We start from the raw sequence: 55,454 nt of genomic DNA, 5'->3' as shown, positions 1-55,454 counted from the left end.
CGAACGCTTTTTCCACGGCAGCGACGATCACGGCTGCCCGCTTCACCAGAAGATCCTCGCCGCCATCGATACGGTGAAAGGCGGCGCATCATGAGCAATTGCCTGATCAAGGCCTTTTCCGGCTGCGCCTGCCCACCCGGTGACTGCGCGCAAAAGCCCACCACCCCGGCGCCGGTCACCTTCGTCTCGTGGCGGACCCAGGCGATCGCCTGCCTCGCCTTCGGTTTCCTCGCGGCGATCATCTCGGCCGCCTGGATGGAGACACAGTTCAAAACCCGGGATCTGCGAAACCAGGAGCATGTGTCATGGAAGTGAGCCAGGGCTTTTGCCGACACCGCCGGTCAGGAGCTGAACTTGATGTCGCTGGCCTTCGCCGCGGTAATGAACGCCCGCCGCACCTGCTCGGGCCCGGCGGCATCATTGAACACGTCGAGCACAAGCCGTTCGGCCGCCTTCGCCGCCGGCGTCTGCTCGGGCCAATCATTCAGCAAGGTGTTGCCGGCCTGAACAACATTATAGACCGTCCTCACCTTGCCATTGATGGTGATCTTCACCGGCTTGAACCTTCGTCGCCTGCTCATGATGCATCCCCTCACGCTGGAAATACGCGACTCAACGAATCACCGCGGGACTCGTTCCGGTTGAGATGATTCTTCGTTCGCCAGCCGGGCGCCGAGCCCGATGTCCTCCGTCTGCATGACAGGGCCCGGCTCGGATGCGTGCGAGAATGCGGCAGATGAAGCCCGAACCGGGAGGCAACACAATGGACCTTCAGAGTCTCGTCGCCGCGCACATGCCAAACCGCCGCCGCCCCACGCCGATGGGCGCCGCAGCCGAGGACCGATACTACCGAAATCAGATCACCCTGCCGCGCCTGAGGCTTCGGCTACTCGGGCTGACTGCCGCGACCGCCGGCCTGACGCTGCTGCTGGCCGGCGTCATCCACACATGAGGTGCCGTCATGCTCCGACAGACCGATCATGCTATGCTGCGATCCGTTGTGGGGGACCGCGCGATGGACGACAGCGAGGCTGACCGGGCGGCGATCATGGCCGTGATCCGCGCCGAAACCGAGGCCTGGCTGCAGCGGGACTTCGAGGCGCTGGCGAGCCACTGGGTGCAGTCGCCGCAGACCCGGCGGATGGAATATTTCGCCTCGCTCGGCGTCCGGGTGGACGAAGGCTGGGACCCGATCGCCGCGCGGATCAGGAAGATCGTCGAGCGATTCCCGGAGAAATATGCCTTTTCGGAGCGCGTCCGCTGGGAAAAGGTCAACATCGTCGTCGACGGCAACATGGCCTGGATGACCTTCGATCAGATCGGCAGCGACACCGGCGAAGATCGCAAGCGCCAGCTGCGGATCCTCCAGCGGATCGACGGCGCTTGGAAGATCGGCTGCATGGTGATGATGGAGAGCAGCGTCGAGGAGGCGAACTGCCCGCTGATCGAGGTCGACACGGATGCCAGGATCCTCTGGACGAACCGGCTGGCGCGGGAGCGGATGCACGGCCATCCCGGGCTCGTCGCCGCCGCCGGCCGCCTGCGTGCCCGGCAGCGCGAACACGACGCAGCACTGCGCGAGGCGGTGCGCCTGGCGTTCCGCGAGCTGCAGAGCCAGAGGCCGCTGAACATCGCGCCGAAGCAGGCCTGGGCGATGGCGCTTGGCGAAGACGCGGCCGGGATTCCGCTCCACTGCTGGGTTCTGCTCGAGGACGGCAAGGCGCTGGTCTCCTTCGACGACGCCGAGACTGTGGTGCGCCGGATCGCGAGCGCGCGGGAGGTCTTCGGCCTCTCGCCGGCGCAGACCCGGCTTGCCCGCCTGATCGTCGATGGCCACGATCTCGCAGCCGCCGCCGATCTGCTCGGGGTCAGTGTCAACACGTTGCGCACCCAGCTACAGCGCATCTTCGACAAAACCGGCGTACGCAACCAGGCGGCATTGGTACGGGCGCTGCTGAGCGCTGGGGCTCCGAGCACATAGCCTCGACCGCCGGCCCTGTGTGGCATCCCCACCAACCCAACCTTTCGATCTCGGCCATGATGCGCCGATCAGGCGATACGGTCTTCTCGAACTTGTTCGTCCAGAATTCCGTGTTGGACTTGGGTGTCGTCGCTAATTGCATCCGCATCGATCTGAACCTGATCTAAACCCGACCCTCCAAAAGAGATCGTGATATGGTTGGAGTCCAATTTGGAGAGGGGGCTATGCTGAAAAATCCTATCGTTGGACTGGCGGTTGGCGCGCTTATGGTTTTTGCGACCCACGCAGCAGCGACTGCCGATCCGCTCCCCAAAGGTTTTGAGCGCCACAAGTTCAACGGATCGGTCAGACCGGAGGTCAAGGACGGCGTGACCCGGTTTGAGATATTCGACCGTCAATGTTCCAATGTCGACTATGGAGATGGACGCGGCGAAAATGATTGCCGCAATGGCAACGTCCGCTCCACGATTCGCTATACGCGAGACATGAGGGTTGGCGAAAGCGTCGAATACAAGTTTGATTTCCGGCTCGCTCCGACTTTTGCCTACAAAGGCTGGCACAACAACTCCGCAAATGGCTTTTATCCCGATGGCTGGGACAGCCATTTGCGTTTCGCGTCCTGGGAAGGACCGGCAATCCACAATTTCATCTACATGCTGAAGGCCGACACGCGCAACGGCGTCAACTTTCTCGCCCGCCAGTGCCAAAAACCGGAAGATTTCGGCAAATGGGCGACATTCTCGCTGAAAATCCGATGGGCAAACGACGACAGCGGATGGGTTACGGCAAGCTGCGACAACAAGGTGATCTACGCCGCCGAAGGCGAAGCAACCAACCAGGCTCCGCATTGCTGGGAATCGAACGAGTGCGAGCCGCAATCAAACCGCGACCCAAAATCATTCAACTTCATTCTCGGCCCGGTGATGATGGGTTGGGGCAATGAATGGAAGAACTATGACCATCATACGTCCCAGTTTGACGTGGTGCAGCCGGATGGTATCGGTATCGATGTCCGCAATGTCAGTGTGACCCGCGGCGTCAGCGCCTATTCCGCCGAACAAGCAGTTTTGCTCAAGACGTTGCAGCAGCAACTGGCTCATTTGGGCTGCAAGCCAGGGAATGTTGAGGGCAAGCCTGACAAGGCAACACGGCAAGCCGCTCTCTCTTGCCGCAAGTTCGAGAGCGGTTCGCTTCCCCAAGCGGTCAATCTCACGACACTGCGAGCCTTCGCTGACGCCTATGCCAAGCCGGAGACCGCCAGTCTGCCTTCAGGCAACGCCGCGGCTGGTACCGAAAACGTTTCGTCAAAACCGAGGACCTATATCAAGCTGGGCGAAATGCTTGCCATGAAGACAGGCAAGGACACCAAGGTGAATTCCAACTTCTATGGCAAGATCAAAGGCGCCAAGAAGGGGCAGAACGAGCTGGACTTCATCGTACTGGGTCAGTTCGACTACACCGACAACACTTTCAGCCAGCTGTCATTTCTTCTGCAAGACAATCTCTCCAAGGCCGAAGTGAATGCCGCGGCCAAGTGCGGCTATGGGACGATCAGATTTCCAGATGGCACAGATCATTTGGAGATCGGCATGAAACGTTCAGGAAACTCATTCTCGTCCCCGCCAAGAACTGACTGCTTGATTCAAGCGCTCGGCAAACGACCGGCATCGCAGGTTCCCTACCTCACGACCGGGTTTGCCGATCTGGCTAAATCAATGGTTTCCGACGGCGGTTGGAAGAAACTGAGGCATGAAGGTCTGAAGATATTTGTCAAACGTGTTGCGGATGGTGAAATCACAGTCGGCGGCTGAGATCGCAGCATAGCGCCGCACGTTCCAGCGGCGGCGGCGGCTTCTCCACTGCGTTCCGGTCGGAGTCATTCACACCCGCTCGGGCTCACGCCGCACGGATAATGCCGACGAGATAGAGCGATCCCGTCACGAGAACCCATGCGCCCGATTCCGCGGCGCCGGCCAGTGCTTCTTCATAGGCCTCGAGCGGGTCCGGCACGACGATGCTCAGCAGCCCAAGGCTGTCTGCAATCGTCTTCAACTGTTCCGGCGAACGCGATCTGGCGCCGACGGTGGTGAAGATGATCGACATATCGTGGCGCGTCATCGTCGACAGCAAGCCTGCCGCGTCCTTGTCGTCCGCGATTGACACAACGGCAATGCACGGAGCGCCGTACTTTTCTTCCTGCGAGAGGTCGCTCAGAACCGCAGCAAGGTTGAAGGGAACATGCGCGCCGTCCAGCACCACGTTGACCTTATCGCCGTGGCTGGTGACGACGGCGATTTTTTCGAGCCGTCCCGGCAGGCGGGCAGCTTCGATCGTCGAGGGATCGAGGAGCTGTGCTCCAAGAGGCTCCGACACCGCGCCTGCGCCCTTTGTCATGACGCCCATTTTTCCGAGGACATCCAGAACCGCTCCCGCCACGGCAACATTCCGCTGCTCAATCGTTGCGTCGGCCGGCACCATGGGGCGTCGCACGGCAGAGCCGAGTTCTGCTGCCCGGGCGGATATGACGGCGCCTGCCTCGTCCGCCTCCGGCAGGAGTGTGACGACCGTTGTGCCGGGCTTTATGATTCCCGCCTTCTCGAAGGCAATGGCGGCGCGGGTTTTGCCGAGGATTTCGGTGTGCTCGAGATCGATGTTGGTGATAACGGCGACATCGCTTTGAACGATATTGGTCGAGTCCCACCGCCCTCCAAGTCCGGTTTCGAGAACGGCCCACTCTACCCTTTCCATGCTGAAGATCAGCAAGGCCGAAACCGTCAGGATATCGAACCAGGTCGCTCCCTGCGCGGCTGTCGCCTCTCGCCTTGCGTCTTTGAATGCCACCAGCGCTGCCCCAAGCGCGTCCGCCAGGCGCTCCTCGCCGACCGGACGGCCATCAATGCTGACGCGCTCGGTGATGTGCATGACATGCGGCGAGGCATATCGCCCGACGGAGAAGCCCGCCCGCGCAAGACCCGCCTCGATCAGGGCGCAAGTCGAGCCTTTGCCCTTGGTGCCGGCCACATGGACGATACGGAAGCTGTTCTGGGGATCGCCAAGCCGGTGAGCGAGATCGCGCATCGGCTCCAGATCGGCCCGCATACCGCCGCGCGGGCGGCGTTCCCAATTCGTGAGTTGATCAAGTTCGGCTAGACAATTCGCAAGCCGTTCACTTTCGATGCGGGACGACATGGGGCACCTTCGCAAAAATGATCCAGATGCCCAAGCGAGCGGCCAAATTCCCACGCTCCCCGGTGGTATCCACCTTCATCGCCAGTCACGCAGGCCTTCGATGCTAGCATAGATGAGTCCGAAATCCAGAGCGGCGCTCGTGCGGCCCGCAAATTGCGCTTGGGGCACCTGGATGGAGACGCAGCTCAAAGCCTGGGATCGGCTCGAACTTGGATTCTTGCGATGCCGATGCACCGAGCTTCCGCCAGCCGCGCTTCGGTTATACCTTTCCTGCAGAAAAATTATTTCCAGCGAAGGACGGGTTTTCGGGCGGTTGAACTCGCTCCGGTGAATCCGGGGGAATTTTGGCTGAGATTCGCAGAAACGAAAAACCCCGCCGAAGCGGGGTTTCTAGCTGGTCGGAGTGGAGTGATTCGAACACTCGACCCCCACGTCCCGAACGTGGTGCGCTACCAGACTGCGCTACACTCCGTGACCAGCGGCGCTTCTATAGAACAGCCTATCTGGTTGCACAAGCACCAAATTCCAAAAAACCGGCGGAATTTTTGACGGGGTTGCAACAGGCGTGGGCGCAGGCGGCTGCAGCAAAAAGCCACACTTCCCGCAAATCGAACGGAAGTCTCAAACGGGCAATTTTCTTTTGCCGGGTTCCGCGCTAAAGGGCAGACGGGACAGGCGAAACCGCTCACGAGGGCGGGCTTCGCAGCCAATGCGCTAGAGATCAGGACGATACGATGAATTTCCGCACCATGACCGCGGCCGGGCTTGCAATTGCGCTTGCCGGATGCACGACCATTCCTTCCGCCGGCAATCCGATCGAGGCCCGCTGGGTCGGCAAATCGGCCGGCATCTTCTTTGCCGCCTACGGGCCGCCGATCAGTGACAGCGAGCAAGGCTCGACCACCGTCTATACCTGGCGTGGCGGCTACAAGACCGTGCGCATTCCGGCGAAATACGCCGAAGGCGCCGACGGCAAGCGCGGCAAGCTGATTGCGTCCGCCCGCACCGCCTATCTGCGCTGCCAGGCGGAAATCACCACCAGTTCCGATTACACGATCCGCGACATCCGCACCGTCGCCGATATTCCGGGCGTCAACGGCCCGTCCTATTGCGCCGAGTTCCTGGCGCCGGAACAGAAGTAACGGACGCTTCGTCCGCAGCAGCTCACAGGCGGCCCGAGTGCCGCCTGTTTTCGTTCGCGGCGGCTGCTTCTGCCGCAAGCCGGCTTCCGCACGAAGAGCAGATTCCGCCAGGTCCGCCGTTGCAGCGGATGGCCCATCGACTCCCCGCTCCGAATATCCCGACAGCCCGCAGCCGGATCCGGCGCAAAAAGGGGCTTGTCGCATTCAACCCTCCGGCGTATCTATTGCCCGTCGCAAAAAGCGGCTGCCTCCCTTGATCCGCTCAGTGGCGGAGTAAACAGGTGGACGAATGGTCGTCCAGGTGGTCGAGCACACGCCATTCATGCCTTTGCAGCATGGATCGGCCAGCACCTCCCAGAAACCAAACGCCTGATCAGCTCAGGCCTCATCGTGAGTCCATTGGCGCTCGAACGGCGCTCGTGCGCTTGCGTCGACCCGGAACGCGCCATGACCAGATCCCTTATCGTCATTTTCACCGCCATTGTCCTCGATGCCGTCGGCATCGGCCTGATCTTCCCGATCCTGCCTTCGCTGCTGCGGGATATCACCCATGCCGAAAACGTCGCAGCCTATATCGGCACGCTGACCGCGCTCTACGCGGTGATGCAGTTCATTTTCGCGCCGGTGCTCGGGGCCCTCAGCGACCGGATCGGCCGCCGGCCGGTGCTGCTGATTTCGCTCGCCGGCGCTGCCGTCAACTATCTGTTCCTCGCCTTTGCGGCCGATCTGCCGATGCTGTTTCTCGGCCGCGCCATCGCCGGCCTGACGAGCGCCAACGTGTCGGTGGCGACCGCCTATATCACCGACATCTCGCCCGAGGAGAAGCGCGCCCGCCGCTTCGGGCTTTTCAACGCCATGTTCGGTCTCGGCTTCATCATCGGCCCGGTCGCCGGCGGCGTCCTCGGTGATTACTGGCTGCGGCTGCCCTTCATGGCGGCCGCCGTGCTCAATGGCTTGAACCTGCTGCTCGCCTTCTTCGTCCTGCCGGAATCGCGCCCCGGCAGCCGGGAGAAGATCGCGCTTTCGGCGCTCAATCCGCTGAAGCCGCTGCACGCGGTGCTGGAGGTCAAAAGCCTGCTGCCCGTCGTCACCCTCTTCTTCATCTTCAGCGCCACCGGCGAGGCCTACGGCACCTGCTGGGCGCTCTGGGGCAGCGACGCCTTCCATTGGAGCGGGCTTTCGATCGGCCTTTCCCTCGGCGCCTTCGGCATCTGCCAGACGCTGACCCAGGCCTTCCTTCCGGGGCCGGCGGTCAAATTGCTCGGCGAACGCGGGGCAATCCTGACCGGCATCGCCGGCGCCGCGATGGCGCTGACCGTCATGGCCTTTGCCGGCCAGGGCTGGATGATTTTTTCGATCATGCCGGTCTTCACGCTCGGCGGCATCGGCGCGCCGGCGCTGCAGTCGCTCGCCAGCCGGCAGGTGGATGATAACCAGCAAGGCCAGTTCCAGGGCGTGCTGGCCTCGGTCGTCAGCCTCGCCTCGATCGTCGCGCCGCTTGGCTTCTCCAGCGTCTATTTCCTGGTCCGCCAGGCATGGCCGGGCGCGATCTGGCTTTCGGTCGTCGCCGTCTATGCGCTGGCCGTGCCGCTCATTCTTGCTCTCAGGCTGAAGAAACCGGCGCCGACCGCGGCAAGCGGGCCGACGCCGTAGGCCACCGCCCGCGACGCGTGCCGCATGGATCCCAGGGTCAAGCCCTGGGATGACGGAGGGTGGGGAAAATGTGCGACAAATAGCAAGGTGTGCAGCGGTTATCGGATTGCCGATTTACGCCATGCCAATGCAAAACTGCTCGTACACCTTGCTGAAACTCATCCAGACGTCCCGCCTCTTGCCAATCGCCCTCCCCAAACTCCGTCATCCCAGGGCTTGACCCTGGGATGACGGAGTTTGGGGAAACGTGTGCGACAAATAGCGAGGTGTGCAGCGATTATCGGATTGCCGATTTAAGCCATGCCAATGCAGAACTGCTCGTGCATCTCCCTGAAATTCCTCCAGACGTCCCGCCTCTTGCCAATTGCCCTCCCCAAACTCCGTCATCCCAGGGCTTGACCCTGGGATCCACAACCCGGCACGAGGCTTCAAAATTTACCCCAGTTGGATGCCATCCCAGTCCACCAGTGCCAGCCGCATGGATCCCAGGGTCGAGCCACGGGCGCCGGCAGGCCAGCGGGGGCCACGCGAGACCCCCGAACCCTACGCCCTCACGCCGCCTCCCCCGCCTGCACCGCGCTTTCCGCCAGCTTCCGGGCCGCGACGAAATCCACCTTGCCGGAGCCGAGCACCGGCACCTTGCCGATATTGACCTCGGCCGGGACCATCATGTCCATGGCGCCCCTGGATTTGGCGAAGGCGAGGAATTCGGCGCGAGTGGCGGTGGGGGCGTCGGTGAGGAGCACCAGGCGCTCGCCTTTCTTGGCGTCGGGCAGCGAGGAGACGACCGAGAGCGCGCCGGGCCAGAGCTCGGCGGCCAGCGTCTCGACGGCGGCGAGCGAGATCATTTCGCCGCCGATCTTGGCGAAGCGCTTGGCGCGGCCGCGGATCTTGACAAAACCGTCCTCATCGATGGTGACGATGTCGCCGGTGTCGTGCCAGCCGTCGGCGAGCGGCTCGAGCACGCCGGGCTTTTCGGCGCGGAGATAACCGGCCATGACATTGGCGCCGCGCACATGCAGCCGGCCGCCCTCATCGATGCCGGGCACCGGTTCGAGCTTCCATTCCATGCCCGGCAGGATTTTGCCGACCGTGCCCGACTTATTGTACATCGGCGTGTTGATGGAAATCACAGGTGCCGTCTCGGTGACGCCGTAACCTTCGAGGATGCGCAGGCCGAATTTTTCCATATAGGTCTGGCGGGTGGCGGCCTTCACCGGCTCGGCGCCGGAGAAGATGTAGCGGATCGAGCGGAAGTCGTAGGGATGCGCCGTCCTCGAATAGCCATTGAGGAAGGTGTCGGTGCCGAAGATGATCGTGGCGTTGGAGACATAGATCAGCTCCGGCACGATGCGGTAATGCAGCGGCGACGGATAGAAATAGACCGGCACGCCCGAGATCAGCGGCAGCACGGTGCCGGCCGTCAGCCCGAAGGAATGGAACACCGGCAGGATGTTGAACACCTTGTCGCCGCTGTGGAAATCGATGCGGGCGGCGGCCTGGGCGGCGTTCGACAGGATGTTGCGGTGGGTCAGCACCACGCCCTTCGGCGTGCCCTCGGAGCCGGAGGTGAAGAGGATGACGGCCGGATCATCCGGCTTACGCTTCACCAGCGGCCGCGCCTTCCTGAGATAACCCAGGATCTTGTCCTTGAGGCCGATTTCCGCCCTGAGATCATCGAGCCAGACGATCGTCACCTGCTTTTCCAACTCCTCGATGACGGGCCCGAGCTTGGCCTGGGTGACGAAGGCGCGCGAGGTCAGCACATGCCTGACTTCGGCGGCCTTGCAGGCGGAGAGGATATTGGCAGCACCCGCGGTGAAGTTCAGCATCGCCGGCACCTTGCCCGCGGTCATGACGCCGAGCAGGGTGGCGGCGGCGCCATTGGCATTCGGCAGCATGACGCCGAGATTGGTTTCCGGGAAGCGGGCGCGGAACTTGGCGCCGAGCACGGCCGCCCCGGTCAGGAGCTTGCCATAGGTCAGCCGGCCGGTGACCGGATCCTCGACGGCAAGCTTGCCCATGCCGAATTCGCCACCTGCCTGAATGACGCGGTCGAGCACGGTCGACGAGGTATCGGCGGTCTGGAACAGCAGGTTCGACATCACCTGATAAAGGGCGGCACCTGCCGCCGTGCGGCGCTTGCGGCCTTTCAGCTCCGGCGGCACTTCCAGCTTCACCGGTTCGAGAATGGTGACCTTGACCTTGGGGAACAGCCGACGGCGGATCTTGCCGTTGTCGAGATAGGAGAGATAGCTCTTCTCCAGCCCGTCGATCTTCACCGGCACGACCATCGAGCCGGTCTTGTCGGCGACCATGGCGGCGCCATCATAAACCTTCATCAGCGTGCCGGTCACCGTCAGGCGGCCTTCGGGGAAGATGCCGATCGGGTTGCCATCCTGCACCACCTTGATCAGCGAACGCGTCGCCATCGGCTTGGTCGGGTCGAGCGGCAGGAATTTGCACATCTTCAGGAAGGGGCGCACCCACCAGGCCTGGGCGATCTTGTAATCGACGGCAAAGGTGGGCTCTTCCTCGGTAATGGCAAGCGCCAGGGCGCCATCGAGCAGGCTGACATGGTTGAGCGCGATGATCGGCGCGCGGCCGGCCTTCTTGATATTATCAAGGCCTTCGACCTCCAGCCGCATGAAGGCGCGGAACAGGATCGAGATGAAATCGCGGAAGGGATTGGTCGGCAGCGTCTTCAGCATCAGCCAGGCAACGGCGAAATTGATGATGCCGAGGCCGATCAGAATCTGAGGAATGGAAGCGCCGAGCGCCTGGACGGCGGCAACCAGGCCGAGGCCGACGGTGATGAACAGCGCCGAGAGCACATTGGCGGCGCCGATGACGCGGGCGCGGCGGTCCTCATGCGCCCAGGTCTGCAGCGCGGCGAAAGTCGGCACGGCGATGAAGGCGCCCGAGATTGCCATGCCGGCGAGATCGATGGCGACGCGGATGGTATTCTGGCCGGCGAAGAAACCGACGATCGTCGTCGCATGGCTTGTGGAAGCCAGGCCCCAGAGGTTCCAGGCGAGATCGAGGCTGAAGAGGCCGAGCAGCGCCGTGCCGACAGGGGCCGGCAGCAGCACGATGCGGCCTGATGACATCCAGGCGGCAATGGCCGAGCCGACAGCGACGGCGATGGCAAAGACGGTGAGATAGGCCGGCACGACGAGCTCGGAACCGCCGAGCAGCTCGGTCACCATGGTCGGCAGGATGGAGAGCACGAAGGCGCCGACCAGCCAGAACCAGCAGTTCATCAGCGCCGAACGCCACAGCCGTTTGTCCTCGCGGATTTCCTTGACGAGGGTGTAGCTGGAGCGGATGACATTGCGGTCGATCTCGAGATCCGGCGCCTTGGAGCCGGTGGGCGGGATCATCCGGCTGGCCAGCCAGCAGACCACCGAAAGCCCCATCATCATCGTGCCGAAGATCAGCACGTTTTCACCGCCCGAGAAGGCAAGCGCGGCGATGATCGTGCCGGCGAGGATGGCGATGAAGGTGCCGCCCTCGATCCAGGCATTGGCCTTCGGCAGGTCGCGGCGTTCGAGATGATCCGGCAGGATGCCGTATTTGATCGGCCCGAACAGCGCCGAGACGATGCCGAAGCCGAACAGCGCCGCCATCAGCACAAAAATCGAGGAGAAGGCCAGGCCGATAACGGCCAGGGCGGCGACCGCGATCTCGCAGCGTTTCAGCAGCTCGGCGATTTTGGCCTTGTCATGCTTGTCGGCGAGTTCGCCGCCGAGTGCGGAGAGCAGCAGGAAGGGCACGATGAGGATGACGCCGGCAAGCGTCACCAGGGCGGCGCCTTCGCTGGCCGACATCTTGAAGAGAATGAGGAACACCAGGGTGTTCTTGAGGAAATTGTCGTTGAAAGCCGTCAGGAACTGGGTCCAGAACAGCGGCGCGAATTTCCTGGAGGTCATCAGATTGTGTTGCACGGCGGGTCCCTCTTTCGACTGGCAGAGAAGGCCACAGAGTTGTTACGCAAAAGTTGAATGCGATAACAACTCTGCGCTGTGGTTAACCAAGATCAATCTTCATCGTTACGATTGAACTTGACCAGGAGTTTCTCGGTGCGGGCATCCTCGACCTTGCGGATCAGCTTCTCGGATTCGGCGTTGTCGCGCAGCGTCTTGGTGATGTTCACCGTGGTCTGCACCAGCATCAGAATGCCCATGGCGAGATAGCCCTTGCCCCAGAGATCGAGCGGCATCATGTAGAGGCCGAGCGCCAACATGAAGGCGGCCGAGCCGAAGGAGATGTAGGAGAAGCTGACCCAGCTGGCGGAATGTTTCTGGAAACTGTCGTTCATATCAGTGGTCCCTATGGTTCGATGGATGAATGGTTGGATGGATGCAATTTCAGGCAGCAGGCGTGATGCGGCTCTTCAGCCGCGCCAGTACATCATCGGCGGATGAGCGCAGCGGCGCGCCGAAGCCGGCATTGGCAAGCTTTTCGATGATGCCGGCCGGGCGGATGGCGCCTTCCATGTCCTTCAGCGCTGCGGCCGTCAGCTCATTCTGGCTCTGGCGCAGACGAAGCCGCGCCAGCGTCTCCTCGGCATCGTCGAGCGTGGCAAAGCCCGGACCGGCGACTGACACATCGAGCTTCTGCGCCTCCTGTGTCGCCCGCGCCAGCCGCTCGCCGCGCTGCAGCTCCTGCAGCCGCGCTTCGGAGGCGCGCACGATCCCTTTCAGCTTGTCGATCGCCTGAGTGAACTGGGCTTGCGCCTTCTCAGATGCATCGCGCTCGGCTTCGAGAAAGGCGATCGCCTCGGCCGCCTCGCGGGCCAGGCCCTCATTGCCCTTGGTGAGCGCGGCGGAAGCGCGGATCTCGAGATCGGCGATGCGGGCAACGATCGTTGCATGCTGCCCCTTCTCCTGTTCGTTCTGGGCGATAGCGACCGCCACACTGCGGCGGGCCGACTGGATCGATTGGGCGGCATCGCGGATCTGCTGGGAAAGCAGCGGCACGGCGTGGCAGTCGGCGAAAGCCTGTTCGGCATCATGCGCCCTGCCCCGCAACAAAATGGAAATCAGTTTGAACATTTCCTTCCTCCGGTTTATGAACGTTGTTCACGAGAGGTGTTATGCCAGAATCATGAACGTCGTTCAAGATAAATTTTGAACGTCGTTCAAAAAATCGAAGTGGAATGGTTAATGGCCGGCAGACGAGAAGAAAAACGCGAAGACCTGAAGGCCCGGCTGATCGAGGCGGCGCGCGAACGGATCGCCAAGGACGGGCTCACCAATCTCCGGGCCCGTGACATCACCCAGGATGCCGGCTGCGCACTCGGCGGCCTCTACACTGTTTTCACAGACCTCGCGGAGCTCGTCATCCACGTCAACTCGGGAACGCTGAAGGCGCTGGAGGCGAGGCTCACCCTTGATGAAACCAAGGACCGGCCGCCGACCGACCGGCTGCGCAACTTGGCGCAGGGTTATTTGAACTTCGCCGTCGAGCACCGGAACCTCTGGAAGGCGCTGTTCGACCACTTCCCGCCGGAAAGCAGCCCGACGCCGCAATGGCATCTTAACGAGCACCTCTTCCTGATGGATGTGATCGCCGAACCGCTGGCCGAACTGCAACCCGACATGCCCCCCGAAGACCGCGCCATCCGCGCCCGCACCCTCTTCGGCGCCGTCCACGGCGTCGTCAGCATCAGCCTCGAAGGCCGCTTCGTCGGCCTGCCGCTGGAGCGGCTGGCGCGGGAGGTGGATGAGCTGGTGCAGACGATTGCTGCGGGAGCGGAGCGGCGGCGGGGGTGATGGGGCGGCGTTGGGCGGAGTGAGGGGCGGAGGCAACAAACCGTGGTTTGGCCGCCGCATCACCACACACTCCGTCATCCCAGGCCTTGAGCCTGGGATCCATGGCGCCGCCGTTTTTCGCCGAGCCCCACCAACTCCTCCGTCATCCTCGGGCTTGACCCGAGGATCCATGCCCCGAGCATTGTGCTCGCCGCGACAGACGGAGCGGCAGGGGGCATCCTATGCGTGAACTCATGGACGTCGAGTGCTGCGTATGGATCCTCGGGTCAAGCCCGAGGATGACGGAATAGGTGGGAACCAATCTGCAAAACCGCACCCACTCGCTGGCGGACTTGTTCACCATCCCACCTTGACCCAAGCACCCCTAGCCAAGCACTCTCTGCCCTCCACGCCACCGCGAAGGGACACCCCATGAGCCGCATCTTCATCACCGGTTCCACCGATGGACTCGGCCTTGCCGCCGCCCGCACCCTGATGAAGGAAGGCCACGCGGTCGTGCTGCACGCCCGCTCCCGCGAGCGCGCCGCCGCCCTCGCCGAGATTTCGCCCGCCACACTCGGCATCGTCATCGGCAATCTCGCCAGCGCCACGGAAACGCGCTCGATCGCCGAGCAGGTCAACGCCATCGGCCGCACGGACGCCGTCATCCACAATGCCGGCATCTACCTCGAGAGGAGCCGGGGCGAAACGTCGGAAGGTCACGCCAAGACGCTGGCGGTGAATGTGCTTGCCCCCTATCTGCTCACCGCCTGGATCACCCGCCCCGATCGCCTGGTCTATCTCAGCAGCGGCATGCACCGCAGCGGCAGCAGCGCCCTTGACGATATCGACTGGAAGACGCGGCCGTGGAACGCAAGCCAGGCCTATTCGGAAAGCAAGCTCTACATCGCCACACTCGCAGCCGCCATCGCCCGCCATTGGCCGGATGTGCTGAGCAACGCGGTGGACCCCGGCTGGGTGCCGACCAAGATGGGCGGCGCCGGCGCGCCCGATGACCTCGAAATGGGGCATCTGACGCAGACGTGGCTGGCGGCGAGCGATGAAGGGGCTGCGAAGGTCAGCGGCGGGTATTGGTATCATCGGCAGCGGCGGGAGGCGGCGGCGGAGGTTGGTGATCCGGGGTTTCAGGAGGCGCTGGTCGGAAGGCTGGTGGAGCTCACGAGTGTTCGGCTGTTTAACGGGCGCCTGTGAGGCGCGTCATTTAGATGCTGCGGTAGTTGTGGCGCTGGCGTACGGCTCAGACCCCATCAGCTTTCGATGTTCCCGCCCTCTTTCGTTTCTGAGCCTCGGGAATTCCACTCTTAATCTCAAGAGCCTTCTGCCCGTTCACCAGAACGCGATGAATAAAGTTCTCCAGCACGTCCAGAAGATGGGTCGTTTGCTCTTCATTCGGTGACCAGCCTCGCTGCGGCGCTGCCCGCATCGGTTAATACGGTCAGAATCCCGTGCTCCGTATCACCAATGAAACCCCGCTCTTTTAGCTCCTTCAGCTTTTCTTGAAATGACTTCGCGGGATCAATTTTGACGCTGGCTACACAGCTGTCCAATGCCGTCCTCAGACCTATCGCCGCAAGGATAAAACATTTCTCGTCGTAGCATCGATAGGTCTCATCCAAGATATGAAACAAGGTGGGATCGAGTTTACCGATTTTATCCAGCCAATCAGGTCTGGGGCGTGCGGGAGGACCAGGCAAAGTAATCTTCGTGTAGACCGGCTCGCTTTGGATCGCCCGTAATGGTCATACCATTGATCGATGTTGTTTTCGTCCCATGAACTGTTCTCGGTAAAGACTGTCTCACAGCCGCAGCATTCAAAGAGGCTATAAGCGTTTCCGCCGACCATCGAGTTGCCGTATCTGTCTTCCCACCGCCATGGTTTATCGGCACGTCCGTGGAGAATACAATTCTGCTCCCGATTGCACGTAGGGCAATGAGCCTCCTCAATCACTGGCTGCTTGCGTCGGTTCGACTTCGCCATGGTGTCGCTTTGCCTCTCACACAACCTAGGCAGCTTCTAAACGCACTTCCATTCCCTCACAACCGTACATATGGCGCCGCCGTGCCCGGTCTTCCGCGGCGCCTCTATTGGATGACAGGCAAGGGCAAGGCTGTTTACGACCGCGCGGTAGCGACTCGCCAACAGTTCGATACCTGGGACATCGAAGGAGCTAAGGCATGAGGAATTGGATTCGCCTTTCTTACCTTCTTATGACCGCGATCTTCTTGATCTCCGGTGCCGTCTATTTCCTAGCGAGAAATTTCCTCTGGTCGAAAGACCTGTCAGTGTTCAGCTTAGGGATTTCGATGGCGGGTTTCGGACTAGCTACAACAACCTTGCCGAGGATCATCAAGAGGGTAGTGGATGCGGGCGTAGAAATAAGAATCGCAACGCCACCCGGCCATATGTTCACCCGGATCCTGACCGTGTTCATTTCGAAGCGGCTGTTTTATAAGCACTTTGGACAGACGATCGCAGACAACCGCGCAGACGTGATTAAAGCGCTCGCGACGGGTGACATTGAGGAAGCCAACAAGATCGAGCGCGAGCTGAATATCGACTTGGGCCGACAGATCCTGGAATTGATCCTCGGAATTCCGGCGAGTATCGTCGGAAAAGTCTGGCGGTTCGCAAAAGGCGAGAAAAAGGGCGACGAGTAGTCGCCCTTTTTCATTTCAGAGCACTAGGTATTAGCGAGGGCGTCATACCGACCAGCACCCCGTCGCGCGCAATATCATCGGGACAGACTTTGCCAATTAGATAAATGGAATAAGGATGAGAGTTTCGAGTTTTCGAGTCTCTCATCGCCTGCAATTATGGGCTGCCCCGAGTTTCGCGTTTGGGTGTTGAAGCCTACACGTGAATCCATCGAGTTCATGATACGGAAATATGCAGCGGAAGACTGCTACGGTTAGCTTTCGCTAATATTTACTATCTATTTGATTTCACTGCATAAATAACGCGTGGCTGGGGCGCCTGGATTCGAACCAGGGATGACGGTACCAAAAACCGTTGCCTTACCGCTTGGCGACGCCCCACCAGAGCTTGAGCGGAAACCGCTTGCTCAAATCGACGCCTGATTAGCAAAGCTCTTCGCCTGTCACAATGACTAAGTTTGACCCGGCGCAGATTTATGCGCTGCGCAGTGCTCGCCGTCGTGCTAGGAATTGGCGACGTCATCGGCCTGAGATCATTCCTTCATGGACAGTCCCGCATTCGACCTCGCTTTCGAGCCGGCCTATGGGCAGGCCGTGCCGGTGGTTTCGGGTGTCGAGCGGGTTACAGTGAACAATCCCGGCCCTTTCACCTTTTTCGGCACCAACAGCTATATCGTCGGCGCTTCCTCCGTCGCGGTCATCGATCCCGGGCCGGAGGACGAGGCGCATTATCAGGCGCTGATGGCAGCGCTTGGCGGCCGCGCGGTGACGCATATCTTCGTCAGCCACACGCATCGCGACCACTCACCGCTGGCCCGGCGCCTGCAGGCGGCAACGGGGGCGGTGACAGTGGGGCAAGGGCCGCACCGGCCGGCGCGGCCGCTGCGCGAGGGTGAGATCAATCCCTTCTCCGAAAGCTCGGATCTATCCTTCGTGCCCGATATAGTGCTCGGTGACGGTCAGACCCTATCGGGCGATGGCTGGGCGCTGAGCGCGGTGCTGACGCCGGGGCACACGGCCAATCATGCCGCCTTCGCGCTCGCGGGTCGTGACATCCTCTTCTCCGGTGATCATGTCATGGCCTGGTCGACCTCGATCGTGGCACCCCCGGATGGTTCAATGGCGGATTACATGGCTTCGCTCGAGCGGCTGATTGCGCGCGACGACCGGCTGTTGCTACCCGGCCATGGCGGGCCGGTGACGGAGCCGGCCGGTTTCCTGCGGGCGCTGAAGGTGCATCGGCTGAAGCGCGAACAGGCGGTGCTGGAGCGGGTGCAGGCGGGCGATGAGCGGATAACCGAGATGGTGAAGGTGATCTATCGCGACACCGATCCGAAGCTGCATGGGGCGGCCGCCCTTTCCGTGCTAGCCCATATCGAGGATCTCCTGGAGCGCGGCGAGATTGCGGCGGATGGGCCGCCTTCGCTTGCCGCCTTCTACCGGCCGGCAACAGGGAGATAGGGATGACGCCCCGAGCCGATTACAGCTATCGCGACGATGCCGATGTGCCGGCCTTTGCCGATGACCGGCCGTTGATCGTCTTCGATGGCGAATGCGTATTCTGCTCCGGCTGGGTGAAATTCGCGCTGAAACATGACAGGCAGCGGCGATATCGCTTTCTGGCGGCGCAGACGCCGCTCGGCGAAGCGCTCTACCGGCATTACGGGCTGCATGCGCGCGACTACGAGACCAATATCCTGATCGAAAACGGCCGCGCCTTCTTCAAATCAGACGGCTCGATCCGCATGGTGGCGGGCCTCGGCTTTCCCTATTCGCTGGTCAAGCTCTTCCGGCTGCTGCCGCGGCGGGCGGCCGATGCGCTCTATGAATTCATCGCCCGCAACCGGCTGAAGATTGCCGGGCGGCAAAGCTGCATGGTGCCGACGCCGGAGCAGCGAAGCCGCTTCATCACATGAGCGACGACCGGTTTTCGCTGCTGATCATCGGCGGCTACGGCACGTTTGGCGGGCGGCTTGCCCGGCTGCTTGGCGATCAACCCAGGCTCAGGCTCCTGGTTGCCGGGCGCTCGCTTGAAAAGGCTGACGATTTCGTTGCCGATCTCAGGACGCCGAAAGATGGAGCCGAGGGCCTGGGAAGCAACAATCTCGGCGCCATGGTGCAGGCCGTCAGCTTCGACCGAGACGGCGATCTCACCGAACAGCTGACGCGGTTGAGGCCTCATCTCGTCGTCGATGCCTCGGGGCCGTTCCAGACCTTCGGGAAGGATGCCTATAAGGTGGTCGAGGCCTGCATCGATCTGAGCATCGATTATGCCGATATCGCCGATAGCACCGGTTTTGTCGCCGGCGTCAATGGGCTCGATGCTGCGGCCAAGGCCAAGGGCACCTTCGCGCTCTCGGGGCTGAGCAGCCTGCCCGCCCTCTCCTTCGCGGCACTTAATGCAATGGCGCCTCATTTCTCCCGGATCGACAATGTCGCGGCGGGCATTGCCCCGTCGGCGCATGTGCGGATCGGGCTCAATGTCGTGAGAGCAATCGCGACCTATGCCGGCAGACAAGTGACGGTGCTGCGCGATGGGCGGCCGGCTGCCGGGCGCGGGCTGATCGATGCGATGCGGGTGACGGTGGCGCCGCCGGGGGTTCCGCCGCTGCGCAGCCGCAAGTTCCTGCTGGTCGATGCGCCGGATCTGGCGCTGCTGCCGCAGCATCTTGCCGATCTCAAATCCAGCTTCACCGGGGTCGGCACAGAGCCGCAGCCGCTGCAGCACTTGCTCAGCCTGGCCGCACGGCTCGTCCACCTCCGGCTGCTGCCATCGCTGCTGCCGTTTGCGCGGCTGCTGCAGCGCGCGAGCCATGCTTTCGCGATCGGCGAACATCGCGGCGGCATGTTCGTCCGCGTCGCCGGCGTCGATCACGCGGGGAGCAAGCTGACAGCTGGATGGCATCTGATTGCCGAAGGTGATGACGGGCCGTTCATTCCCATCATCGGCGTCGACGCGCTGGTGCGCCGGCTGCTGACCGGCACGCGGCCGGAGAATGGCGCGCGACCGGCGGCGGGGGAATTGCAGCTTGCAGATTTCGAAGCGGCCCTCCGGCGTTTTCAGATCACGTCAGGCATCCGGATGGAAAACGAGGCGCCCCTGCCGCTCTACCACAGAATTCTCGGCAGCGCCTGGGAGCGGCTGCCGCCCGCCCTATCAGCCCTGCATGCCGGCGGCGCCCGCGTCGCCTCCGGCCGGGCGCGGATCGAGCGCGGCGGCGGGCTGCTGGCGCGGATCGTCGCAGGCGTCATCGGCTTTCCCCCAGCGGGCGAGGATGTGCCGGTCACGGTGCGTTTTGTGAGCGATGGCGACAGGGAGATCTGGACCCGCGATTTCGGCGGCAAGGTGTTCCGCAGCTGGCAGGCCGAAGGCCTGGGCCGCGACCGGCATCTGCTCGCCGAGGTGTTCGGGCCGTTCCGGGTGCTGATGGCGCCGGTGCCGGATGGGGAGAAGCTGCGGCTCGTCGTGCGCGGCTGGCGGTTTTGCGGGATTCCGCTGCCGATGTTTCTGGCGCCGGGCGGGGATACGTATGAGGAGGAGCGGGATGGGCGGTTCCACTTTCATGTGGAGATTGGTGGGCGGCTGACGGGGTTGGTGGTGCGGTATACGGGGTGGTTGGTGGTGGAGGGGTGACGGTGATGTGCCTGTCGGTTTGCGCGGATGGCTGCCCCTCACCCTAACCTTAGTGAGGTCGAACCCTGCGAGAGCGAGCGAGGAACGGAGAGATTGCCGCAAATCTCTTCTCCTCTCGGGGAAAAGAGGGAATCGAGAGGCTGCGGCTCGCAGGGCGTCGAGTTTGCCGCACCCTATCCCGGCCCTTCGCTTGGGCTCAGGGCGTTCGCCGCTGCAATCGATTCACTGGATCGATTGCTGCCGCCTGCGGCGGCACCGCGGCTCACCCACCCGCAATTCCCAGCAGCTCGGCATCCAGCGCCTTCATATAATCGCCGGCGATTTCGGCGCTGAAGCCGAGGTCGTGTTGGCCGTAGCGGGAGGCGACACGGATGTCGACGAAGGTGGTTTCAGCCTCTTCGCGCAGGCGGATCAGGATATCGAAGCGCAGGCCGAGGATCAGCGTGCGGGTGGTGCCCTGCAGCGTCACGCCGTTGGCGCCGCGGATCAGCTTGGCGACGTCGTCGTCATAGGGGCGCGGCGTCGGCACGGGGATGATATCGGGCGCATCGGCCACGGCATCGTCGCTCGGCTGCGGCGGCTTGACCGGCATTTCCTCGGGATCGCGGCCGGGCTCGGTGTCGCCATTGCTGCGGGTAATCGTGATGCCGCTCATCTTGGCGACCTTGCGGACTGCTTCCAGCACGCGGTCGAGCGCGCCTTCATAACGCCGGCCGGTGAGTTCGGGATAGGCGGTGAGCTGCTTTTCGCGATCCTCCGGCGTCACCTCCGGATTGCGCTTCAGCCAGATCTGGTCGGAGTGCGGCGGCGACAGCCAGTCGGGTGCGGAGACCGGATCGGTGGAGACGTCGTAAATATCAGGCAGCGTCAGATAGTGCTCGGTGGCAAAGGCGCCGAGGCCCAACGGAAAGGCGGCATAGATCAGTGCTGCCAGCGCCGCCAGCCCGCCTTCGGCCCCCGTCATCCAGAGGCTGCGCAGCCCGAGGGCGGCGAGCATCGCGGCCAGCAGCGCGCAGCCGGCGGCGGCAATCAGCAGCAGCACCAGATAGGGCGTGGCGAGGCCGCCGAAGCGGTGGGCGATGATCACCGCCAGCGCCAGCACCAGGGAAAACGCCCCGAGCAGCCGCGAAAAGCGGGCGGCGCTGGAAACGGGACGGTCGAAGCGGATGGCCATTAAACTTACCGGTTGCTCGTCAGCGCCCGCGCGTTCGACCACGCAAATCGCCTCACCCCTGTTTAGAACATGATGCCGAAAAGTGTGAAGCGGTTTTCGGACGACATCATGCTCTATTCTTTGATTTAGATCCGGATTCAGATTTTAGGCCGGCCCGGCCCAAAATCATCCGGACCCGGGGCAAGATTCGGCTAGATCGAAACCATTGTCTGAAGCATTGCGTTTGAATCCACGGCGAAGGCCATGACGAAACGGGGGCTGCTTCATAAGCCCTTGCTGATATGCCAAAAAAAGGCCATTCTGCCGCGGTTTCATCTCCGATAGAGAGACAGGAGAGACGGGATGATTTCACCCGAGATAGCAGAAAGGCCGCAGGCGTCTGCGCTTGGCGGGATCGACCACCAGTCCGAACCGACGCTGCCGATGGAGCTGCTCGAGCTCGAACTTTCGCTCGAAGGTTATACCGGCGGCGAGGCTGGCTTCTGCGAGGCGGTGCGCCGGGCAGCGGAACGCTCCGGCGGCGAATTGCTGTTCGACCTGCCGGCCTCCGGCCTCGTCCAGGATTGCCGCCGCATCGCCGTGCTGCGCATTCCAGGCGACGGCCAGGCGATGCGCGTCGTGCTGGCGCTGCTCGATGACCACGGCACGGAGATCCGCATGCAGGCGCCGGATGAAGACACCGCGCCGCTGGTGCGTTTCGCCGATGCCTTTGTCGAATTGCTGGAGCGGATCTAGGTTCTAGATCAACATTTAGCGACGCTCGGCCGCGGCTTCTGCAACGCTGCGGAAGGGAAACTTGCGCCCGCATTCGCACTTGATCACGAAATTTTCCTGCTGATTGGCAGGCCGTTGCACGCCGAAGCCGCGCGGCAGCTGATCGACCTTGAAATCCGGGTGCTTGCGCTTGGGATCGTCGACTTCCGAGGCTTCGGCAAAGCCCTCATTGCCGCATTGTGGGCAGCTCAGTTTCTTCGAAAATCGATCGCGAATGGCCATGCTCGTTCCAGTGTTTTCCAGTCCCCTCATACAGAGGAATGTCCGGTGGCGAAAGTGGAACCATATGCGGACGATGCCGTTCCTTTTTCGAAAAGGAGGCACTCATGCCCAACAAAGACCCGATCCCGACACCCAATGCCGATACGCCGCGCGGCCCGACGCCGACCCCCGGCATTCCCGACCCCATCCAGCAAAAACCGCCGCTGACGCCGGCGCAGGACCCGGCCGATACGAAGAACCCGCAGGATCCGCCGCTCAATCCAGCGCTGCTGCCGATCGGGGATCCGGCCGGGGCGGCGTAGACATAGCCGAGACACGTGGCTCGACCCCGGTCGGCACCGGCAGGCGGATGAGGGGCCGCTCTCGACAATCTCCCCAGCCAAGGGCGGCTTGACGGCATCGGCTGAAAGGACTTTCCTCTGGGAAATGCATTCCAAGGAATAAACCCATGCGCTATCCCCTTCTCATCACCGCCCTGGCCACCATCATCGCTGGGCTCTCCGCCTGCCAGACGATGACGCCGGAGGAGCGGCGGGCGGCGGATGAGCAGCGCTGCCTCGGCTACGGCTTCCGGCGCGGCACGGATGGTTTTGCCACTTGCCTGCAGCGCATCGAACTCGACCGGCGGGCCGAATCACGGGCGCAGAGCGCCGAGCTGATGCAGAGCATGGCCTGGGATCTGAACGGGCCGTATATCTACCGCGATCACTGGCGGCATCATCACTGAGTGCCGCGGACACCCCTGCCCCGCGGTTCCGCTTTTAACGGAAGCGCAGAACCGCACTATCTTTTTTACGCGCCACCGACTGTCTTACAAGCTTCCCCGCAGGTCTTTCGGACCCCGCCGGATCTCTTCCAGACCACCTGAGATCACCGCCTGCGCTGCCGCCAGTCTGGCGATCGGCACGCGGAAGGGCGAGCAGGAGACATAATCGAGGCCGATCGTTTCGCAGAAGCGAATCGAGGCCGGGTCGCCACCATGTTCGCCGCAGATGCCGAGCTTCATGTCGTTGCGGGTGCGCCGACCGCGTTCGGCGGCGATGCTGATCAATTCGCCGACCCCGTCGAAATCGAGCGAGATGAAGGGATCGTGCTCGATGATGCCCTTGCGCTGATAGGTGGGGATGAAGGCCGAGGCGTCGTCGCGCGAGATGCCGAAGGTGGTCTGCGTCAGGTCGTTGGTGCCGAAGGAGAAGAATTCGGCGGCTTCGGCGATCACATGGGCGCGAAGGGCCGCACGCGGCAGCTCGATCATCGTGCCGACGAGATAATCGATCTTCATGCCGGCCTCGCTCATCACATTGCCGGCCACCGCGTCGATACACGCCTTGACGTAATCGAGTTCGGAGCGCAGGCCGACGAGCGGCACCATGATCTCCGGCACGACGGCGGCCCCGGTCTCCTGAGCTGCGGCGATCGCCGCCTCGAAGATGGCGCGGGCCTGCATCTCGACGATTTCGGGATAGGAGATCGCCAGCCGGCAGCCGCGATGGCCGAGCATCGGGTTGAACTCGTGCAGCGCATCGACGCGCTGGCGCAGCACGGTCGCCTCCATGCCCATGGCGAAAGCGACCTCGGCCACCTCGTCGTCGGTCTTCGGCAGGAATTCGTGCAGCGGCGGATCGAGCAGGCGGATCGTCACCGGCAGGCCGTGCATGACGGTGAACAGGCCGGTGAAATCCAGCCGCTGCATCGGCAAGAGCTTGTCGAGCGCCACCCGCCTGCCCTTTTCATCGACGGCCAGGATCATCTCGCGCATCACATGGATGCGCTCGCCTTCGAAGAACATGTGCTCGGTGCGGCAAAGGCCGATGCCCTCGGCGCCGAAAGAGCGGGCGGCGCGCGCATCGGCCGGCGTATCGGCATTGGTGCGCACCGTCATGCGCCGGGCGCGATCGGCCCAGCCCATGATGCGGCCGAAATCGCCCGACAGCTCTGGCTGGGTCATCGGCACCTCGCCCTTCAGCACCTGGCCGGCCGAACCGTCGATGGTGATGATGTCGCCCTTCTTCAGGGTGACGCCGACGCCGAGCAGCCGCTCGTTGCGTTGATCGATGCGCATGGTGCCGGCGCCGACGACGCAGGGGATGCCCATGCCGCGGGCAACGACCGCCGCATGGCTGGTCATGCCGCCGCGCGTCGTCAGGATGCCTTCGGCGGCATGCATGCCGTGAATATCCTCGGGGCTGGTTTCGACTCGGAGCAGGATGACCTTGCGGCCTTCGGATTCCGCCTCGACGGCCTCTTCCGCGGTGAAGACGATGGCGCCGGTGGCAGCGCCGGGCGAGGCCGGCAGCCCGGTGCCGATCACCTGGCGGGTGACACGCGGATCGATCGTCGGATGCAGCAGCTGGTCGAGGCTGGATGGTTCGATGCGCAGCACCGCTTCGTCCTCGGTGATCACGCCCTCATCGACCATGTCGACGGCGATCTTCATCGCTGCCCGCGTCGAGCGCTTGCCCGAACGGGTCTGCAGCATCCACAGCCTGCCGCGCTCGATGGTGAATTCGATATCCTGCATGTCGCGGTAGTGGATCTCGAGCTCGGTGCAGATGCGGCAGAGCTCGCGAAAAGCCTCCGGCATCAGCTTTTCCATCGAGGGCTTTTCGGAGCCGGAGGAAATCCGCCCCTCCTCGGTGATGCTTTGCGGCGTGCGGATGCCGGCCACGACATCCTCGCCCTGGGCATTGACCAGGAATTCGCCGTACAGCGCCTTCTCGCCGGTCGAGGGGTTGCGGGTGAAGGCGACGCCGGTGGCCGAAGAATTGCCGAGATTGCCGAAGACCATCGCCTGGATGTTGATCGCCGTGCCCCAGCCTTCCGGAATATTGTGGAGCTGGCGGTAGGTGACGGCGCGCGCACTCATCCAGCTGGAAAAGACCGCGCCGACCGCACCCCAGAGCTGGACTTCGGGATCCTGCGGGAACTCCTGCTCCAGTTCCTCCTCGATCAGCTTCTTGTAGAGCGAGACGATATGCTGCCATTCCGAGGCGCTGAGTTCGGTATCGAATTCATGGCCGAGCTTGGCCTTCTCGTCTTCCAGGATCTCCTCGAAGGCGTCGTTGCCGAGACCCATGACGACATCGGCATACATCTGGATGAAGCGGCGGTAGCTGTCCCAGGCAAAACGCGCATCGCCGGCATCATGGCCGAGCGCCTGCACCGTCTCGTCGTTGAGGCCGAGATTGAGCACCGTGTCCATCATGCCCGGCATCGAGACGCGGGCGCCGGAGCGCACCGACAAGAGCAGCGGCTGGCTGACGGAACCGAAATGGCGGCCGGTGATCGCCTCTATCTCGGCAATGCCGGCGCGGACCTCGGCCTTCACGGCCTCCTCGATGCGGCGGCCGTTCTTGTAATAGGTGTCGCAGGCATCGCTGACGATCGTCAGCCCCGGCGGCACCGGCAGCCCGAGGCTGCACATCTCCGCGAGATTGGCGCCCTTGCCGCCCAGAATCTCGTGATCGCGCGCCCGGCCCTCAGCCTGCCCGTCGCCGAACCTATAGACCCACTTGGTCATCTTCCCCCCAACACCAAACCGGGATCAGCTCAATCCCTCAGTTTGTTGACAAAGCTCGCTCTTTTCTCGGCGTCATCCCAGGCCTTGTGCCGAGGATCTGCTGCGTAGATCGGTTGCAGATGCCGGGGCACGAGCCCGAGCGTGACGAAAGAGAAGCAGGCAGGCAGTGTCATCAGTCTGAGTTATCAGCTTAATGCCTTGGAGTTGAAATGAAAATCGACAAATGCGGCAAAATGTTGCGTTGCACAATAAATCTTGGCTGCCGCCAGAGGCGAAACGATTGAAACATCGCCCGGACATAAGAGAAGGCATAAAAAAAGCTTTGCGGGACTGCAACAATGTCCCGCAAAGCCTTGTTTCCGTCCGGCCAGGAAAACCGGACGGGGGGTCCCTCAACCCAGGAACGGTTCAACTTTTTGTAAAGAGAACCGTTCTGACCTTCGTTTTACGCAATTCCGGGGAAAACAGATCGCTGCTTCTCCTGGAATTGCTCCAACGGTTTCCGGTTCTTGCCCTCGCCCGGAAAACCGCACGTAAATTCGACAACTCACAACCTTTGATCGCTCGCTTTGCAGCAAAGTAATTAGGTTGCGTTGAAACAACTTCTAATGCAAGTCAGCGAAAAGAGCATCACCCAAATGGGGTACGGGACGCTGGGAAGCCGACCTTTTTTGGTGTTTATTTCCTTCCATTTGATTTTACGCAATTTCTGGGCGCAAAACCGCACCATACCTTTGCTGAAATTGCGTCTGGGCCGGCGGCTGCATGGATGCTCGGGTCAAGCCCGAGCATGACGGAGACGGAGGGCGCGACGGCAAGAGTGGAGACGCCCGGAGCATTGTCTTGGTCAGCAGGTTCCCCACACTCCGTCATCCCAGGGCTTGGCCCGAGGATCCACCGCGCAAGCACTGCCGGCCTGTGCAAATAAGAAATGTCACTCTTCCCCAAGGCAGAGAGACACCGCAAGGCTCTCCCCTACAAAACCTCAGGCAATCTCGCGCAGGCGCTCGGCCGTCTGCAGGTCGACGGAAACGAGCTGGGAGACGCCCTGCTCGGCCATGGTAACGCCGAACAGGCGGTTCATGCGGGCCATGGTGATCGGATTGTGGGTGATGATGACGAAGCGGGTCTCGGTGGAGGCCGCCATTTCGTCCATCAGATTGCAGTAGCGCTCGACATTGTGGTCGTCGAGCGGCGCATCCACTTCGTCGAGCACGCAGATCGGCGCCGGATTGGTGAGGAAGACGGCAAAGATCAGCGCCATCGCCGTCAGCGCCTGTTCGCCGCCCGATAGCAGCGTCATGGTCTGCGGCTTCTTGCCGGGCGGGCGGGCGAGGATTTCGAGGCCGGCTTCGAGCGGATCGTCGGATTCGATCAGCTGCAGCTCGGCGGTGCCGCCGCCGAACAGATGGGTGAACAGCCGCTGGAACTGGGCGTTGACGATGTCGAAGGCGGCGATCAGCCGCTCGCGGCCCTCGCGGTTGAGGCTCTGGATGGCGCCGCGCAGCTTGCGGATCGCATCGATGACGTCGTCGCGCTCCTTGATCAGCGCTTCGAGCTTCTCGCTCAGCTCCTTCTGCTCCTCGTCGGCGCGCAGGTTGACGGCGCCGAGCCGCTCGCGCTCGATCCTCAGACGCTCCAGCTCGCGCTCGACCTCGCGCGGATCGGGAAGCGCCTGCATGGCCGGGCGGCCGGTCAGCTGCAGCGCCTCGTGGGGGGCGACGTTCAGGACCTCGCGGATGCGGCCTTCGCTTTCCTGCCGCTTCTCGCGGGCAGAGACGAGGCGCTCCTCGGCGCGGCCGCGGCGTTCACGGCATTCGGCAAGTTCCGACAATGCCGTCGTCGCCTTTTGGTCAGCCTCGCGCTGGATGCGTTCTGCCTCAGCCAGCAGATCGCTGGCCTGGCGGCGCGCCTCCTCGGCCTTCTGCAATTCGCTGAGCAGAGCGCGGCGCTTGTCGTCAAATTCGTCCGGCGCCAGTTCGAGCTCGGCTGCCTCTTCGCGCGCCTCTTCCTCGCGCTCGCGCAGCGTGGCGACATGATCTTCGCCGCTTGCCGCCCGCTGGCGCCAGGTCTCGCGCTCCTGGCCGATCGCCATGATGCGGCGCTGGCGGGCGTCGTTTTCCCTGGCCAGGCTTTCATGGCGGGCGCGGCTTTCGGCGAGCGCGCCGCGATCGGTCGCAACTTCGGCCTGCTGGAAGCGCAGCCGCTCGTCGATCGCGGTGAGATCGGGCGCGTCCTCCAGCTCGATGCGAGCATTTTCCTCCTGGACGGCGATCTCCTCCAGCTGTGCGCGCAGCTGGCTGGCGGCCTCGCTGACGACGTCGCGGCGGCGGATGAGATCGCCGGAGGCACGCTCGGCGGCGGCAAGCGCATCGCGGGCTTCGGCGAGATGGCGCGCCGACAGACGGCTCATGTCGCGCGCCTCGGCAAGCCGGCGCTCCTCGGCGCGGATCGCCTCAGCGGCCGCCGCCTGCCGCTCCTCGGCTTCGGCAAGCACGTCGCGGGCAAGGGTCGCTTCGCCTTCGAGTTCGGCCAGGCGGTTCTTCTGGGCAAGGCGGAGCGCGGCGGCACTCGGGGCATCGGCGCCGGTGACATGGCCATCCCAACGATAGACGGCGCCCTCTTTCGTCACCAGCCGTTGGCCGGTTTTCAGCGCCGCCATCAGCGACTGCGCTTCCGCTCCCGCGACAAGGCCGATCTGACGCAGGCGGCGGGTCAGTGCCGCCGGCGCGCGGACATGGTCGAGCAGCGCTGTTACGCCGGTGGGAAGCGCCGGATCGGCGGCGCCGTCGCCATTGACCGACCAATGGGCCGGGGCCTCGGCATCGAGCGGCGATTCCAGATCGTCGCCAAGCGCAGCACCCAGCGCCGTTTCAAAGCCGCGATCGACCTTCAGCTCGTCGGCAACCGGCGGAAATTTGCCGGCGGCCGCACCGGCGGCGAGCATGCGGGAAATGGTGCGCGCCTCGGTTTCAAGCGCATTCAGGCTCGAGCGGGCCTGATCGACCGGGGCGCGCGACAGCGCCTCGGTCTGGCGGGCTGATGCCAGCGCCTGTTCGATCACCTGGACGGCGGCTTCGGCGTCGGCGACGGCGATTTCGCCGGCCTCGACGATGGCGCGTTTTTCGTCCGGATCGGGCAGGCCTGATATCTTCTCGCCGATGGCGGAGAGTTCGTGGTTTGCCTCATCCATCTGCCGTTCGAGACGCATCCGCCGGTCGGTGAGATCGCGGATGGCGCGTTCCAGCTGGTTGCGGCCGGCAGCGGCTTCCGCGCGTTCGGCTGTCAGCTGGGTGAAGATGCGCTCGCTATCGGCCAGTTTGGCCGCCGCGCCCTCGAATGCCTCGCGGGTCTCCTCGGCATAACGGCCGGAATCGGCGAGGATTTCTGCAATCTCCGCCTCTTCGGCATCGAGCTTGGCCAGGATGACGGCATTGTCGGCCACCAGCCGCTCCTCGCGTCTTATATCCTCGGCAAGCTGGGCAAGTCGGCGGGTCAGCTCGTCGCGGCGGCGCAGGATACGGCCGGCATCTTCCTCGAGCTGGCTTCTGGCGATCTGCAGGCGCTGCAGCGCGGCGGCGGCGCGGGCCTCGCCCTCGCGCAGTTCCGGCAGCTTCAGGCTGGCGATGCCCTGGTTCTTCGCTGCCTCCATCTGCAGCTGCGCTTTTTCGGCGACGACTGATGTCGCCTGGTTCAGCGCGCTGTCGGCCTCGGCTTCGGCCTCTTTGGCCTGCACCCAGCGGATATGCAAGAGCATCGCCTCGCGGGCGCGGATGTCGGCAGACAGCGTCTTGAAGCGGTTGGCCTGGCGGGCCTGGCGCTTCAGGCTCTCGATCTGGCTTTCGAGCTGCGAGGTGACATCGTCGAGGCGCTCGAGATTGCCTTCGGCGGCGCGCAGCCGCAGTTCGGCCTCGTGGCGGCGGGAATGCAGGCCCGATATGCCGGCCGCCTCTTCCAGCAGCTGGCGGCGGGCCTGCGGCTTGGCCTGGATCAGCTCGCCGATGCGCCCCTGCCCGACCATCGACGGCGAACGCGCGCCGGTGGAGGCGTCGGCAAACAGCAGTTGCACATCCTTGGCACGGCTTTCCTTGCCGTTGATGCGATAGAGCGAGCCCTGCTCACGCTCGATGCGGCGGGTGACCTGGATCTCGTCGCTGTCATTGAAGGCGGCCGGCGCGGTGCGCTCGCCATTGTCGAGATAGAGCGCCACTTCGGCGGTGTTGCGCGCCGGGCGGTTGCCGGAACCGGAAAAGATCACGTCGTCCATGCCGGAGGCGCGCATGTTCTTGTAGGAATTCTCGCCCATCACCCAGCGCAGCGCCTCGACGAGGTTCGACTTGCCGCAGCCATTCGGCCCGACGACGCCGGTCAGCCCCCGTTCGATGATGAATTCCGTCGGCTCGACGAAGGATTTGAAGCCGACCAGGCGCAGCTTGTTGAACTTCATGCAGAAGCTCCGGCGTGCCGGGCGGGCTTGTCACGCAGCCACAAAAAAACGGGCGCACGGCTTTCGCCGTCGCCCGTTCTATCGAAACGATCCGGTTCAGAGCAGGCTGTCGATGAGCTTGGACATGGTGTCAACCGGCATGTCTCCAGAGTAGCGCTTGCCATTGATGAGGAAAGTCGGGGTGGCGTTGACGCCGAAATCCTTGGAACCTCTTTCCCGCGTGGCGTTCACTTCATCCAGAAGCTTCTGGTTCGTCAAGCATTTCGTGAAGCTATCCTCAGTGAATCCGGCAAGCTTCGACATCTGCAGCAGTGCGGCGCGGCCGTCATCGGCGGCGGCCCAGATCTGCTGCTGCTTGAACAGCATCGAAACCATCGGGAAATACTGTTCCGGAGTGCTCAACTGTTCCGAATTGGAAGAGCTGCAGCGGGCGAGCATGAAGGCTGCGGCGGCGCGCGGGTCGAAGGGGAATTCGCGGATGATGAACTGCACCTTGCCGGTGTCGACGTACTTCTGCTTGATCGTGTCGAAAGTGGTGTTGTGAAAGTGGGCGCAATGCGGGCAGGTCATCGACATATATTCGACGATCTTGACCGGGGCGTCGGACTTGCCCAGCGCCATTTCCGGCAGCGCACCGGGCTTCAGCACCTCGGCCATATCGACATCGCCGTCAGACTCCGGCATGTCGGTCGCCGCTGTGGCCGCCGTCTGCATGGTGTCGACATTGGTGCCGTCGGCCATGGTCTTGCCGGAAGACGAAGCATCGGCAGCGTCCTTGCTGTCGTTGCAGGCGACAAGCGCGACGGCAGCTGCGGCGATGGCGATACCGCTGAGCAGGCGGCGTTTCGTCAGTTGCATTTCGGACATCTGCATGGGTTCCCCATAACTAATGAGATTGACGGCGTGATTGTGCGATATAACGGCTTGCGGCCGCTCACAAGCCACGGATCACCAACTTCCTTCAAAGAATTGTGACCGTGATGGGACCAAAAGCGCACGTTGCGTCCGAAATCGGCGGTTCTCAGTTTTCACGGAAGGCCGAAGGCGTATTTCGGCCGGCATAAAACAGTCTCAACACCTGCACCCGATCCTTCACGATCCGGTAAGCGATCGTCACACGCCGCTCGAAAACCAGAATTCGCACGCCCGGGGCAAAATCCTCGCGCGGCGCTCCCCCTTCCGGCATGTCCTCGAGATCATGACAAACCTGCTTGTCGACAAGAATTTCTCGGCGTGCCGCGTGTCGAAAAAGACCGTCAGCGGCAAACTCGTGTCGATGAACGCGGCCAGCGCGCCAGACGCCATAGCGGCGATCCTGGCGGTCATGCCGCTCGATCATTTCGTCGAACAGCCGCTCATGCATATGGAGGATCCGGATCAGACCGGCATCATGCTACCGGTTCATGCGGATGTGGAATTGCTCTGCTCGACGGCGGAAAAGCGAAGCATCACGAGCAGGCCCATCGAGCGCTTTGACTACTATCCGCTGGCTGAAGCCTGCTTTGCCGTGGTTCAGACAGGGGAGATACGGCCCTATGGCAACTTCATCTTGAAGAAGGGTGTCGTTTAGCGGCGGTCCTGGACGTCAGCGTTGATTCCCCCGCTTCCCCATCACCGCGGTCCCTAAGCGCTGGATCGCCTGGCGCAGCTTGTCGTTCTCGATCCCCTCCATCATGCCTTCGAGCTTGCGGGCGGCTTCGCCTTTCAGCGGCGCCGGGGTGCGGGAACGGCGGGGAGCTTGGGAGACCGGCTTCTGGACGATACGGATCTGGTGGACGGCGGCGAAGCCGAAGAAGCTGTTGATGCGCTGGATGAGTTCGCCCTGGGCATGGGTGAGGAACAGCGCGCGCGCGCCTTCGCAGGCGATGGTGAGCACGCCGGGGCGGAAGCCGCCGGCCTCGTTGCCGCCGCGGGCCCAGGCGATTTTTTCCGGCCGGGTGCAATCGGCGAAATCCTCGCCGGCGATTTCGCTCCACGAGCCGAGCAGCGCCGTGTTGATGCCGGCGCGCCGCGCCAGGACGGGATCGATCAGCCCGTTCGCCAGCTCGGAAATCTGCTTTACATCTTTGCGTGGATAACTCATCGAAACCCTTGGGCGCCGCCGCCAATCGCACAGACAATTGGCGCGGCCGACTTGATCGCGCGGCATTGCTTCGCCAAGTATAGGCACTTCCCCCCATCGCGGCAAATCATGACGATCACCACACTCGACACGCCCTCGGCAAAGCCCCTCCTCGACTGGTATGATCGCCACCACCGCGACCTGCCCTGGCGTGTCTCGCCCGGCATGGCGGCCCGCGGCGTCAAGGCCGATCCCTATCACGTCTGGCTTTCGGAAGTGATGCTGCAGCAGACGACGGTGCAGGCGGTCAAACCCTATTTCGAGCGGTTTCTCAAGCGCTGGCCCGAGGTGACCGATCTTGCCGCGGCGGAGAACGACGCTGTCATGGCCGCCTGGGCGGGGCTCGGCTATTACGCCCGGGCTCGCAACCTGAAGAAATGCGCCGAGGCGGTGGCGACAGAGCATGGCGGCATCTTTCCCGATACCGAAGAGGGGCTGAGGTCGCTCCCCGGCATCGGCGACTATACGGCCGCCGCCGTCGCGGCCATCGCCTTCAACCGGCAGGCGGCCGTGATGGACGGCAATGTCGAGCGGGTGATCTCCAGGCTCTATGCGATCGAAACACCGCTGCCGGCTGCAAAGCCCGCGATGAAGGAAAAGGTGGCGCTGCTGACGCCGGCAGAACGCCCCGGCGATTTCGCCCAGGCGATGATGGATCTCGGTGCGACGATCTGCACGCCGAAGCGGCCGGCCTGTTCGCTCTGTCCGTTCCGGGGTGCCTGCGAGGCGCTCAAACTTTCCGATCCCGAGTTGTTTCCGGTCAAGGCGGGGAAGAAAGAGAAACCGGTGCGCTACGGCGCAGCCTTCATCGCGGTGACTGGCGATGGCGAAATCCTGCTGCGGCGGCGCATCGACAGCGGCCTGCTTGGCGGCATGACCGAGGTGCCGACGACAGCCTGGACGGCGCGCATCGACGGCGAGACCTCGGCTGCGGCCGCGCCCTTCGAGGCGGCATGGCAGTCCTGTGGCACCGTCATCCACGTCTTCACCCATTTCGAGCTCAGGCTGTCGATCTGGCGTGCGGTGATCGCCGGCAAGGTCGGCACGAATGACGGATGGTGGGAGCCGGTTACAAATCTTGAAGCGCAGGCGCTGCCGACCGTCATGAAAAAAGCGATCGCAGCGGCTATTCCTCTCGCGTTTAAAACATCCAAGGGATGACCATGACCACCGGCATAAAGCATATTGTTTTCGATATCGGCAAAGTCCTCATTCATTACGATCCGCATCTTCCCTTCAGCCGCCTGATCCCGGATGAGGCCGAGCGCAACTGGTTCTTCGCCAATATCTGCACCCATGACTGGAACATCGAGCAGGACCGCGGCCGCAGCTGGGCGGAGGCCGAAGCGCTGCTGATTGCACAGCACCCGGCACGTGAGGAACAGATCCGCGCCTTCCGCAAATATTGGCACGAGATGGTGCCGCACGCCTATGAGGACAGCGTCGCCATCATGGAAGGGCTGATCGCCGAAGGGCGCGACGTGACGATGCTGACCAACTTCGCCTCCGACACCTTCCGCGAGGCGCAGCAACGCTTCGCCTTCCTCAACCGACCGCGCGGCGTCACCGTTTCCGGCGATGTCGGCCTGATCAAGCCGGATATCGCCATCTACGAGACGCATACGAAAAGCTTCGGCCTCGATCCCGCGGCCACGATCTTCATCGACGACGCGCCGGTCAATGTCGAAGGCGCCAAGGCCTATGGCTGGAATGCGGTGCTGTTTTCGGGTGCGGAGAAGCTGCGCAGCGATCTCGCCGCTTACGGATTGAAGGTCTGAAACCCATGGCTTTCGACCCCGCAGAAGAAATCGAACGTTTTCACGCCGCGATCAACGCCCTCGATTTTCCCGCCATCGAGGCCTATTTCGCCGAGGGTGCAACCTATGTCTCGAACGGCGTCGGCAGTCTTGCCGGCCGGCCTGAGATCATGGCGGCCTTCCGGCGCTATTTCGACGACTATCCCGATCAGACGGCGGAAAATTCGCTGGTGGAAACGTTGACGCCGCTCTCCGGCCGATCGGTCTGGTCGGTGCGCGCCACCCACAGCAAGACGGGCAAGCCGCTGATCCGCGAGGGCGAGGAGACAATCACCTTCAATGCGGAAGGGCGCGTCACGCGGGTCGAGGTCACCGATTATCAAGAGTTCTGATGACCGAGTTCAGCGCAAATAGAAGACGCCCGGAGCTTGAACTCCGGGCGCCTTGACCTTCTCCCGCAACTGGAGGGAAATCGGAAGAAGGTATCTCGATCTTGCGAAGGTGGTGCTCACTCCACCTTTGCCAGATCACTGCGGATGACGGACCTGAGATCGTCGATCGGGCGCAGGGACTGCCCGTCTTCGAAATGCCAGAAGGTCCATCCGTTGCATGCATCGAGACCCTGCACCTTGGCGCCGAGACGATGAATGGAGCCGGCCTCGCCGCCTGAGGCCACGGTGCCGTCGGCGCGCACGATGGCGCTGTAGCGGCGCTTGGCATCGGTCAGCACCTGGCCGGGCTTGATCAGGCCGCTTTCGACCAGCACGTTGAAGGCAACGCGGACTTCGGCCTTCTTGCCGGTCATGACGGTCAGTTCCGCCTTGCCGAGCGGCTCGACGGCGGCGATGCGGGCCGAGGCCGCATCGATATAATCCTGCTCGCGCTCGATGCCGACGAAGTGGCGGCCAAGACGCTTGGCGACCGCACCCGTCGTTCCCGAGCCGAAGAAAGGATCGAGCACGATATCGCCGGGCTTGGTCGAGGCCATGATGACGCGGGCAAGCAGCGCTTCCGGCTTCTGCGTCGGATGCACCTTCTTGCCGTCCTCGCCCTTCAGCCGCTCGCCGCCATTGCAGATCGGGAACAGCCAGTCGGAGCGCATCTGCACGTCGTCATTGGCCGCCTTCATCGCATCGTAATTGAAGGTATAGCCCTTGGCCTTGGCGTTGGGGCTCGCCCAGATCATCGTCTCATGGGCGTTCTGGAAACGGCGGCCCTTGAAATTCGGCATCGGGTTGGTCTTGCGCCAGATGATGTCGTTGAGGATCCAGAAGTTCAGATCCTGCAGCGTGGCGCCGACGCGGAAGATATTGTGGTAGGAGCCGATCACCCAGATCGAGCCTGTCGGCTTCAGCACCCGCCGGCAGGCCAGCAGCCAGGCACGGGTGAAGGCGTCATAGGCCTCGAAGGAGGCGAACTGATCCCATTCGTCGTCGACCGCATCGACCAGCGACTGATCGGGACGATGCAGCGTTCCGCCGAGCTGGAGATTATACGGCGGGTCGGCAAAGATGATATCGACGGAGTGGCTGGGCAAAGCTTCGAGGGCGCTGACGCAATCGCCCTTGATGATCGTGTCAACCCAGGAATCCGACCGGGATCCCGGCCGGGAATCCGACTTGACGGAAGCCTTGAGGTCGGCAAGCGGAAAAACTGATGCCATTCTGATACTCACTCATACGCTCTACGCTTAACTGTCCGTTATGGTTACGCAACTTAGTTACCAAAGCCTGAAGCGGTGGCCGATTTCGGGAATTTATTCGGCCGGCCGGTGAGTGAGCGGCAGACTTTGCCGACGCCGGCGATCAGGCGGCGTCGTGAATCCTGCGGCTGTCGGCCGGCGCTTCGTCGCGTTCAAACATGCCGTAATCACGGACGACGCTGGCGATCCGCAGGCGGTAATCGGCGAAGATGCCGCCGCGGCCGGCCTGCTGCGCTGCCCGGTGCGCCTCGAGATTGCGCCACTCCTTGACGGCCGCCTCGTCGCGGAAGAAGGAGAGCGATAAAAGCTTGCCGCGGTTCGTCAGGCTCTCGAAACGCTCGATCGAGATGAAGCCGTCGATCTTTTCGAGCTCGCGGCGCAACTCGCCGGCAAGATCCAGATATTTGTGGCGTTCGCCCATATAGGGCACGACTTCGAAGATGACGGCGATCATGGCAGCACCAGCTTGGCGTGAGGGGCGGAGACATTTTTGAGGAAGATGCGATCTTCCTTCAGGATGAAGCGCTCGCGTCGGGCAAATTCGTAATTCTCGCGGCCGAGCGGGTCGGACGCCAGCCGGGCGCGATAGGCTTCATAGGCGGCGAGGCTCTCGATATTATAGACGCCGTAAGCCGTCGTCGCCGATCCCTCGTGCGGGCCGTAATAGCCGATCAGGTCGGCACCGTTCTTCGGAATCGCCTGGCCCCAGTTGCGGGCATATTCGGCAAACGCTTCCTTCTTGAAGGGGTCGATCTGATAGCGGATGAAGCAGGTGATCATATCGTTTCTCCTTTGCTGTCTCAGTGCTCTCCTGGGCCGTTTTCGCACATTGCCTGACGGCGATGCTTCGGTTACGATCGAACTATGAAGGAAGGCCCAGACATTGCGCAGATTGGCGCGCTGATCGGCGATCCCGCCCGCGCCAACATGCTGGCGGCGCTGATTGGCGGCCGGGCGCTGACGGCGACGGAGCTTGCCGGCGTCGGCGGCATCACCGTACAGACGGCGAGCACCCATCTCGCCAAGCTCGAAGCCGGTGGGCTGCTTGCCCAGCGCAAGCAGGGCCGCCACCGATATTTCACCCTCGCCGACGAGGCCGTCGCCCGGCTGATCGAAAGCATGATGGGTTTTGCCGCCGGACGCGGGCACCTGCGCCACCAGCCGGGACCGAAGGAGCCGGCGCTGCGCAAGGCGCGCATCTGCTACGATCATCTTGCCGGCGATTACGGCGTGCGCATGCTCGACAGCCTGATTGCCTCCGGCTCGATCGAGGCGGTCGGCGACGGCCTGGCGCTGACGGAAAAGGGCGAAGGTGACCTCAAATGCATCGGCATCGATGTCGGCGACCTCAGATCCTCGCGCCGGCCGCTCTGCCGCTCCTGCCTCGACTGGAGCGAAAGACGCACCCACCTCGCCGGCAGCCTCGGCAAGGCGCTGCTGTCAAGCTTCCTCGACAAGGGCTGGGCGCGGCGCACGGCCGAGAGCCGCTCGATCCTGTTTTCGCCGGAAGGCGACCGGCAGTTCCTGAGGCTGTTTCCGGTCGATCCGTAGCTTATTGCCGGTCTGCAGGAGGTTCCAAGGCCGTTTCCGGCGGCCTCATGCCCCTGCCCTCTTTTCATCTTCCTGCCGCACATGCGCCCGCAGCGCCGCAAGAGTGAGCGCCAGCGCCGCGTGGTTGCTCTCGGCTTCACCGAGCACGCTTTCGCCCTCATCGATCTCGCGCAGCTGCGCACCGTAAAGCGACTCGTCCGATGTCTGGCGGCCGCAGGCGAGGTGCCAAACCGCATCCGGCTGCACCTCCCGGCACAGATCGATGGCGTGATTGACATCATGCGTGAACGAACGCGCCATCAGGAAACCATGCGGCGACTTGATACTGCTCGGCATATAGTCGTGGGGACCGTCGAAATCGTCCGGTTCGGCCGGCCGGAATTGCTTCAGCAGGAAAGCACAGGTGATGAAGGCGTCGATCCGGCTGTCGGGCATATCAGTCTTTTCCAGGGTCTCGATGATGTCCTCGATCGTCATGCGGTCTTCCTCTTCGTCCGTTCCTTGGCATGCCGCTTGTTCTCCTCCCCATAGCGGCGGTGACGTCCTCCTCGATCGCCATCTAGTGCATGAGTTTGCCAAAGGTAGTCCTGGGGCCGCGGTTAGAACTGCATGACGCGGATTTGATGGATGTCGCGCCGTTCTCAAAGAAGGCGCACCTCTGCCGTCCCGGTAACAGGCTCGCCTGCTGCCCGTCCATGTTCTCTCGGTACTCGGACGCTATCGGCGGCTTAGCTCTGGCAGCCCTTCTTCCTCATCTTCCTTTCGACCTTGGCTCTCTTGTCGGTGCCATCCCCGGCATGCTTTCCGCCGGTCAGGGCATTATCTTTCATCGCCTGCAGCTGCGCACAGCTTCGGTGCTTTCCCCTGGCGTTGACGTCGGTGGATGTGAAGGCAAACAGCAGCACTACGGCTGCCGCCGGTCGGACGAAAGCTGAAAGCCTCATGGTCCCTCTCCTTGTGCGGCTGCATGCTACGCCCAAGACCGTGAAGCAGCAATGAGCGGCCACGATGGGCGGATCAACCTTTCATCGAAAATGAAATATCGAATGCAACCTATTGTTTTTACGCCACTAAGGATCGGTGCTGAGAAATCATTAAGCATATTCCCGTACTCTCACGTTCTAAATTAACGAGAGAGCCCTGTCATGGCGTCGATCCAGCATAAGATCATCATTGCGAGCATCGCGATTTTCGCCTTGGCGGGTGGCGCCACGGGGGTCGGTATCTGGTCGGCCTCGACCCTGTCGGAAAACAACGCCGACGTTGCCCGGTCGGCGCAAATTCTGCGCAACCACATGCAGGCCGATATGATGCATGACGCGATGCGCGCGGACGTGCTGGCATCGATGCTGGCGTCCAATCCGGCAGCGGGCATAGAAGCGGCCGCGGTGAAGGCGGACCTGGTGGAACACGACGCGTCGTTTCGCGAGATGATTGCCGCCAACAAGGCGCTTGCCGCCGACGACAAGACCAAAGCGCTGCTTGCCAGCATCGAACCTCCCCTTCTGAGCTATATCGAAAGCGCCACGAAAATCGTGGATCTGGCAAACCAGGATCCTTCGGCGGCCTTGAAGGCCTTGCCCGCATTCATGCAGCAATTCTCGACGTTGGAAACGGCCATGGAACAGGCCGGCGACGAGATCACCGCCGCGTCGGACGAAATCTCCAAGCGTAGCGCCGACGTCAAGGCTTCGGTCGATATCGCTCTGAAAGCACTTCTGGCCGCAGCCGCATTGTTCGCCATTGGTCTCTATTTCCTGACCCGCAAGACCGTAACCAAGCCGATCCTGGCGCTTTCCAACGATATGCAAAGGCTTGCCGGCGGTGACACGGCCATTGCCTGCACCGGGATCGGCCGCTCGGACGAAATCGGAACGATGGCATCGGCCGTCGAAATCTTCCGCCAGGCGGCAATTGCCAACAGGCAGCTCGAGCAAGACGCCGAGGCAGCCCGGTTGCAGGGCGAAACCGAACGGCTGACGGCCCGCAAACAGGCCGACGAAGATGCAGCCGTTCGGCTGCGGGCGGCGACATCCGGCCTTGCCGCCGGCCTGAAGCGGCTTGCATCCGGCGATCTCGCCTTCCAGATCGACGAGCCGTTCGCACCTGATTTCGAGGGCCTCCGGCATGATTTCAACATGTCGATCCGCCAGCTCGACCAAACGCTCGGCGCCATTGCGGCCGCCATTGCCGCAATCGACGAAGGCACCAGGGAAATCGCATCCGGGGCCGGCGATCTGTCCAAACGCACCGAACAGCAGGCTGCCTCGCTCGAAGAAACCGCCGCAGCGCTCGATCAGATCACCGCCAATGTCTCGAACTCGAGCAAGCGCACCGACGAGGCGCGCACGGAAGCGACCGATGCGAACCGCAATGCCGCCAAGTCTTCGGAGGTCGTGTCGCATGCCGAAGAGGCGATGCGCCGCATCGAGGCTTCGTCGCAGCAGATCTCCAGCATTATCGGAGTGATCGACGAGATCGCCTTCCAGACCAACCTGCTGGCGCTGAACGCCGGTGTCGAAGCGGCGCGCGCCGGAGAGGCGGGCAAGGGCTTTGCGGTGGTGGCCCAGGAAGTGCGCGAACTCGCCCAGAGATCGGCCCAGGCGGCAAAGGAAATCAAAGGCCACATCCAGAAATCGTCGGTGGAAGTGGAAAGCGGCGTCAAGCTGGTTCTCGACACCAGCCAGGTTCTGAAGGCGATCAGCGAACAGATCGCCCGCATCAATCAGCACATGGATGCCATCGCCGTCTCGGCAAGAGAACAGTCGACCGGCCTTGCCGAAGTCAACACCGCCGTCAATTCCATGGATCAGGTGACCCAGCAGAACGCGGCGATGGTGGAGCAATCAACCGCGGCATCCGGTCATCTCGCCGAGGAAGCCGCCAAGTTGCGTGAACTCGTTTCCCGGTTCAAGCTGCGCGCGACGGCTTCGACGCCATCTGCCGCTGGACGCCGGAGCGGGCAGCTGGCGGCCTGACGGCTTCTGTCTGCTCGCCATTTCCATTCCCGCGACGTCGAGGACCTCAGATCATTGCGGCTGCCGCTCCTGCCTCGACTGTAACGAAAGGCGGGCTGATCTTGCCGGCCGTCTCCGCGAGGCCCTGCTGTCAAGTTTCTTCGACAAAGGCTGGGCGCGCCGGGCGGCGGAAAGTCGCCCGATCATCTTCTCAGCGGAGGGCGACCGGCAGTGCCTGCACTCTCCAGCAGTGGCAGCAGAGCCTATCCAAGTGGGCGGGTGATAAATCAGATCAAAGTCCACCACCCTCACCCGCAGCATCGAGGACATCTAGCGCACCCTGATGCCAATAGGGTCTTTTGCAGATCAAAAACGCAAAAGATTCAACACGCCATCGGAAATACAAATCAAACAATAAATGGTTGCGTTGACTCTAATATGCTACCTGTTGTTTAATGACGATGTCATTAACGGAGGAACGCAAGATGTCCGTCACGTTAAATTCTCCAATCTCATGGAAAAATCCATCTGCCGACGACAGCACTATGCTTGACAACCTTCAGCCGAACATCATCAAGGCGCATGTTCGTGAGTTTTTGACTCTGTTTTTTCTGCGGTTTGACGATAAGGAAGCTGCGAAAAACTTCCTTCGGGCAATTTCCACGACGCTGATGAAATCGGCAAAGCAACATTTAATGGAAATTGAAGCATTCAAAGCCAAACCTTCGACGCCGGGAACGCCGTACATCGGGCTTGGCCTTACTGACGAGGGCTATCAAGCCCTCCAAATCGCCCAAAGGCCGAGCGATCCGATATTTCGCGCGGGCATGCAAAAATCCGACTTGAATGACCCTGATGTCAGCAGGTGGGATTCTTATTTTCGCAATCCCATCCATGCGGTCGTTCTGGTGGGAGATATGCTCAATGACACCAAGGTCACTGCTCACGATCAGGTGGTAAACTTGATCCAGGCCTCGCATGGGGTAACAATTGTGGGGACGCAAGATGGCCTGGGTCTTCACAATGACAATAGAGAAGGTATCGAACACTTCGGCTATGTCGATGGGCGCAGCCAGCCGCTGTTTCTGCTGGAAGACATCGACGCGGAAGAAAACGCGACAGATGGAATTGCGAACTGGGATCCGGCTTTCCCATTAGAACAGGTTATTGTTCCTGATCCAGCAGCGCCCGATCCGGCCGTTCATTTCGGAAGTTACTTCGTATACCGGAAGCTGGAACAAAACGTCCGCCGGTTCAAAAGGCAAGAGCAGAAACTTGCAGATCGCTTGTTCGGATCTGATGACGAAAGGGCCGGCGCCATGGTCGTCGGGCGCTTTGAGGACGGAACGCCGGTCACGATGCAGTCAGAAGACGGCGTTGAGTCACCCGTCCCGAACAACTTCAACTACTTCAGCGACAAGAGCGGCGCGAAGTGTCCCTTTTCAGGGCATATCCGAAAAACCAATCCGCGAGGGTCGGGCGGGTTCGAAAACAGTGCTGGCGAACGAAAGCACCTCATGGCCCGACGCGGCCAAACCTATGGCGTGCGAACAGATAATCCGAACGATGGCAGGATCGAGAACAAACCGAGTAAATACGTCGGCCTGTTATTCATGGCTTTCAACAGTGATATAGGCAATCAGTTCGAATTCACGCAGAAAAATTGGGCCAACAATCCCGGTTTCCCAGCTGTGCCGACCGGCTTTCCAGCGCCGGGGGTCGATCCGGTCATCGGTCAAACAAAACAAGATGCTGCGCGACCAGATATGGAAGGAGCGGCCATCTGGGGTGATCCCGGCTCCCTCAAGACCGTTGCAACCGTTCCTCAAGCGGTGAAGATGAAGGGAGGCGAATATTTCTTTATGCCGTCCCTCGCATTTCTGAGTTCGCTTTAAGCTTGCCATGACGTTGGCGGGCAATCCTGCCGACGTCATTCCACGGTCATCTCCAGGGACTCTCACCTGATAGCGCCGCGCACGATGCTAGGCGAGCATGCGGCGTGCGATTGTGCCTTCCGGCTCCCTCCCATGCGCCTTCGGTGGCGAGCGAGTTCCTGCTTGTCGAGGCCGGGATGAAGGTGGCCTACGCCGTCGATCCGGCAGCAACGCCGGAGCCGGTCGCTTGCCGCATCGCAGCCATGCTTGAGATCCGGTTGAGCTTTGGGCGGGCATCGTGTAAAGCCGCAGCATCCCCGGACAAGACCCAGGCTTTCGGCCCAGATTTCAGCAAGGCGTGAACATATGGACGGCTTCGACCTCATCATCTTCGACTGCGACGGCGTTCTCGTCGATTCCGAAATCATCGCGGCGGAAGTCGAATCCGCGCTGCTGACGGAGGCCGGCTACCCGATCGGCGTCGAGGAAATGGGCGAGCGTTTCGCCGGCATGACATGGCGCAACATCCTGCTGCAGATCGAGCGCGAGGCGAGCATCCCGCTTTCGGCCTCGCTGCTCGACAAGTCGGAGAAAATGCTCGACCTCAGGCTGGCGCAGGACGTCAAGGCCATTGCGGGCGTCGAATTCGCCGTCTCCCGGCTGCCGATGAAGCGTTGCATCTGCTCGAACTCCAGCACCAAGCGGCTCGACATGATGCTGACCAAGGTGGGGTTGAAGCCGCTGTTTGCACCCAACATTTTCTCCGCCAAGGATCTCGGCCCCGACCGCGCCAAGCCGAAGCCCGATATCTTCCTGCATGGCGCAAGCCAGATGGGTGTTTCGCCTGACAAGGTCGTCGTGGTCGAGGATTCCGTGCACGGCGTGCATGCGGCGCGTGCCGCCGGCATGCGCGTCATCGGCTTTACCGGCGCCTCGCACAGCTATCCCGCCCATGCCGATAAATTGACCGATGCCGGCGCCGAAACGGCGATCTCGCGCATGAACGACCTGCCGGGCGTCGTCGCCGCCTTGGCCGCCTGGGACAACGTTCTCTGAGGCGCCCGAAGCCGCTAGCCCGCTCTGGTTTGAGCGTACGGCTGCCCTCACCCTAGCCTGACCGGGTGGCGGCGCCGGATGAGGGGCCGCTATCGATGATTTCCCAGGCCGGTGTAGGCCGAAGGCCGAATTGCTTAGCTGCTCTTCTTGGTCTTCGCCGGCTGGGTGTCGAAGCCGACATTGACGCGCACCAGGGCGCCGGCGCCGACCGGCATCTTGATGCCTTCCTTGCGGAAGATCACCTGCGTGCCAGGCGCGCCTGCCGGAATCTCGGTCGCGAACTTGGTGACCTCGGAATAGAGCACGTTCTCGCCGTCGAGGATTGTGACGCGGATCGGCAGCGTCAGCGGGCCCGGCGCACCGGCCGGGCCGGTGATCAGGCGCAGCTGGGCGACGACCGTCATCGTCAGGTTGGTGTCGTTCAGCGTGCATTGGCGGGTGTAATCGCCGAAGGAGGCCTGGTAGACGATCTGCTGCGGATCGTCCTTCTTGCCCTTGGCATAGGTGCGGAAGATCGCATCCTGGTCACGCATGAAGATCTGCGGGCAGGCGCCCTGGACGACCGGGGCAACGGTGCCCTGCGCGGTCGTGGCCGTGCCGATCGACGGATTGTTCGACGAGGGGTTGGCGGGTGCCAGCGGCATGATCTGGGCGGTGCCGTTCGGCTGGGTCGGCGGTGCAGACGACTTGCTGTCTCCGCCTATGCCGAGCGAGTTGCAGCCGGCGAGCAGGGCAAGAAAAGATGCGGAGACGATGAGACGCGAGACCTTGCCGAGCACCATATTCCATCCCTTGTACAAGCGTTTCTTGGAGGCCCCATGTCTTTTCCGCGAGGCCTTTCATGACGGTTTGCGATGGTCTATATCAGCGGCGCAAACAAAAATCGATTGGGTAAGCGCCGTTTTGATGCACTTTTCGCCGCCGGATGCGGGCAACTTCAACAGGATACCCGCGATGGCGTGCCTACGGGGCAGCCCCTCTCCAATTTTCGGCAGAGCAAGCCACGGCTGCGCCCGGCCGGATTTCTTCCAGCGATAGATCAAGGATGACGAACGTGGACTATATCTCGACCCGCGGCGAGGCCCCTTCCCTCGGCTTTTGCGACGCCCTGCTGACCGGGCTGGCGCGCGACGGCGGGCTCTACGTTCCCCGTAAATGGCCGAGCTTCTCGAAGAAGGAGATCCGGGCGCTGCGCGGCAAGACCTATCAGGAAGTGGCCTTCACCATCCTGTCGCCCTTCACCAACGGCGAGATCCCCGACGACACGTTCCGGGCGATGATCGACGAGGCCTACGGCACCTTCCGCCACCCGGCGATCGCGCCGCTCGTCCAGACCGGGCCGAACAGCTTCGTCATGGAGCTCTTCCACGGCACGACGCTCGCCTTCAAGGACGTGGCGATGCAGCTGCTCGCCCGGCTGATGGACTATGCGCTGGAAAAGCGCGGCGAGCGGGCGACGATCGTCGGCGCCACGTCGGGCGACACCGGCGGGGCGGCGATCGACGCCTTTGCGGGCCGCGAGCGCACCGATATCTTCATCCTCTTCCCGCACGGCAAGGTCTCGCCGGTGCAGCAGCGGCAGATGACGACCTCGTCTTCGCCAAACGTGCATGCGCTTGCCGTCGAGGGCAATTTCGACGATTGCCAGAACCTGGTGAAGGCGATGTTCAACGACGTGGCCTTCCGCGACAAGGTTCGTCTCTCCGGCGTCAACTCGATCAACTGGGCGCGCATCATGGCCCAGATCGTCTATTATTTCACGGCGGCCGTCGCCCTCGGCGGACCCGACCGGAAGATCTCGTTCACGGTGCCCACAGGCAATTTCGGCGACATCTTCGCCGGTTACTGCGCCAAGCGCATGGGCCTGCCGATCGACCGCCTGGTGATCGCCACCAACGAGAACGACATTCTGGCGCGGACGCTGAAGACCGGCCGCTACGACATGAAGGCGGTCAAGGCGACGAGCTCGCCGTCGATGGACATCCAGATCTCGTCGAACTTCGAACGGCTGCTGTTCGAAGCCTATGGGCGCGACGCCTCGAAGGTGCGCGCGGCGATGGAGAGTCTCAAACAATCCAATGGCTTCGAGATTGCTCCTGAAGCGCTGAAGGCGATCCGCCGCGACTTCCGCGCCGGCCGCGCCAGCGAGAAACAGGTGGCCGAGACGATCCGCAAGACCCATGCCGAGACCGGTTATCTGCTGGATCCGCATTCGGCGATCGGCGTCTTCGTTGCGGCGAAGAAAGAGAAGCCGAATACGCCGATGGTGACGCTTTCGACCGCGCATCCGGCGAAATTCCCCGTCGCCGTAAAATCCGCTTGCGGTATTGACCCGGCGCTTCCGACGTGGCTTGCTGATGTGATGCACAGGGAGGAGCGTTTCCAGATCATCAAGCCGGAGCTGAAAGCCGTTGAGACTTTTATCGGCAAACATGCCCGTGGCGAGACGACAGCAGGCGCAGAAAGATAGCCAATGACAGTTGAGTGCACCCGGCTCAAATCCGGGCTGACAGTAGTCACAGAAACCATGCCGCACCTTGAAAGTGTTGCGCTCGGAGTCTGGATCAAATCAGGATCGCGTAACGAGACGGGAGACGAGCACGGCATCGCCCACCTGCTCGAACACATGGCTTTCAAGGGCACGGCGCGCCGCTCGGCCCGCCAGATTGCCGAGGAGATCGAGGATGTCGGCGGCGAAGTCAACGCCGCGACCTCGACCGAGACGACCTCCTACTATGCCCGCGTGCTCAAGGATCATGTGCCGCTCGCCGTCGATATCCTCGCCGACATCCTGACGGAATCGGCTTTCGAGGAGGAGGAGCTGGAGCGTGAGAAGCAGGTGATCCTGCAGGAGATCAACGCCGCCAACGATACGCCCGACGACGTGGTGTTCGACCGGTTCTCCGAAGCCGCCTATCGCGACCAGACGCTCGGCCGGGCGATCCTCGGCACGCCGGAGACCGTCGTCTCCTTCACGCCGCAGCAGATCCGCGGCTATCTCGGCCGCAACTACACGACCGACCGCATGTTCGTGGTGGCGACCGGCGCCGTCGAGCATGATGAATTCGTCCGCATGGTCGAGGATCGTTTTGCGAGCCTGCCGACTTCGCCTTCCGCCCCGCCCGTCATGGAAGCGGCGCGTTATATCGGCGGCAGCGTGCGCGAGCCGCGCGACCTGATGGACGCGCAGATCCTGCTCGGCTTCGAGGGAAAGCCCTATCATGCCCGCGATTTCTACTGCTCGCAGATCCTCGCCAATATTCTTGGCGGCGGCATGTCCTCCAGGCTCTTCCAGGAAGTGCGCGAGTTCCGCGGCCTCTGTTATTCCGTCTATGCCTTCCACTGGGGCTTTTCCGACACCGGCATCTTCGGCATTCATGCCGCGACCGGCGGTGAAAACCTGCCGGAGCTGTTGCCGGTCATCATCGACGAGCTGCACAAGTCCACCGATGCCATCCACCAGAAGGAAATCGAGCGCGCCCGCGCCCAGATCCGCGCCCAGTTGCTGATGGGCCAGGAGAGCCCGGCTGCCCGCGCCGGCCAGATCGCCAGGCAGATGATGCTCTACGGCCGGCCGATCTCCAATCCGGAGATGATGGAGCGGCTCGAAGGCATCACCATCGAGCGGCTGACCGACCTTGCCGGCCGGCTGTTCTACGACACGGTGCCGACGCTTTCGGCGATCGGGCCGTTGGAGCAGCTCGCGCCGATGGAAGACATCACCGCCTCGCTTTCGGTCCCGGCGTCGAAGACGCTGCAGGCAAGCTGATCAGACGTCCGTCTGCCGGGAGTAATCGATGGCAAAATCCGTTTTTCGGTTTCTGTCGCGGCAGCCGGAAGCGGTGGAGCTGGAGAACGACAGATATCTCCTGCGCCTGCCGCGCTACCAGGATTTCAACCAGTGGCACCGGCTGCGCGCCGAAAGCCGCAAATTCCTCGAACCCTGGGAGCCGACCTGGCGGCGCGACGAGTTGACCGAGGGCGCCTATCGCGCCCGCGTCATCCGCGGCAAGCAGGAATATGCCTCGGGCCAGGCGGTCCCGCTGTTCATTTTCCTCAAAGGCGACATGACGCTCGTCGGCGGCATCACCATCGGCTACATCCGGCGGGGTGCGGCACAAAGCTGCATGATCGGCTACTGGATGGGCGAGCGCCATGCCGGCCAGGGGCACATGTTCGCCGCCCTGCAAATGGTTATTCCTTACATCTTCACCGGGCTTGAGTTGCACCGTATCGAAGCAGCCTGTATTCCAGATAACGCGCGCAGCATCCGTCTGCTTGAAAAGGCCGGGTTTCAGCGAGAAGGCTATCTGCGCGGATATTTGAAGATCAACGGTCAGTGGCATGATCATGTGATGTTTTCACGTCTCGCCACCGATACGGATAAAGGCAGGAAAACCGACAGCCGATGACCAGAGACCGCACGCTGCCCAAGTCACCGTCCGGACGAGTGATCGCGGTGATCGCAGCCCTTTTCCTGGCGGCCTTCGCCTTCGTGGCGGGTACGGCCCAGGCGGCCGAACCGGTGAAGATTTCCCGCGACGATACCGCGCTCGACCTGACCGCGACGACCGAGATCTATGTGAACCAGGGCGAGGCCTTCCAGGTTTCGACGGCCGCGGGTGCGGACGGCATCCGCCGCCGCATCGAGGTCCGGGCGAGCTCGGAGAACCATCAGGGCGACTGGGCGGTGTTTGCGCTCGCCAATGTCTCGGAAGAACAGCTCGAGCGCGTCATCGTCGCGCCGCATTTCCGCCTGGTCAATTCCAAGCTGTTCTGGCCGGATCTCGGCTCGCAGCGCATCAGCGCCATCACCCCGAGCGAAGGCTTCGCGCTCGACCGGCAGCCGAGCGACGAGGCCGACGTCTTCCGCATCACGCTGAACCCCGGCGCCGTCATCACCTTCGTCGCCGAACTGTCGACGCCGGAGCTGCCGCAGATCTATCTCTGGGAACCGAACGCCTACAAGGATACGATCAACGCCTTCACGCTCTATCGCGGCATCGTGCTCGGCATTGCCGGCCTGCTCGCCGTGTTCCTGACCATTCTCTTCGTCGTCAAGGGCACCTCGATGCTGCCGGCGACGGCGGCCCTCGCCTGGGCGGTGCTCGGCTATATCTGCGTCGACTTCGGCTTCCTCGGCAAGCTCATCAGCGTCGCATCGGCGGACCAGCGAATATGGCGCGCCTGCGCGGAGGTGGCGCTGGCGTCGAGTTTCGTCATCTTCCTGTTCACCTATCTGAACCTCAACCGCTGGCATGCGCATCTCGGCTACGCCACGCTTGCCTGGGTGCTCGGCCTTGCCCTGCTGTTCGGCGTGGCGATCTACGATCCGTCGATCGCCGCCGGTATCGCCAGGCTTTCCTTCGCGCTGACGGCGACGATGGGGCTCTTGCTCATCATCTATCTCGGCTTCAACCGCTACGACCGCGCCATCCTGCTGGTGCCGGCCTGGGCGTTGATCCTCGTCTGGCTGTTCGGGGCGTGGCTGACGGTGACCGGGCGGCTCGACAACGATATCATCCAGCCCGCCCTCGGCGGCGGCCTGGTGCTCATCGTGCTTCTGATCGGCTTCACCGTGATGCAGCATGCCTTTGCCGGCGGCGCGTTCCAGCAGGGGCTGTTTTCCGATCTCGAGCGGCAATCGCTGGCGCTGACCGGCTCCGGCGACATGGTCTGGGATTGGGATGTGGCGCGCGACCGCGTCGTCACCATTCCCGATGTCTCGACCAAGCTCGGCCTATCGCCGGGCGCCATGCATGGCGCGGCGCGCAACTGGCTGCCGCGGCTGCATCCCGACGACCGCGACCGCTTCCGCGCGACACTCGACGTGCTGCTCGAACATCGCCGCGGGCGGCTGAACCACGAGTTCCGCATCCGCGCCGAGGACGGGCATTTCCACTGGCTGTTGATCCGCGCCCGGCCGGTGCTCGGCTCGAACGGCGAGATCATCCGCTGCGTCGGCACCATCGTCGACGTGACCGAGCAGAAGAATTCCGTCGAGCGGCTGCTGCACGATGCGCTGCACGACAATCTGACCGGCCTGCCGAACCGCCAGGTCTTCCTCGACCGGCTGCAATCGGTGCTGGCGCTGGCGCCGGGCGGTGACACGCTGCGGCCGACGGTGATGGTGATCGACATCGACCGCTACAAGCTGGTCAATGATTCGCTCGGGGTGGCTGCGGGCGACAACATCCTGATCGCGCTGACGCGGCGGCTGCGCCGGCTGTTGAAGCCGCAGGACACGCTGGCCCGGCTTGCCGGCGACCAGTTCGGCCTGATCCTGGTTTCCGAGCACAATCCGGCCAAGGTCGCCGATTTCGCCGATGCGATCAGCAAGGCGATCATGGTGCCGATCAACTTCGCCAATCGCGAGATCATCCTGACGGCCTCGGTCGGGCTCGCCTCCTGGGTTGACCGGCAGGAAAGCGCCACCGGCCTGCTCAGTGACGCCGAGCTTGCGATGTACCGGGCAAAACGGGCGGGCGGCAACCGCGTCGAACCGTTCCAGCCGGCCTTCCGCGATTTCGGCACCGATCGGCTGCAGCTGGAAACGGATCTGCGCCGCGCCATCGAGCGCAAGGAATTGTCGATGGTCTATCAGCCGATCGCCAGGCTTGAAGATGTCGAGATTGCCGGTTTCGAGGCGCTGATGCGCTGGGAACATCCCAAACGCGGCAATATTCCGCCATCCGAATTCATTCCGATCGCCGAGTCCTCCGATCTCATCGGCCCGCTCGGCATGTTCGCGCTGGAACAGGCGACCAACGATCTGATGAGCTGGCAGCACCAGACCGGCGAATTGCCGATCTTCGTCTCGATCAATCTGTCGAGCGTCCAGCTGCTCAACAACGAACTCTATGACGACGTGCGCTCGGTTCTCGCCAAGACGCATTGCCATCCCTCGCGGCTCAAGCTCGAACTGACGGAATCCATGGTGATGGAAAATCCGGAACAGGCCCGCCTCGTGCTGCAGAAGCTGAAGGAGGCCGGCATCGGGCTGGCGCTCGACGATTTCGGCACCGGCTATTCGTCGCTCGCCTATCTCACCCGCTTCCCCTTCGACACGATCAAGCTCGACAAGGCGCTGGTGCGCGACGGCAGCGACAAGAAGGCGACCGTGCTCCGGTCGGTGATATCGATGGCGCGCGAGCTTGAGATAAAGGTAGTGGCCGAGGGGATCGAATCCAACGAGGACGCGATCGAACTCGCCAAGATGGGCTGCAGCTACGGCCAGAGCTACCTGTTCGGGCCGCCGATCCCTTCTGAATCGGTACTGCGGCTGCTGCGCGACCGCTTTCCGCTGACGAAACGGGCCTGAGCGGAACGGCCGGTCTAGTCGGTCGTCAGGTGAGTTGAGCGAGGATATCGTCGACGACACTTGGGACAGTACCCGTCGTGTCGATATTGATGCCGATGGGAAGATGTTCCCGGGTATGATGGTAGCGGAGCACCAGCGCCCGCTCGGCCGGCTCGAAGCCGGGCTCATTTGGCCGCCCATCCAATCGTCGGTTCAAGGTCTCAACGTCTATGTCGAGCACGAAAACCTTATCGAAAAGCTCCAGGAATTTGTGGAAATTGCGCGAGCCGCCACAGAAGAAAGTGGCAGGCTGGGTGGTGTCGGCAGCAATAGCGCGGACCTTGTCGACACGCCAGATCCAGTGGGCGTATCCCCAAACGATGCGGTCCGCGCCTTCAGGTGGTCCTGCGAGTGCCCGGCCCGTCTCGGGGTCGCCGACATAGGACAGGACCCGGTCACCATGGACGACATGGTAGCCTCGCCGCTCCAGTTCGGTAGCGACAGACGTTTTCCCAGTGCCGGAACCGCCTTCGATCAGATAGTTCTTGATTCCCATAGGCGCCGCTTATCATGGACTTCGATCTGGTGAAAAGACACTCTACCTGGGAACGCTTCGCCAAAGAAATGACGGCCCCTCTCACCGCTCACGTACGCTTTCCAAGCGGCGAATCCTTGGCCGCGGGGGGATTTTGAGGATGCGCTGGAACTAGCGGAGCATACCGAGATTTGACATTGTGCGGCCTGCATCCAGCGCCGTACTTCTCGGCGCGAATGTTCTCGGCCTGAACAATTCGACCGAGCTGCTTTGCGCCCCTAGCCGGCCACAGAGGGGATCTTTGCCTTCGCCCGGAAGCCGGCGGTGCCCCCCGGAATTCATAGTCGCGCCGCAACCGGCCATTCCCGCAAGTTCTGTGTGCGTCACGCCCGGCTCGCTCGAACGCTCAGCCATCGATCATGGGGTTTTCCGACGCACAGACGTATCTCGCTGACGATCCAGCCGGCGTCTGTGAGTGCGGACCGCAGGGCAGACTCGCGCCAGTACGTCTCGACGTAGCGCCGGGGCGCTGCAGCACTGCCATGTGTGGACACATCCTCGCCTTCGCCCTCTCTTACCGAGGCGTGCAATCGGCCACCGGTCCGGGTCACCTCGGCAAGCCGTCCGAGCACCGTGCCGAAATCCTCGCGCGCGACATGAATCAGGCAGGCACAGGCCCAGATCCCTTCGTACGGCGTGCCGGGACGCTGCGGGTCGGCCAAGTCTTCGGTCAGCGGGTCCAACAGGTCGGCCTCGAAGCCATTTTCGCGAAGCAGTTCGACGAAACCCTTTGCAATGTCGGTGCGCCGGACGCTAATCCCCCGCTTCTCAAGCGCAAGTGCATCTCGCCCGCCACCGCTTCCGATCTCCAGCACCCTGCCCGAGCCGCCCAGCCCGGTCACGAACGCATCGATCTCTGTCGCGACCCATTCGGGCATCGCCGCGGCCTCCGCAGCGTACTCCGCCGCGACCGCATCATAGGACCGCACGGTATCCAGGTCGGTGCCCATCCTGGCATTCCTCCTTCAAGACAAGAGGCCTGATAAGCGAGAGGCCCGTCAGTCCGTTGCGCCCTTCACACTTCGGCAGTTGGTGACATCGCGGGCGATTTGCTTCCGAGCTTTAGCAGAGATGCGGTCAGAAATCACCGACCGAGCCAATGCTGCCGGGCGGCAATGCGCCCTCATTTCTGTCGTTCGCGGCCTTGGCGAATACCGAAAGCAACCTTTCTGCTTTGGTCGGTGCTACGACCGAAATTGAGCCCCTTCCTTGCTGATAGAGGCACTCGGGCCCGTTCTTGAAAGCTGCCGGTCAATTCATCGCGCTAGAACGACTATCCTGGGTGTTAAGAAGGTGATGTGCGGCGATCGAGCTAACGGCGTTACGGCTCACCTACTGCGGCTGCTCTCCAGTATAGCGATCGAGGTCACATAAGTTTCGCGGATAGGAACTCTATGAAGCGCTGGGTCTTAGCCGGAATAAGTCGCGTTTCGGTGACGGCATAGATGCTGACCGCCGATCCCTGCCAGTCGGACAGAATGCGTCGGAGGCGGCCTGAGACCAAGTCTTCGGCGACGATCTTCTCGGGAAGCAGAGCGATACCTTGATGGTTGACCGCGAGAGTACGGCTCATCCCGACGCTGTTGAGTGTGAACCGACCGTGAACGGCGGTCTCCACCTCGACCTTGCTCACCCCTTGATGCAAGGTCCAGGTCGAAACCCTCGGCATGCAGATGCATTCGTGCTCCGCCAGGTCCGCCGGTGTGGCGGGCTCGCCTGACGCTTCGATATAGCCAGGGGACGCATAGAGGTAGCGCGAATGCCTCCCGATCAGGCGGGCGATCAGACCGGAATCTTCCAGTTTGCCGATGCGGATCGCTACATCGAACGGCTCCGTTACTAGATCGACGCGGCGCGGGGTTAAGTCGAACTCGAACGTGATGCCGGGGTAGTGCCCCGCGAAATCGGCGATGATTGGAGTGAGGTAAAGAGTGGCCAGATCGACCGGCAACGAAACGCGGAGGACGCCGCTCGGCTGCTCCAGCATGGCCCCGAGCTGTTCGTGCGCGAGCCGGGCCTCGTCGACGATCCGCTTGCTTCGTGCATAGTATAGCTGACCAGCCTCGGTGAGCTCGATCTTGCGCGTCGTGCGATGCAGGAGCCTCAGACCGATTGCCTTCTCCAACTCACTGATACGGCGTGACAGCGTGGAGTTGGGAATGCCCGCAGCCTCCGCCGCCTTACGGAAACTTTTGGCTCTCGCTACCTCGACGAACAGCGCCATGTCATTCAGATGGTTCATCCCATTGCCCCATTAATGAAATAATGATTTCCGCTTCAGCGGATTTATCCCGAAAACTGAACGGTGGATAGTGGTCCCAATAAATGGAGAACCCAATTGAATCCAATATTCACACCAGTCCATGTCAGCCGCTATTCGCTTCCCAACCGCCTAGTCATGGCACCCATGACCCGCAGCCGTGCCGCCTTCGACGGAACGCCCGGCGAACTGGCTACCGACTATTATGCCCAGCGCGCCAGCCTTGGCCTGATCGTCACCGAAGGCACCCAGCCTTCCGATGACGGGCAGGGCTACCTGATGACCCCGGGCATTTACACGCCTGCACACATCGCCGGCTGGCGGAAGATCACATCAGTTGTCCACGACAAGGGCGGCAAAATCTTCATCCAGCTTATGCATGCTGGTCGTATGAACCACCCTGACAACACGCCGCATCATCGCCAGGGCGTCGCACCGTCCGCGATCGCGCCAGGGACGGGCATGTTCACAATGACAGGCATGAAGGACATCCCCACGCCCCGAGCGCTGACGACCGAAGAGGTGCGCCAGACCGTCGCCGATTTCCGCAATGCGGCGCGTTCTGCGATCGAGGCGGGTGCCGACGGCATCGAGATCCACGGCGCGAACGCATATCTCGTTCAGCAGTTTTTCGCACCGAGCGCCAACACGCGCACAGACGAATATGGCGGCTCAGTCGAGAACCGTGCCCGCTTTGCCATCGAGGTAGCTTCAGCGATTGCTCAGGAAATCGGTGCGGACCGCACCGCAATCCGCCTCTCCCCCGGTACGACGATATGGGGTATCGACGAAGGCGCAGAAGGGCCGGCTCTCTACCGCTACCTCGTTGGAGAACTCGACAAGCTCGGGCTTGCCTACCTGCACATCATGCACCTGGGCAACGAGACACTGGTCGCTGACATCCGCCAGCTCTGGCACCAATCATTCGTCCTCAACCGTCCAGGTCGTCCGAGTCACCACATCGGCACCGACCTGGCGTCAGGGCTGGCCGATCTGGAAGCCTATGGTCAGATGGTGCTGGCCAATCCTGACTTCCTCGAGCGATTGAAGACGAATGCGGCAATGAACGTGGCAGATCCGACGACTTATTATGGCGGCGGAGCAGAGGGCTACACGGATTACCCTACGCTCATGCCCTCGGCCAATGCGAATTCTTGACAGGAGGCTCGATATGACCCAATCACAGCACCCATCGACCTTTGCAATTAGTGAAGCGTCGGGCGGCGCAGACGCTGCAGCGAGATTGAAAGTCCTGGTCGTTGGCGCGACAGGGTTCCTCGGTGCAAAGATCCTGCGCAACCTCGCCCTTGACGAAACCGCGGCCGTCCTCGCCATGTCGCGTAAGGGCGCTCCCTCAGGCGGGGTCGCCGGCGTCGAATGGGTATGCGGCGACATGATGGACCCGGCGTCGCTGGATCGCGCCTTGCAGGGCGTCGACGTCGTCGTCAGCTCGGCAAACAGCTACATGAAGGGTAGCCTCGAAACTGACTTCCAGGGCAACAAGAACCTCATCGAGGCAGCGGCACGGGCAAAGGTCAACAGATTTGTCTTTCTCAGCATCGTGAGCTGTGAGGCGGCTTCGGCAGTGCCTCACTTCCACGCCAAGAAGGTGGCTGAGGATCTGATCAAGAAATCGGGCGTGCCTTATGTCTTTATCCGCGCGCCCTCGTTTCTCGACCAGAGCACGGACTATATCGCAAAAGCCGTGAAAGCTGGCAAATTCCAGGGCATCGGCGACAAGACCACCAGGTGGTCCTATGTTCTGACGGATGACCTTGCCTCCTACCTTGCGAAGGCGGCAACATATCAAGGTACCGAAATCGCCAACCAAACGATCGATGTCGGCTGGAGTGACGGTCCGAAGAACCAGCAGGAGCTGGCCGACATTATCTCCGACGTCATCAAGAAGCGGCTGAAGATCCAGATCATCCCATGGTGGATCGTTCGGGTGGCGGCGCGCCCGGTCAAACTGTTTTCCGAGCTCGGGTACGATCTGATCCAAATGTTCCTGTTCTTCAGGACCGGGCTCTACGTCTCGAACATCTCCAAGCATGAGCGCTTCTTCGGACCCGCTCCGACATCCCACGACGTGATCACGCAGTGGGCACGAGA

53 protein-coding genes, 2 tRNA genes, 1 pseudogene and 1 riboswitch (2 of these 57 running past the window's edge) are annotated in these 55,454 nt (G+C 62.4%); of the genes and pseudogenes, 33 read left to right on the top strand and 23 right to left on the bottom strand.

What is annotated here, in order from left to right:
- Both FHT79_RS24360 and FHT79_RS24355 read left to right on the top strand, forming a co-directional pair.
- Positions 1-94, top strand: the 3' end of a protein-coding gene (locus FHT79_RS24360) for a hypothetical protein (protein WP_183904297.1). The gene continues 146 nt to the left of window position 1, outside the view; the window shows 94 of its 240 coding nt (coding positions 147-240); its start codon lies beyond the left edge, outside the window; its stop codon occupies positions 92-94.
- Positions 91-315 carry a hypothetical protein gene (locus tag FHT79_RS24355; protein ID WP_183904296.1) on the top strand — a complete coding sequence of 75 codons (225 nt, stop codon included), beginning with the start codon at positions 91-93 and terminating at the stop codon, positions 313-315. Before FHT79_RS24360 ends, FHT79_RS24355 begins: the two co-directional genes overlap by 4 nt.
- A 26-nt stretch (positions 316-341) precedes the next feature.
- Here FHT79_RS24355 and FHT79_RS24350 read toward each other — a convergent pair whose 3' ends face one another.
- The gene (locus FHT79_RS24350) at positions 342-581 is read right to left on the bottom strand and encodes a DUF982 domain-containing protein (protein WP_018069182.1); all 240 of its coding nucleotides are present in this window, start codon (positions 579-581) and stop codon (positions 342-344) included.
- Positions 582-763: 182 nt separating this feature from the next.
- On the opposite strand from FHT79_RS24350, the gene FHT79_RS24345 reads away from it, so the two are divergent.
- The 3 genes from FHT79_RS24345 (at position 764) to FHT79_RS24335 (ending at position 3,792) form a co-directional block, all read left to right on the top strand.
- Positions 764-952, top strand: coding sequence for a hypothetical protein (locus FHT79_RS24345; protein WP_047614453.1), 189 nt, complete (start codon positions 764-766; stop codon positions 950-952).
- A gap of 9 nt (positions 953-961) precedes the next feature.
- Positions 962-1,981 carry a LuxR family transcriptional regulator gene (locus FHT79_RS24340; RefSeq protein WP_183904295.1) on the top strand — a complete coding sequence of 340 codons (1,020 nt, stop codon included), beginning with the start codon at positions 962-964 and terminating at the stop codon, positions 1,979-1,981.
- Positions 1,982-2,205: 224 nt separating this feature from the next.
- The gene (locus FHT79_RS24335) at positions 2,206-3,792 is read left to right on the top strand and encodes a hypothetical protein (protein WP_183904294.1); all 1,587 of its coding nucleotides are present in this window, start codon (positions 2,206-2,208) and stop codon (positions 3,790-3,792) included.
- An 85-nt stretch (positions 3,793-3,877) separates the two neighbouring features.
- Here the strand turns inward: FHT79_RS24335 and FHT79_RS24330 are convergent, their stop codons facing one another.
- Complete coding sequence (locus tag FHT79_RS24330; RefSeq protein WP_183904293.1) at positions 3,878-5,170, bottom strand: Mur ligase family protein; 1,293 nt, start codon at positions 5,168-5,170, stop codon at positions 3,878-3,880.
- A gap of 21 nt (positions 5,171-5,191) precedes the next feature.
- Positions 5,192-5,269: riboswitch (ZMP/ZTP riboswitch) on the bottom strand.
- Between the two features lie 296 nt (positions 5,270-5,565).
- A tRNA-Pro gene (locus FHT79_RS24325) sits at positions 5,566-5,642 on the bottom strand.
- 262 nt (positions 5,643-5,904) lie between these two features.
- Here FHT79_RS24325 and FHT79_RS24320 point away from each other — a divergent pair.
- Positions 5,905-6,312, top strand: a complete 408-nt coding sequence (locus tag FHT79_RS24320; RefSeq protein ID WP_097542804.1) for a hypothetical protein — start codon at positions 5,905-5,907, stop codon at positions 6,310-6,312.
- A gap of 447 nt (positions 6,313-6,759) precedes the next feature.
- Positions 6,760-7,965 carry a TCR/Tet family MFS transporter gene (locus tag FHT79_RS24315; protein ID WP_183904292.1) on the top strand — a complete coding sequence of 402 codons (1,206 nt, stop codon included), beginning with the start codon at positions 6,760-6,762 and terminating at the stop codon, positions 7,963-7,965.
- 551 nt (positions 7,966-8,516) lie between these two features.
- On the opposite strand, the gene FHT79_RS24310 is transcribed toward FHT79_RS24315, so the two are convergent.
- The 3 genes from FHT79_RS24310 to FHT79_RS24300 all read right to left on the bottom strand — a co-directional run bounded on the left by FHT79_RS24310 (position 8,517) and on the right by FHT79_RS24300 (position 13,022).
- Positions 8,517-11,912: an acyl-[ACP]--phospholipid O-acyltransferase gene (locus FHT79_RS24310; protein ID WP_183904291.1), complete on the bottom strand. Its 3,396-nt coding sequence runs from the start codon at positions 11,910-11,912 to the stop codon at positions 8,517-8,519.
- Between the two features lie 92 nt (positions 11,913-12,004).
- A complete protein-coding gene (locus tag FHT79_RS24305; protein WP_003546080.1) occupies positions 12,005-12,286 on the bottom strand; it encodes a YiaA/YiaB family inner membrane protein in 282 nt (93 codons plus the stop codon).
- A 49-nt stretch (positions 12,287-12,335) separates the two neighbouring features.
- On the bottom strand, positions 12,336-13,022 hold the full coding sequence (locus FHT79_RS24300; protein WP_183904290.1) for a PspA/IM30 family protein: 687 nt from the start codon (positions 13,020-13,022) through the stop codon (positions 12,336-12,338).
- Positions 13,023-13,133: 111 nt separating this feature from the next.
- Between FHT79_RS24300 and FHT79_RS24295 the strand changes: the two genes are divergently transcribed.
- The gene (locus FHT79_RS24295; RefSeq protein WP_183904289.1) at positions 13,134-13,742 is read left to right on the top strand and encodes a TetR/AcrR family transcriptional regulator; all 609 of its coding nucleotides are present in this window, start codon (positions 13,134-13,136) and stop codon (positions 13,740-13,742) included.
- 411 nt (positions 13,743-14,153) lie between these two features.
- Positions 14,154-14,933 (top strand): SDR family NAD(P)-dependent oxidoreductase, encoded by a 780-nt coding sequence (locus FHT79_RS24290; protein WP_183904288.1) that lies wholly within the window; start codon positions 14,154-14,156, stop codon positions 14,931-14,933.
- Positions 14,934-15,127: 194 nt separating this feature from the next.
- Here the strand turns inward: FHT79_RS24290 and FHT79_RS24285 are convergent, their stop codons facing one another.
- The gene (locus FHT79_RS24285; RefSeq protein ID WP_183904287.1) at positions 15,128-15,436 is read right to left on the bottom strand and encodes a DUF4145 domain-containing protein; all 309 of its coding nucleotides are present in this window, start codon (positions 15,434-15,436) and stop codon (positions 15,128-15,130) included.
- A gap of 481 nt (positions 15,437-15,917) precedes the next feature.
- On the opposite strand from FHT79_RS24285, the gene FHT79_RS24280 reads away from it, so the two are divergent.
- On the top strand, positions 15,918-16,400 hold the full coding sequence (locus tag FHT79_RS24280; RefSeq protein WP_183904286.1) for a hypothetical protein: 483 nt from the start codon (positions 15,918-15,920) through the stop codon (positions 16,398-16,400).
- A gap of 304 nt (positions 16,401-16,704) precedes the next feature.
- Here the strand turns inward: FHT79_RS24280 and FHT79_RS24275 are convergent.
- A tRNA-Gln gene (locus FHT79_RS24275) sits at positions 16,705-16,778 on the bottom strand.
- 162 nt (positions 16,779-16,940) lie between these two features.
- On the opposite strand from FHT79_RS24275, the gene FHT79_RS24270 reads away from it, so the two are divergent.
- The 3 genes from FHT79_RS24270 to FHT79_RS24260 are packed head-to-tail and all read left to right on the top strand — an operon-like array spanning position 16,941 to position 20,031.
- A complete protein-coding gene (locus tag FHT79_RS24270; RefSeq protein ID WP_183904285.1) occupies positions 16,941-17,858 on the top strand; it encodes an MBL fold metallo-hydrolase in 918 nt (305 codons plus the stop codon).
- Positions 17,859-17,860: 2 nt separating this feature from the next.
- Positions 17,861-18,313, top strand: a complete 453-nt coding sequence (locus tag FHT79_RS24265; protein ID WP_183904284.1) for a DCC1-like thiol-disulfide oxidoreductase family protein — start codon at positions 17,861-17,863, stop codon at positions 18,311-18,313.
- Positions 18,310-20,031, top strand: a complete 1,722-nt coding sequence (locus tag FHT79_RS24260) for a DUF4166 domain-containing protein (protein ID WP_183904283.1) — start codon at positions 18,310-18,312, stop codon at positions 20,029-20,031. The genes FHT79_RS24265 and FHT79_RS24260 overlap by 4 nt, the downstream gene beginning before the upstream one ends.
- A 262-nt stretch (positions 20,032-20,293) precedes the next feature.
- Here the strand turns inward: FHT79_RS24260 and FHT79_RS24255 are convergent, their stop codons facing one another.
- Positions 20,294-21,205: a DUF1499 domain-containing protein gene (locus FHT79_RS24255; protein WP_183904316.1), complete on the bottom strand. Its 912-nt coding sequence runs from the start codon at positions 21,203-21,205 to the stop codon at positions 20,294-20,296.
- A 342-nt stretch (positions 21,206-21,547) separates the two neighbouring features.
- Here FHT79_RS24255 and FHT79_RS24250 point away from each other — a divergent pair, with 342 nt between their 5' ends.
- Positions 21,548-21,940, top strand: coding sequence for a hypothetical protein (locus tag FHT79_RS24250; RefSeq protein ID WP_097595217.1), 393 nt, complete (start codon positions 21,548-21,550; stop codon positions 21,938-21,940).
- Positions 21,941-21,955: 15 nt separating this feature from the next.
- Here FHT79_RS24250 and FHT79_RS24245 read toward each other — a convergent pair whose 3' ends face one another.
- Positions 21,956-22,201: a hypothetical protein gene (locus FHT79_RS24245; protein WP_028757164.1), complete on the bottom strand. Its 246-nt coding sequence runs from the start codon at positions 22,199-22,201 to the stop codon at positions 21,956-21,958.
- 104 nt (positions 22,202-22,305) lie between these two features.
- On the opposite strand from FHT79_RS24245, the gene FHT79_RS24240 reads away from it, so the two are divergent.
- Together FHT79_RS24240 and FHT79_RS24235 are read left to right on the top strand one after the other, a co-directional pair.
- Positions 22,306-22,503 carry a hypothetical protein gene (locus FHT79_RS24240; RefSeq protein WP_012756389.1) on the top strand — a complete coding sequence of 66 codons (198 nt, stop codon included), beginning with the start codon at positions 22,306-22,308 and terminating at the stop codon, positions 22,501-22,503.
- 146 nt (positions 22,504-22,649) lie between these two features.
- On the top strand, positions 22,650-22,928 hold the full coding sequence (locus FHT79_RS24235; protein ID WP_047613992.1) for a hypothetical protein: 279 nt from the start codon (positions 22,650-22,652) through the stop codon (positions 22,926-22,928).
- An 84-nt stretch (positions 22,929-23,012) separates the two neighbouring features.
- Here the strand turns inward: FHT79_RS24235 and ppdK are convergent, their stop codons facing one another.
- Positions 23,013-25,721 carry a pyruvate, phosphate dikinase gene (gene ppdK / locus FHT79_RS24230; RefSeq protein ID WP_183904282.1) on the bottom strand — a complete coding sequence of 903 codons (2,709 nt, stop codon included), beginning with the start codon at positions 25,719-25,721 and terminating at the stop codon, positions 23,013-23,015.
- A 223-nt stretch (positions 25,722-25,944) separates the two neighbouring features.
- On the opposite strand from ppdK, the gene FHT79_RS24225 reads away from it, so the two are divergent.
- Positions 25,945-26,304 (top strand): hypothetical protein, encoded by a 360-nt coding sequence (locus tag FHT79_RS24225; protein WP_156148412.1) that lies wholly within the window; start codon positions 25,945-25,947, stop codon positions 26,302-26,304.
- Between the two features lie 402 nt (positions 26,305-26,706).
- Here FHT79_RS24225 and smc read toward each other — a convergent pair whose 3' ends face one another.
- Positions 26,707-30,168 carry a chromosome segregation protein SMC gene (smc, locus tag FHT79_RS24220; protein WP_183904281.1) on the bottom strand — a complete coding sequence of 1,154 codons (3,462 nt, stop codon included), beginning with the start codon at positions 30,166-30,168 and terminating at the stop codon, positions 26,707-26,709.
- Between the two features lie 96 nt (positions 30,169-30,264).
- The gene (locus FHT79_RS24215; protein WP_183904280.1) at positions 30,265-31,041 is read right to left on the bottom strand and encodes a DsbA family protein; all 777 of its coding nucleotides are present in this window, start codon (positions 31,039-31,041) and stop codon (positions 30,265-30,267) included.
- Positions 31,042-31,075: 34 nt separating this feature from the next.
- On the opposite strand from FHT79_RS24215, the gene FHT79_RS32230 reads away from it, so the two are divergent.
- The gene (locus FHT79_RS32230; protein WP_246714047.1) at positions 31,076-31,738 is read left to right on the top strand and encodes an RbsD/FucU domain-containing protein; all 663 of its coding nucleotides are present in this window, start codon (positions 31,076-31,078) and stop codon (positions 31,736-31,738) included.
- 15 nt (positions 31,739-31,753) lie between these two features.
- On the opposite strand, the gene FHT79_RS24200 is transcribed toward FHT79_RS32230, so the two are convergent.
- On the bottom strand, positions 31,754-32,251 hold the full coding sequence (locus tag FHT79_RS24200; protein WP_097542924.1) for a DUF721 domain-containing protein: 498 nt from the start codon (positions 32,249-32,251) through the stop codon (positions 31,754-31,756).
- Positions 32,252-32,359: 108 nt separating this feature from the next.
- Between FHT79_RS24200 and mutY the strand changes: the two genes are divergently transcribed.
- From mutY to FHT79_RS24185, 3 genes are read left to right on the top strand one after another with little or no spacing between them, the layout of a single operon-like run.
- Complete coding sequence (mutY, locus tag FHT79_RS24195) at positions 32,360-33,451, top strand: A/G-specific adenine glycosylase (RefSeq protein ID WP_183904278.1); 1,092 nt, start codon at positions 32,360-32,362, stop codon at positions 33,449-33,451.
- A gap of 2 nt (positions 33,452-33,453) precedes the next feature.
- Positions 33,454-34,068: an HAD family phosphatase gene (locus FHT79_RS24190; RefSeq protein ID WP_097542822.1), complete on the top strand. Its 615-nt coding sequence runs from the start codon at positions 33,454-33,456 to the stop codon at positions 34,066-34,068.
- Between the two features lie 5 nt (positions 34,069-34,073).
- Positions 34,074-34,439 carry a nuclear transport factor 2 family protein gene (locus FHT79_RS24185; protein WP_183904277.1) on the top strand — a complete coding sequence of 122 codons (366 nt, stop codon included), beginning with the start codon at positions 34,074-34,076 and terminating at the stop codon, positions 34,437-34,439.
- A gap of 116 nt (positions 34,440-34,555) precedes the next feature.
- Here the strand turns inward: FHT79_RS24185 and FHT79_RS24180 are convergent, their stop codons facing one another.
- The 3 genes from FHT79_RS24180 to FHT79_RS24170 form a co-directional block, all read right to left on the bottom strand.
- Positions 34,556-35,710 (bottom strand): site-specific DNA-methyltransferase, encoded by a 1,155-nt coding sequence (locus FHT79_RS24180; protein ID WP_047613981.1) that lies wholly within the window; start codon positions 35,708-35,710, stop codon positions 34,556-34,558.
- A 142-nt stretch (positions 35,711-35,852) separates the two neighbouring features.
- A complete protein-coding gene (locus FHT79_RS24175; protein ID WP_183904276.1) occupies positions 35,853-36,203 on the bottom strand; it encodes an antibiotic biosynthesis monooxygenase in 351 nt (116 codons plus the stop codon).
- Entirely contained in the window at positions 36,200-36,529 is a 330-nt protein-coding gene (locus FHT79_RS24170) for an NIPSNAP family protein (RefSeq protein ID WP_063476493.1), read from the bottom strand. Before FHT79_RS24170 ends, FHT79_RS24175 begins: the two co-directional genes overlap by 4 nt.
- Positions 36,530-36,613: 84 nt before the next feature.
- On the opposite strand from FHT79_RS24170, the gene FHT79_RS24165 reads away from it, so the two are divergent.
- Entirely contained in the window at positions 36,614-37,300 is a 687-nt protein-coding gene (locus tag FHT79_RS24165; RefSeq protein WP_183904275.1) for a metalloregulator ArsR/SmtB family transcription factor, read from the top strand.
- Positions 37,301-37,345: 45 nt separating this feature from the next.
- Here the strand turns inward: FHT79_RS24165 and FHT79_RS24160 are convergent, their stop codons facing one another.
- Both FHT79_RS24160 and FHT79_RS24155 read right to left on the bottom strand, forming a co-directional pair.
- A complete protein-coding gene (locus FHT79_RS24160; protein ID WP_028755732.1) occupies positions 37,346-37,777 on the bottom strand; it encodes a hypothetical protein in 432 nt (143 codons plus the stop codon).
- 251 nt (positions 37,778-38,028) lie between these two features.
- Positions 38,029-38,244: a hypothetical protein gene (locus tag FHT79_RS24155; protein WP_047613975.1), complete on the bottom strand. Its 216-nt coding sequence runs from the start codon at positions 38,242-38,244 to the stop codon at positions 38,029-38,031.
- 201 nt (positions 38,245-38,445) lie between these two features.
- On the opposite strand from FHT79_RS24155, the gene FHT79_RS24150 reads away from it, so the two are divergent.
- The 5 genes and pseudogenes from FHT79_RS24150 to FHT79_RS24135 all read left to right on the top strand — a co-directional run bounded on the left by FHT79_RS24150 (position 38,446) and on the right by FHT79_RS24135 (position 43,187).
- Entirely contained in the window at positions 38,446-40,278 is a 1,833-nt protein-coding gene (locus FHT79_RS24150; protein ID WP_097595229.1) for a methyl-accepting chemotaxis protein, read from the top strand.
- A 61-nt stretch (positions 40,279-40,339) separates the two neighbouring features.
- A pseudogene (locus tag FHT79_RS32225) lies at positions 40,340-40,540 on the top strand (hypothetical protein); the annotation flags it as partial.
- Positions 40,541-40,742: 202 nt separating this feature from the next.
- Entirely contained in the window at positions 40,743-42,152 is a 1,410-nt protein-coding gene (locus FHT79_RS24145; RefSeq protein ID WP_183904274.1) for a peroxidase, read from the top strand.
- Between the two features lie 176 nt (positions 42,153-42,328).
- Positions 42,329-42,493, top strand: coding sequence for a hypothetical protein (locus tag FHT79_RS24140; protein ID WP_179867798.1), 165 nt, complete (start codon positions 42,329-42,331; stop codon positions 42,491-42,493).
- A 4-nt stretch (positions 42,494-42,497) separates the two neighbouring features.
- A complete protein-coding gene (locus FHT79_RS24135) occupies positions 42,498-43,187 on the top strand; it encodes an HAD family hydrolase (RefSeq protein WP_028755737.1) in 690 nt (229 codons plus the stop codon).
- A gap of 134 nt (positions 43,188-43,321) precedes the next feature.
- Here the strand turns inward: FHT79_RS24135 and FHT79_RS24130 are convergent, their stop codons facing one another.
- The gene (locus FHT79_RS24130) at positions 43,322-43,969 is read right to left on the bottom strand and encodes a hypothetical protein (RefSeq protein WP_028755738.1); all 648 of its coding nucleotides are present in this window, start codon (positions 43,967-43,969) and stop codon (positions 43,322-43,324) included.
- Positions 43,970-44,232: 263 nt separating this feature from the next.
- Between FHT79_RS24130 and thrC the strand changes: the two genes are divergently transcribed.
- From thrC to FHT79_RS24110, 4 genes are read left to right on the top strand one after another with little or no spacing between them, the layout of a single operon-like run.
- The gene (thrC, locus tag FHT79_RS24125) at positions 44,233-45,657 is read left to right on the top strand and encodes a threonine synthase (protein ID WP_047613972.1); all 1,425 of its coding nucleotides are present in this window, start codon (positions 44,233-44,235) and stop codon (positions 45,655-45,657) included.
- A gap of 3 nt (positions 45,658-45,660) precedes the next feature.
- Positions 45,661-46,956 (top strand): pitrilysin family protein, encoded by a 1,296-nt coding sequence (locus tag FHT79_RS24120; protein WP_028755740.1) that lies wholly within the window; start codon positions 45,661-45,663, stop codon positions 46,954-46,956.
- Between the two features lie 28 nt (positions 46,957-46,984).
- On the top strand, positions 46,985-47,599 hold the full coding sequence (locus FHT79_RS24115; RefSeq protein WP_028755741.1) for a GNAT family protein: 615 nt from the start codon (positions 46,985-46,987) through the stop codon (positions 47,597-47,599).
- Positions 47,596-50,508, top strand: a complete 2,913-nt coding sequence (locus FHT79_RS24110; RefSeq protein ID WP_183904273.1) for a sensor domain-containing phosphodiesterase — start codon at positions 47,596-47,598, stop codon at positions 50,506-50,508. The genes FHT79_RS24115 and FHT79_RS24110 overlap by 4 nt, the downstream gene beginning before the upstream one ends.
- 25 nt (positions 50,509-50,533) lie before the next feature.
- Here the strand turns inward: FHT79_RS24110 and FHT79_RS24105 are convergent, their stop codons facing one another.
- The 3 genes from FHT79_RS24105 to FHT79_RS24095 all read right to left on the bottom strand — a co-directional run bounded on the left by FHT79_RS24105 (position 50,534) and on the right by FHT79_RS24095 (position 53,324).
- Positions 50,534-51,043 (bottom strand): nucleoside kinase, encoded by a 510-nt coding sequence (locus FHT79_RS24105; RefSeq protein WP_097630568.1) that lies wholly within the window; start codon positions 51,041-51,043, stop codon positions 50,534-50,536.
- A 362-nt stretch (positions 51,044-51,405) separates the two neighbouring features.
- A complete protein-coding gene (locus FHT79_RS24100; protein WP_183904272.1) occupies positions 51,406-52,032 on the bottom strand; it encodes a class I SAM-dependent methyltransferase in 627 nt (208 codons plus the stop codon).
- Between the two features lie 416 nt (positions 52,033-52,448).
- Complete coding sequence (locus FHT79_RS24095) at positions 52,449-53,324, bottom strand: LysR family transcriptional regulator (protein ID WP_183904271.1); 876 nt, start codon at positions 53,322-53,324, stop codon at positions 52,449-52,451.
- Positions 53,325-53,420: 96 nt separating this feature from the next.
- Here FHT79_RS24095 and FHT79_RS24090 point away from each other — a divergent pair, with 96 nt between their 5' ends.
- Complete coding sequence (locus FHT79_RS24090) at positions 53,421-54,500, top strand: alkene reductase (protein WP_183904270.1); 1,080 nt, start codon at positions 53,421-53,423, stop codon at positions 54,498-54,500.
- A 13-nt stretch (positions 54,501-54,513) separates the two neighbouring features.
- On the top strand, positions 54,514-55,454 hold the 5' portion of the coding sequence (locus FHT79_RS24085; RefSeq protein WP_097595237.1) for an SDR family oxidoreductase. It continues 19 nt past the right edge of the window; 941 of the gene's 960 nt are visible here — the first part of the coding sequence; its start codon is at positions 54,514-54,516; its stop codon lies beyond the right edge, outside the window.

This window comes from Rhizobium sp. BK212, assembly GCF_014197475.1.
GTDB lineage: Bacteria > Pseudomonadota > Alphaproteobacteria > Rhizobiales > Rhizobiaceae > Rhizobium > Rhizobium anhuiense.
The sequence above is the reverse complement of the archived record's forward strand: the minus strand, read 5'-3'. Positions and strand labels throughout refer to the sequence as shown.

Bases quoted from the DNA above. Each gene is read 5' to 3' on its own strand.
- FHT79_RS24300 (WP_183904290.1), bottom strand. From the start codon at position 13,022: ATGTTCAAACTGATTTCCATTTTGTTGCGGGGCAGGGCGCATGATGCC.
- FHT79_RS24105 (WP_097630568.1), bottom strand. From the start codon at position 51,043: ATGGGAATCAAGAACTATCTGATCGAAGGCGGTTCCGGCACTGGGAAA.
- FHT79_RS24095 (WP_183904271.1), bottom strand. From the start codon at position 53,324: ATGAACCATCTGAATGACATGGCGCTGTTCGTCGAGGTAGCGAGAGCC.
- FHT79_RS24345 (WP_047614453.1), top strand. From the start codon at position 764: ATGGACCTTCAGAGTCTCGTCGCCGCGCACATGCCAAACCGCCGCCGC.
- FHT79_RS24335 (WP_183904294.1), top strand. From the start codon at position 2,206: ATGCTGAAAAATCCTATCGTTGGACTGGCGGTTGGCGCGCTTATGGTT.
- FHT79_RS24225 (WP_156148412.1), top strand. From the start codon at position 25,945: ATGCGGCAAAATGTTGCGTTGCACAATAAATCTTGGCTGCCGCCAGAG.
- FHT79_RS24145 (WP_183904274.1), top strand. From the start codon at position 40,743: ATGTCCGTCACGTTAAATTCTCCAATCTCATGGAAAAATCCATCTGCC.
- FHT79_RS24130 (WP_028755738.1), bottom strand. From the start codon at position 43,969: ATGGTGCTCGGCAAGGTCTCGCGTCTCATCGTCTCCGCATCTTTTCTT.
- FHT79_RS24160 (WP_028755732.1), bottom strand. From the start codon at position 37,777: ATGACGATCGAGGACATCATCGAGACCCTGGAAAAGACTGATATGCCC.
- FHT79_RS24260 (WP_183904283.1), top strand. From the start codon at position 18,310: ATGAGCGACGACCGGTTTTCGCTGCTGATCATCGGCGGCTACGGCACG.
- FHT79_RS24110 (WP_183904273.1), top strand. From the start codon at position 47,596: ATGACCAGAGACCGCACGCTGCCCAAGTCACCGTCCGGACGAGTGATC.
- FHT79_RS24330 (WP_183904293.1), bottom strand. From the start codon at position 5,170: ATGTCGTCCCGCATCGAAAGTGAACGGCTTGCGAATTGTCTAGCCGAA.
- FHT79_RS24350 (WP_018069182.1), bottom strand. From the start codon at position 581: ATGAGCAGGCGACGAAGGTTCAAGCCGGTGAAGATCACCATCAATGGC.
- FHT79_RS24175 (WP_183904276.1), bottom strand. From the start codon at position 36,203: ATGATCGCCGTCATCTTCGAAGTCGTGCCCTATATGGGCGAACGCCAC.
- thrC (WP_047613972.1), top strand. From the start codon at position 44,233: ATGACGAACGTGGACTATATCTCGACCCGCGGCGAGGCCCCTTCCCTC.
- FHT79_RS24215 (WP_183904280.1), bottom strand. From the start codon at position 31,041: ATGCAGATGTCCGAAATGCAACTGACGAAACGCCGCCTGCTCAGCGGT.
- FHT79_RS24185 (WP_183904277.1), top strand. From the start codon at position 34,074: ATGGCTTTCGACCCCGCAGAAGAAATCGAACGTTTTCACGCCGCGATC.
- FHT79_RS24355 (WP_183904296.1), top strand. From the start codon at position 91: ATGAGCAATTGCCTGATCAAGGCCTTTTCCGGCTGCGCCTGCCCACCC.
- FHT79_RS24140 (WP_179867798.1), top strand. From the start codon at position 42,329: ATGAAGGTGGCCTACGCCGTCGATCCGGCAGCAACGCCGGAGCCGGTC.
- FHT79_RS24270 (WP_183904285.1), top strand. From the start codon at position 16,941: ATGGACAGTCCCGCATTCGACCTCGCTTTCGAGCCGGCCTATGGGCAG.
- FHT79_RS24245 (WP_028757164.1), bottom strand. From the start codon at position 22,201: ATGGCCATTCGCGATCGATTTTCGAAGAAACTGAGCTGCCCACAATGC.
- FHT79_RS24255 (WP_183904316.1), bottom strand. From the start codon at position 21,205: ATGGCCATCCGCTTCGACCGTCCCGTTTCCAGCGCCGCCCGCTTTTCG.
- FHT79_RS24280 (WP_183904286.1), top strand. From the start codon at position 15,918: ATGAGGAATTGGATTCGCCTTTCTTACCTTCTTATGACCGCGATCTTC.
- FHT79_RS24250 (WP_097595217.1), top strand. From the start codon at position 21,548: ATGATTTCACCCGAGATAGCAGAAAGGCCGCAGGCGTCTGCGCTTGGC.
- FHT79_RS24180 (WP_047613981.1), bottom strand. From the start codon at position 35,710: ATGGCATCAGTTTTTCCGCTTGCCGACCTCAAGGCTTCCGTCAAGTCG.
- FHT79_RS24170 (WP_063476493.1), bottom strand. From the start codon at position 36,529: ATGATCACCTGCTTCATCCGCTATCAGATCGACCCCTTCAAGAAGGAA.
- mutY (WP_183904278.1), top strand. From the start codon at position 32,360: ATGACGATCACCACACTCGACACGCCCTCGGCAAAGCCCCTCCTCGAC.
- FHT79_RS24315 (WP_183904292.1), top strand. From the start codon at position 6,760: ATGACCAGATCCCTTATCGTCATTTTCACCGCCATTGTCCTCGATGCC.
- FHT79_RS24190 (WP_097542822.1), top strand. From the start codon at position 33,454: ATGACCACCGGCATAAAGCATATTGTTTTCGATATCGGCAAAGTCCTC.
- FHT79_RS24115 (WP_028755741.1), top strand. From the start codon at position 46,985: ATGGCAAAATCCGTTTTTCGGTTTCTGTCGCGGCAGCCGGAAGCGGTG.
- FHT79_RS24305 (WP_003546080.1), bottom strand. From the start codon at position 12,286: ATGAACGACAGTTTCCAGAAACATTCCGCCAGCTGGGTCAGCTTCTCC.
- FHT79_RS24165 (WP_183904275.1), top strand. From the start codon at position 36,614: ATGAAGGAAGGCCCAGACATTGCGCAGATTGGCGCGCTGATCGGCGAT.
- FHT79_RS24135 (WP_028755737.1), top strand. From the start codon at position 42,498: ATGGACGGCTTCGACCTCATCATCTTCGACTGCGACGGCGTTCTCGTC.
- FHT79_RS24200 (WP_097542924.1), bottom strand. From the start codon at position 32,251: ATGAGTTATCCACGCAAAGATGTAAAGCAGATTTCCGAGCTGGCGAAC.
- FHT79_RS24150 (WP_097595229.1), top strand. From the start codon at position 38,446: ATGGCGTCGATCCAGCATAAGATCATCATTGCGAGCATCGCGATTTTC.
- FHT79_RS24295 (WP_183904289.1), top strand. From the start codon at position 13,134: ATGGCCGGCAGACGAGAAGAAAAACGCGAAGACCTGAAGGCCCGGCTG.
- FHT79_RS24240 (WP_012756389.1), top strand. From the start codon at position 22,306: ATGCCCAACAAAGACCCGATCCCGACACCCAATGCCGATACGCCGCGC.
- smc (WP_183904281.1), bottom strand. From the start codon at position 30,168: ATGAAGTTCAACAAGCTGCGCCTGGTCGGCTTCAAATCCTTCGTCGAG.
- ppdK (WP_183904282.1), bottom strand. From the start codon at position 25,721: ATGACCAAGTGGGTCTATAGGTTCGGCGACGGGCAGGCTGAGGGCCGG.
- FHT79_RS24290 (WP_183904288.1), top strand. From the start codon at position 14,154: ATGAGCCGCATCTTCATCACCGGTTCCACCGATGGACTCGGCCTTGCC.
- FHT79_RS24155 (WP_047613975.1), bottom strand. From the start codon at position 38,244: ATGAGGCTTTCAGCTTTCGTCCGACCGGCGGCAGCCGTAGTGCTGCTG.
- FHT79_RS24320 (WP_097542804.1), top strand. From the start codon at position 5,905: ATGAATTTCCGCACCATGACCGCGGCCGGGCTTGCAATTGCGCTTGCC.
- FHT79_RS24100 (WP_183904272.1), bottom strand. From the start codon at position 52,032: ATGGGCACCGACCTGGATACCGTGCGGTCCTATGATGCGGTCGCGGCG.
- FHT79_RS24265 (WP_183904284.1), top strand. From the start codon at position 17,861: ATGACGCCCCGAGCCGATTACAGCTATCGCGACGATGCCGATGTGCCG.
- FHT79_RS24120 (WP_028755740.1), top strand. From the start codon at position 45,661: ATGACAGTTGAGTGCACCCGGCTCAAATCCGGGCTGACAGTAGTCACA.
- FHT79_RS24235 (WP_047613992.1), top strand. From the start codon at position 22,650: ATGCGCTATCCCCTTCTCATCACCGCCCTGGCCACCATCATCGCTGGG.
- FHT79_RS24340 (WP_183904295.1), top strand. From the start codon at position 962: ATGCTCCGACAGACCGATCATGCTATGCTGCGATCCGTTGTGGGGGAC.